At 54.7% G+C, this 57,671-nt stretch carries 32 protein-coding genes and 1 tRNA gene (1 of these 33 running past the window's edge); 12 read left to right on the top strand and 21 right to left on the bottom strand.

What is annotated here, in order from left to right; translation table 11 throughout:
* Positions 1–3,741 carry the 3' portion of a hypothetical protein gene (locus tag RC85_RS08115; RefSeq protein ID WP_149752753.1) on the top strand. It extends 453 nt beyond the left edge of the window, so only the last 3,741 of its 4,194 coding nucleotides appear in the window; its start codon lies off the left edge, out of view; the stop codon is at positions 3,739–3,741.
* Between the two features lie 206 nt (positions 3,742–3,947).
* Positions 3,948–4,763, top strand: coding sequence for a sugar phosphate isomerase/epimerase family protein (locus RC85_RS08110; protein WP_068260966.1), 816 nt, complete (start codon positions 3,948–3,950; stop codon positions 4,761–4,763).
* 379 nt (positions 4,764–5,142) lie between these two features.
* Here RC85_RS08110 and RC85_RS08105 read toward each other — a convergent pair whose 3' ends face one another.
* Positions 5,143–5,619, bottom strand: a complete 477-nt coding sequence (locus tag RC85_RS08105; protein WP_238383107.1) for a hypothetical protein — start codon at positions 5,617–5,619, stop codon at positions 5,143–5,145.
* Between the two features lie 245 nt (positions 5,620–5,864).
* On the opposite strand from RC85_RS08105, the gene RC85_RS08100 reads away from it, so the two are divergent.
* From RC85_RS08100 to RC85_RS28205, 3 genes are all read left to right on the top strand, one after another.
* Positions 5,865–6,497 (top strand): hypothetical protein, encoded by a 633-nt coding sequence (locus RC85_RS08100; RefSeq protein WP_149752754.1) that lies wholly within the window; start codon positions 5,865–5,867, stop codon positions 6,495–6,497.
* 268 nt (positions 6,498–6,765) lie between these two features.
* Entirely contained in the window at positions 6,766–8,238 is a 1,473-nt protein-coding gene (locus RC85_RS08095) for a BNR repeat-containing protein (RefSeq protein ID WP_084422472.1), read from the top strand.
* Positions 8,235–9,725 (top strand): hypothetical protein, encoded by a 1,491-nt coding sequence (locus RC85_RS28205; protein WP_200836760.1) that lies wholly within the window; start codon positions 8,235–8,237, stop codon positions 9,723–9,725. The genes RC85_RS08095 and RC85_RS28205 overlap by 4 nt, the downstream gene beginning before the upstream one ends.
* Positions 9,726–9,727: 2 nt before the next feature.
* On the opposite strand, the gene RC85_RS08085 is transcribed toward RC85_RS28205, so the two are convergent.
* Positions 9,728–10,951, bottom strand: a complete 1,224-nt coding sequence (locus tag RC85_RS08085; protein WP_068260928.1) for a zinc-dependent alcohol dehydrogenase — start codon at positions 10,949–10,951, stop codon at positions 9,728–9,730.
* Positions 10,952–11,119: 168 nt separating this feature from the next.
* Positions 11,120–12,655, bottom strand: a complete 1,536-nt coding sequence (locus RC85_RS08080) for a mercuric reductase (protein WP_068260925.1) — start codon at positions 12,653–12,655, stop codon at positions 11,120–11,122.
* Positions 12,656–13,749: 1,094 nt separating this feature from the next.
* Here RC85_RS08080 and RC85_RS08075 point away from each other — a divergent pair.
* Positions 13,750–14,475: a hypothetical protein gene (locus RC85_RS08075; RefSeq protein ID WP_068260924.1), complete on the top strand. Its 726-nt coding sequence runs from the start codon at positions 13,750–13,752 to the stop codon at positions 14,473–14,475.
* A 729-nt stretch (positions 14,476–15,204) separates the two neighbouring features.
* Here the strand turns inward: RC85_RS08075 and RC85_RS08070 are convergent.
* The 9 genes from RC85_RS08070 to RC85_RS08030 all read right to left on the bottom strand — a co-directional run bounded on the left by RC85_RS08070 (position 15,205) and on the right by RC85_RS08030 (position 31,449).
* Positions 15,205–18,297, bottom strand: coding sequence for a hypothetical protein (locus RC85_RS08070; protein ID WP_162273187.1), 3,093 nt, complete (start codon positions 18,295–18,297; stop codon positions 15,205–15,207).
* Between the two features lie 50 nt (positions 18,298–18,347).
* Positions 18,348–21,368 carry a glycoside hydrolase family 78 protein gene (locus RC85_RS08065; RefSeq protein WP_149752756.1) on the bottom strand — a complete coding sequence of 1,007 codons (3,021 nt, stop codon included), beginning with the start codon at positions 21,366–21,368 and terminating at the stop codon, positions 18,348–18,350.
* A gap of 122 nt (positions 21,369–21,490) precedes the next feature.
* Positions 21,491–24,286, bottom strand: coding sequence for a family 78 glycoside hydrolase catalytic domain (locus RC85_RS08060; protein WP_068260921.1), 2,796 nt, complete (start codon positions 24,284–24,286; stop codon positions 21,491–21,493).
* A 53-nt stretch (positions 24,287–24,339) separates the two neighbouring features.
* Positions 24,340–26,448 (bottom strand): DUF5722 domain-containing protein, encoded by a 2,109-nt coding sequence (locus RC85_RS08055; RefSeq protein ID WP_068260919.1) that lies wholly within the window; start codon positions 26,446–26,448, stop codon positions 24,340–24,342.
* A gap of 73 nt (positions 26,449–26,521) precedes the next feature.
* Positions 26,522–28,453 (bottom strand): LamG-like jellyroll fold domain-containing protein, encoded by a 1,932-nt coding sequence (locus tag RC85_RS08050; RefSeq protein ID WP_068260917.1) that lies wholly within the window; start codon positions 28,451–28,453, stop codon positions 26,522–26,524.
* A gap of 12 nt (positions 28,454–28,465) precedes the next feature.
* Positions 28,466–28,990, bottom strand: coding sequence for a sigma-70 family RNA polymerase sigma factor (locus RC85_RS08045; protein ID WP_068260916.1), 525 nt, complete (start codon positions 28,988–28,990; stop codon positions 28,466–28,468).
* A gap of 109 nt (positions 28,991–29,099) precedes the next feature.
* Positions 29,100–30,323, bottom strand: coding sequence for a DUF1559 domain-containing protein (locus RC85_RS08040; RefSeq protein WP_068260913.1), 1,224 nt, complete (start codon positions 30,321–30,323; stop codon positions 29,100–29,102).
* A gap of 140 nt (positions 30,324–30,463) precedes the next feature.
* On the bottom strand, positions 30,464–30,697 hold the full coding sequence (locus tag RC85_RS08035; protein WP_068260910.1) for a hypothetical protein: 234 nt from the start codon (positions 30,695–30,697) through the stop codon (positions 30,464–30,466).
* 2 nt (positions 30,698–30,699) lie between these two features.
* Entirely contained in the window at positions 30,700–31,449 is a 750-nt protein-coding gene (locus tag RC85_RS08030; protein WP_084422471.1) for a PEP-CTERM sorting domain-containing protein, read from the bottom strand.
* Positions 31,450–32,313: 864 nt separating this feature from the next.
* Between RC85_RS08030 and RC85_RS08025 the strand changes: the two genes are divergently transcribed.
* The 3 genes from RC85_RS08025 to RC85_RS08015 all read left to right on the top strand — a co-directional run bounded on the left by RC85_RS08025 (position 32,314) and on the right by RC85_RS08015 (position 40,612).
* Positions 32,314–35,730, top strand: coding sequence for a glycosyl hydrolase (locus tag RC85_RS08025; protein ID WP_160148123.1), 3,417 nt, complete (start codon positions 32,314–32,316; stop codon positions 35,728–35,730).
* Between the two features lie 83 nt (positions 35,731–35,813).
* Positions 35,814–37,841, top strand: a complete 2,028-nt coding sequence (locus RC85_RS08020) for a sulfatase-like hydrolase/transferase (protein ID WP_160148124.1) — start codon at positions 35,814–35,816, stop codon at positions 37,839–37,841.
* Positions 37,842–38,002: 161 nt separating this feature from the next.
* Complete coding sequence (locus tag RC85_RS08015) at positions 38,003–40,612, top strand: glycosyl hydrolase (RefSeq protein WP_068260900.1); 2,610 nt, start codon at positions 38,003–38,005, stop codon at positions 40,610–40,612.
* A gap of 818 nt (positions 40,613–41,430) precedes the next feature.
* On the opposite strand, the gene RC85_RS08005 is transcribed toward RC85_RS08015, so the two are convergent.
* From RC85_RS08005 to RC85_RS07965, 9 genes are all read right to left on the bottom strand, one after another.
* Complete coding sequence (locus RC85_RS08005; RefSeq protein ID WP_068260894.1) at positions 41,431–42,114, bottom strand: hypothetical protein; 684 nt, start codon at positions 42,112–42,114, stop codon at positions 41,431–41,433.
* Positions 42,115–42,588: 474 nt separating this feature from the next.
* A complete protein-coding gene (locus tag RC85_RS08000) occupies positions 42,589–46,209 on the bottom strand; it encodes a family 78 glycoside hydrolase catalytic domain (RefSeq protein ID WP_068260891.1) in 3,621 nt (1,206 codons plus the stop codon).
* 153 nt (positions 46,210–46,362) lie between these two features.
* The gene (locus RC85_RS07995; protein ID WP_238383106.1) at positions 46,363–47,886 is read right to left on the bottom strand and encodes an L-fucose/L-arabinose isomerase family protein; all 1,524 of its coding nucleotides are present in this window, start codon (positions 47,884–47,886) and stop codon (positions 46,363–46,365) included.
* A 160-nt stretch (positions 47,887–48,046) separates the two neighbouring features.
* A complete protein-coding gene (locus RC85_RS07990; protein WP_068260885.1) occupies positions 48,047–49,096 on the bottom strand; it encodes an L-rhamnose/proton symporter RhaT in 1,050 nt (349 codons plus the stop codon).
* The gene (locus RC85_RS07985; protein ID WP_084422470.1) at positions 49,093–50,151 is read right to left on the bottom strand and encodes a helix-turn-helix domain-containing protein; all 1,059 of its coding nucleotides are present in this window, start codon (positions 50,149–50,151) and stop codon (positions 49,093–49,095) included. Before RC85_RS07985 ends, RC85_RS07990 begins: the two co-directional genes overlap by 4 nt.
* Before the next feature lie 1,269 nt (positions 50,152–51,420).
* A tRNA-Ser gene (locus tag RC85_RS07980) sits at positions 51,421–51,503 on the bottom strand.
* Between the two features lie 3 nt (positions 51,504–51,506).
* Positions 51,507–52,022 (bottom strand): hypothetical protein, encoded by a 516-nt coding sequence (locus RC85_RS07975; protein WP_068260879.1) that lies wholly within the window; start codon positions 52,020–52,022, stop codon positions 51,507–51,509.
* A gap of 32 nt (positions 52,023–52,054) precedes the next feature.
* Complete coding sequence (locus RC85_RS07970; RefSeq protein WP_149752757.1) at positions 52,055–52,381, bottom strand: hypothetical protein; 327 nt, start codon at positions 52,379–52,381, stop codon at positions 52,055–52,057.
* Positions 52,382–52,635: 254 nt separating this feature from the next.
* Complete coding sequence (locus tag RC85_RS07965; protein WP_068260876.1) at positions 52,636–53,133, bottom strand: response regulator; 498 nt, start codon at positions 53,131–53,133, stop codon at positions 52,636–52,638.
* Between the two features lie 141 nt (positions 53,134–53,274).
* On the opposite strand from RC85_RS07965, the gene lysS reads away from it, so the two are divergent.
* The 3 genes from lysS (at position 53,275) to RC85_RS07950 (ending at position 57,486) form a co-directional block, all read left to right on the top strand.
* Entirely contained in the window at positions 53,275–54,849 is a 1,575-nt protein-coding gene (gene lysS, locus RC85_RS07960; RefSeq protein ID WP_068260952.1) for a lysine--tRNA ligase, read from the top strand.
* 245 nt (positions 54,850–55,094) lie between these two features.
* Positions 55,095–56,636, top strand: a complete 1,542-nt coding sequence (locus RC85_RS07955; protein ID WP_068260874.1) for an ABC transporter permease — start codon at positions 55,095–55,097, stop codon at positions 56,634–56,636.
* 127 nt (positions 56,637–56,763) lie between these two features.
* Positions 56,764–57,486 (top strand): ABC transporter ATP-binding protein, encoded by a 723-nt coding sequence (locus RC85_RS07950; RefSeq protein ID WP_068260872.1) that lies wholly within the window; start codon positions 56,764–56,766, stop codon positions 57,484–57,486.
* Positions 57,487–57,671 lie beyond the last annotated feature (185 nt).

The raw sequence follows: 57,671 nt of genomic DNA, 5'->3' as shown, positions 1-57,671 counted from the left end.
GGCACTGCAAACGGACTCGACGAAAAGAAGATCATCCAACTAGCCATCGACCGCATCGACGACTTCGTGGGTTATCGGCCAGTAGCGATGCTGGAAAACCGTCGCTGCGAACCTTACCGACACGAATATGTGTGTCCGGTGTCGTTGTACATCGACGGTGCGGGAGTTTCGGCGGGGCCGTACCACGAAATCATTTCACTGACCATCGAAGTGCTTCGCGACACCGCACCCGATGTCTTGCGATCGGCTGCATTTGATCCGAACCAAATGAAGGAATTGGCGCTCGATCCGCGGGCGTATGATTTTGATCATCCCGTCAATCGGCGTCCCAATTACCACTTTGGCGGCTGGGACGAAGGCAGCATTAGCAGCGACGGGTACTTCAATCGGTTCATCGTTCGCACGGTCACGCTGGATGCTCTTTTAAAGCGAGTCAACGAAGACGACGAACATGACCGCGACGAATTGATGATTGAATCAGCCAACGTTTTGGCTGGCACGATTTTGATGGCGTCGGGAATCAGCGGTTGGGGGCCAGGTGCCTACACCAGCACCGTGACGCTGGGTTCATTGATGAAACCGATCGCCCAGTATCGCGACGCGTTTTACGACGATCGGATGCAGGCGATCGGCGGCGAGCATGGCAAACGCTTGCTGGCCGAAAGCCGACTTCGTCATCAGCCCTTTGGTGCGATTCGACAATTCCTCAACGCCGCACTTGCCAATCGTCGTGCCGACCAATTGCAACACGTGCAACTGGCGCGGCTTTACGCTCGAATGGGCTACGCCGAAGCCGCCGCAAAGCAATTGGACACCGTACCAGCAGCATCGGCGCGGATGGTGTGCCGCATCGATTGCATCATGACGACCGGACTGCGTCGTCTTCGCGAAGGCAACCTGCAAGAGGCCAGCAAGGTTCCCGCCGACGCCTTTGACATGCTAAAGCGAGCGATCCAGTGCGGAGCCGTCGTTGATCCCTGGGACATTCTTGGCAGCGGCGGGAATTTTAGCCTGTACCCGGGACCCGAAAGTGGTGTCCATGACAGCCGTGTTGATGACCTGGTTTACCTGATCGAGCAAATGTTCGGCTACATCGCGCGGGTGTGGAGCGAAGCGGCGGCGCAGAACCAGCACCAGATCTATCAACAGATGGAAGCATGCTACGACGAAGTTGCAAATTGGTGGCGGCAATTCGCAGCCCATACCGTTGAAGCGATCGAAGCCGCCGACCCCGAAGAGTCGTTTGAATCGGCCAAGCTGGTCGCACGGGCACTTCAGCTCTGGCATCAAGGCGGTGCCGAAGCTGGCAATGTCAAGTTTTGGGCTCCCCACGCTGACCTGTTTGATTCGCCAAGAGCGTACGCGTTAGTAATTTCAGCACTGCTGGAACGGGAAGACTTCGTTCCATCAATGGCAATCCTGGTCCACTGGCTAAGCAACGCCGATCGAGTCGGGCTGCGGTCAGGGGAAAGCTCATTGCCGCGTCTTTCCGAACGCTGGTTACTAAAACTACGCAGTTCAACGGAGGACAAACCCGCCTACGGTGAACCCTCGATCGATCAGGTCAACCAGAGTGACACTCGCGATGTTTGGCCACTGGCTAGAAAGTTCTTTGATTACCTGGAAGCCAACGCCGAAGAATTCTGGTCAGCCCCCCAGTTCTTGCTCGCCCAAGGCCCGGGAAACAAACGCGATTGGGATCGCGAGCTATCGGCCGCCAACGGCGAACTGGACGACGATTCGTCCGACGAAGACGATTTGTATGGTGCCGCCTACGAAGGCATGACGTACCGCGACACCACCGATGATGGCAACGAAGGTGCAATCTACGATCCCGATGCCGAAGCGGGTGGCGATGAATTGGAAGCCGAATCCAAACGTTTGATTGACCATCTGAATTTCCTACAATCGCTGGCACGCATGTGGGCGGTGGCAGCCGACATTGCGGTGACGGACACCAATTGCGACGACCTGGATGATCGCTGGCAATCGCTGCAAAGCTGGTCCCAACGGGCTCGCGAAAATCGCATCGGCTTGCTGGAACTTCTTGATGCCGTTCGCAGTTACAAGATCGCGCCAGCCGGCAGCGACAAGGATTCGATGCGAAGCTACGACCGGCTTCGCGTCATCCGTGATTCGTTGATGGAACGAATCATCAATACGGCGGTGGAGATGTCGGACGCGCGGCGTTTGATCAGCGGCGTCATGCTTTCGCTGTCCGATCGAGAGAACGCGTGTTCGAGCGACGGCATTGATGATGACGTGACCATGGAATTGGCCGAAGACGACGCCGGTGCGATCTGCATGTTTGCTGCATTGATCGCGAACGACGTGGAAACCGCCAAGAAACAGTTCCCGCAATTCCTGGACGCAATCCAAAACAAGAGCCTGCTTTACATCCCGCTGTCACGCGGTGGCGATCCAGTCAAAATTTACGTTGCCCGTTTGCGACAACGAGTCCTGCGCCACCTTCTGCATTGGTTGCCACGTCGTGGCTTGATCGCCGAAGCATGTCGATTGATTGAAACGGCTCGGCAAATGGAACAGACCAATCCCATCGGGATCGGCGCGGTCACCGAATTTGATGGCATGTTCCAGGCGGGTTTCCGATCACTGGTCGCGTCCATCGTCGAATCGTCACGCCACTCGCATCGAATTGTCGGCCAAGATGACGATCAAGTGAAAATCGACGCACAGGAAGAGTCCGAAAACAACATCGATCTTGCTGACAAGAAGAACGCCGCAACGATGATCGGCTTGCTGGAACGCTTAACCGAAACCATGCTGGCTAGCTGGCTCGCCCATAGCCAAACCCTGCGTCTGTCGCCACTCGAAATGGTCACCGATCCGGCCAAGTGGAAACAGATGGTCGAATTTATCAAGACCTACGGCGACCCGATCTTCACGCAAACTTTTTTGCAACTGGGCAACGTTCGCGCGATCCTACATCAAGGGGTGGGGCCGTGGATAGAGCGAGCCGTTGCAGCGGAGGACGAGCACTTTACCCAGACTCGATTGTTTGCGGATATCGAATCTGGAAAACTCTCGATTGCAAAGGCGGAACGTTGGATCACGTTGGTTTACGAAGCGATGATTGATCATCATGCGGAATACCTTGATTACAACAGCACGACCACGCAAAGCGATCGCGGTGACCTGGTTTACATGTTTTTAGATTTCCTGCGACTGCGAGTTCGTTACGAACGAATCGCCTGGAATTTAAGACCCGTGATGTGGGCTCACGAGGTCTTGGTGCGATGCGGACTCGATGGACCCGCAATGATGTGGCGTCGCAGCTTGCACCAACGCATTGGTGCGGAAGCAGAAATCTATGCCCAGAAATTAAAACAATTGCAACAGACCTATGCGATGCGGATGCCAACGGTCGCTGATCGCATCAACGAAAGCTTTATTCAACCCATGACCGTCGATCGCATGCGAGCACTCATTGGGCCAGCGATGCGTGACGCCGAAGCGAACCAACCGAGTCGTGCTTTTGAATTACTCGAACAAGAATCCGCGTTGCTAACTCGCAACCCAACCGGCGTTGGACTTGACGTGCCAGCTTGGTTGGATTCGCTGGAAGAAGAAGTCGAACAGTTGACCAAACGACGGGCGAGCAGCGAAATTGACCCGCAGTTTTTGATCACGATTCCGATCGTGCCGCTATCAGCCAGCGACTTAGAAGCACATCTCAAGACGGCAAGAAATCAAGGCAGAAGATTGCCTCACATGCAATAGCATCGCGTGATAAAAACGGCAGATTTTGTTTGACAGCAAGGCCTTGATTTTTGTTTGCAAAGCGATCTTTACAACAAGCCGTTTCACACCGATACTTCCGCCGACACAAAACGCATTGCAGCAACAGGATGTCGTTGCATTGCAGTTTGATACGCAACTTTTTTTCGCAAAATGTTACGAGCGGTATGAATCGATCAGGCCCACGGATGAACACGCTGTCGATCAGCCAATTATCAACCTTGCGATGGGACATGGCGACCGACGCAGCCGCCTATGCCGCACATGGTTTTGATGGCATCGGAATTTATCGTCCCAAACTTGCCGACTACGGTCTCGATCAAACCATCGAACTTCTCGCGGAAACTTCGCTGGCGGTAACGTCGCTATCATGGGCCGGCGGTTTCACTGGCAGCGACGGGCGTCCTGTATTAGACGCGGTCAACGATGCGATCGGAGCAGTTCGCGAAGCGGCCAACTTGCGTGCGGAAACCCTGATCGTGCTTGCTGGCGGGCGCAACAATCATATCCGATCGCACGCACGTCGAACGTTGTGTGATGCACTGCTAGAAATTTCGCTTGCGGCCGAAAGTTTCGGTGTCCAACTTTCGCTCGAACCGATTCATCCCGGTTGCGGCGACGAGTGGTCGTTCATCAATGATTTGCAAGCGGCGCTGGATATCATTGAAACCGTCGGGCACCCAAACTTGGGCATGACGTTAGACACTTATCATGTCGGCATGGATGAAGACACATTGGCGTGGTTGCCCGATGTGGTGCCATACCTGCGTCTGGTTCAATTTGGCGATGGTCGCCACAGCCCAGTCGGCGAAATGAACCGCTGCTTGCTTGGCGACGGTTGCATCGCCAACCAAAAAATCTTTGACTGCTTGATCGATTCCGGGTACAGCGGACCAATGGAAATCGAATTGATTGGCGAAGATGTCGAGAACGTCGGTTACGACGACGTGCTTGAACACGCACGCATCTTCTTTGACCGCATGACCGGCACCGTCAGAAGCTAAAAACCATTGTGGAATGCCAGAGCATTTGCAGAACTGATGTAGGCCGGAACAAGCGAAGCGCAGTTCCGGCAATCCAACACCTTTCAATGCAATTGCCGGAACTTCGCTGCGCTTGTTCCGGCCTACGTTAAGAAATTGTCAAGAAACAGTTTCAGCCGACTGGATCCCACAAAATCCCAACCCGAACGCGTAAGCGAGGGATTTCCAGGTCAAGCAAGATCCCTCGCTTAAGCGTTCGGGTTGGGAATAAGGACCGTCGGAACAATTAGTGGCTGGAAAATTGGTAGCGAAAGTCGCCAAGACTTTCGGTTTGTCGAGCTGCCGAAACTCTTGGCGAGTTTAGCTACGCCATTTATTGTTCCGACGGTCCTAAACTGCTTTAGTCTTTTGCGAAAAGCGGTACCCGTTGATCTTCGGGTAAGAACTTTCGGTTCACCCTTTCCGGGTCTTGCTGAGTCCAGGTTTCTCGCAATTGTTTTGCTGAGACGGTCCTGCGTTGGCCGTCATCGTGCCAGTGACATTCGTACCGTTTGGGTGTCCAAAAACGACGAGGAAGTTGCCGGTCGTTTTTGATCAGTCGCCACGCTCGAACTTGGAATCGCTTGTCGAGGTCCGACCAATCGTAGAACACCAACTGTCGAAAAACCTGGCGTCCCTGATCGTCAATAAAGTGATTCAGTTCAATGAGATCGACGTATTCAATCTTTTCACCAAGCTGAATCGCGGTCGTTGATGCGTTCTCGGAATCTTGATCTTGAACAACGGTTCGGCCGCCGCCAGCGATGCAGAAATTGGAAGACGTTGCCAATAGTTGAAAACTGGCAACCATCACGAGTGCCACAACGGCCTTCGTCAACGTAAGATTGGTAGGCAGAGGAAATCCCATCGCCGCTTCCTTTATTCGTAAGGTGCAGAAAAATTTTCGCTTCTCTTCTGTCTACCCACCCACGACTATCTCTCTTTAAAACGAAAGACGTTACTCCTCCGTTACTGTTTTTTTGGGCTAGGTGTAAAGGCCAAACATTTCAATCGTCTGAGTTTCTTGGGCTCAAGCGCCACTACTGGTTGGCGATCCTATTTTGCTGGCAATTTGGTTGTTGCTTGACGTGTCTTTCCGAAGAAACACCGGCAGATGGACCGCAAATGATTCACTTGGACGAACTACCGGAACCGCCGGAATCGATTAAGCATTGGATCGACGCAGGTGGTTTGAAAATTTCATTTGGTGGCCGACAGCCTTCCAATGCAGGGATGATGGCGGAAACGACGTATCGAATGGTGCATCGCTATCGCAGCAACCCAAGATGGACCGTTCGTCAGACCACATCGAATCGGATCTGCCAAATTCGACTTCGCTTTCGATCGGTTCAGCTAAAAACGACTCACGAAATCTGGTTTTTAGAACGTCCTGATTCAGATGGTTTTTGGAAAAATCCATTGGTGCTGCACGAACTTGATCATCTGCGTTTGTCGGCCGATCCTCGATTGGCCGTTCGCTTTCAGGAACTCGTTCGGCAAGAAACGCTTATCGAAAGATCGGTGGATGATGACGAATCCGTCACCGCCCGCTGGGTTCAAAATCAAGTGGACCAGTATGTGCAAAACCAATTTGCCAAGGTGTCTGATCTAGCATCGATCCGCTATCGCGAACTCGATCGCCTGACCGCCCATGGCCGCCGAAAAATCCCCGAAGACAGTGAAATCGCAAAAGCATTGAAAGAGATCGCACCTTGAATACGATGGGTCGCTTAGCATCCTCGTGAAAGACAATCCCCGCCGGGATTCTTAGAGGTCGTTTAAACGTAGCTGATCCCGCCAGGGTTCAGTCCACGATCCGATCAAGCTCGACTGAACCTTGGCGGGATCAGCTACGGGCAAGTCGCCGGCAACCGCCGAGGTTGTATAACACATTTCTTAATCTGCGACCGGTCATACCTAGAACTGATGTTCTGTTTGCGAATAAAATAGATCAAAGACAATCTCCCTAACATTAAGAGTCGCCATGCCGTTTCTATCTACCTTGCGATGGACTTTACTTGCACTGGCCGTCATGGCCCCATTCCAAGGATTAGCCGTCGAAGGTTCTGACCAGCGTCCGGTGCAAACAGATCAGATTGAACTGATCGATAAGACAACCGTTGATCAACAAGCTCTGACTTTTGCGTTCGGTCCCGCAGCACGTTTTTCGACTGCGGTCAACGGGCGAACTCATCAACAGACGCCACTAACCACCTACCGCGGCTATCAATACGTCACCTACTACGATGCACAGCGGCGTGTTTGCATTGGTCGCAGAAAGCTGCCAAGTAGCGATTGGGAAATTATTCGATTCCAGGACCACAAGTTCAAGACGAATGATTCACACAATGCGACAGTGCTAGGCATTTGCGACAAAGACGGCACGATTCACATGGCGTTCGACCATCACGCAACACCATTGAATTACCGTGTTTCAAAATTGGGAGTCGCCCACGATCCAGATTCCGTCGCTTGGACCGCCGAACTTTTTGGCGGCGTTTCTCATACACTCGGCTCAGTCACTCCTGATGATTCAGTGACCTACCCAAGGTTTGTCCCAGCGCCAAACGGCAATCTGATGCTCTACTATCGAGCGGTCACCTCGGGCAACGGTGACGGCATCATTGAAGAATACGATGGCGACACGCATGACTGGACGCCAGGACTTGGGAAGTTTATTTCTCGTGACATCGGCACCTACTCGGTCGATGGCGAAACCAGCCTGTACCGTTGCCCCTACGTTGATTCAGTTTCTTACGCGGGAAACCGATTGCATGCTTCCTGGATTTGGCGGGACCGATTCGAGAAAACGAATCCGAAAAACCAGCACGATCTTTGTTACGCTTACAGCGACGACGACGGACGCACGTGGCACAATTCAAACGGAAAACAGATCGCAGAAACTGGTAAGAAATTCATTCACCTAAACAGTCCCGGTTTGGTTGTCGCACCGATCCCGATCAATTTCGGACTGACGAACCAGAACACGCATTACGCTTACCAGGACGGCAGCATTCACGTTTTGCTGCGACATCATCTGCCAGGAAAACCCCAGGGGACCTGGGAAAAACGTTACCATCATTACTGGCGAAGCAGCGATGGAACCTGGCAAAAAGAAGTGCTGCCGTTCGCCGGAGATCGACCAAAGTTGGTGGGAACGAAAGATCGATCATTTGTCCTCGTTTACACTGACAATGATCAGCTATTGATCGCGAAGGGATCACCACGCGTTGACAGCACAGGTTGGGATTGGAGCAACGTTAAGCTCAGCAAACGCGAGTCAACCATCGGCGACGCGTTGGTTGATTTACAACGATGGGAGGCGGAAAAAGTGCTTTCGATTTACAGCCAAACTGCACCCGCTAGGCTCTTGGAAACCAACCTCAATGAACCGCTCAACGGATTCCCATCGTCCTTACACGTTATTGATTATCGACTAACGGAAACTGCGCAATGAACCCTTCAACCCGATTACTGATGATCGCTGCTGTCATGATTGGCTGCGTCGGTAACTCTTTGGCAAACCCGGTTTATCAAGAACAAAACGGGTTGGTGGTGTTCGAAGCCGAAAACACTCCTTCACGACTTGGTAGCTGGCGAAGAGAAAACTCGATTCAGGGTCATGCCGGCAAAGGGTATCTGAATTTCACCGGCAACGAATACCTGACTGGTCGGCCCAATTCGCCGCTTCAATACACATTCAAAATCAACAAACCCGGTTTGTATTCCTTGCACCTGCATTGCGCTCGCGAAACGCAAGTCATCGATGGCGAAACACGAAAAGACGTCGCCAATGATTGTTTTGTCCGAGTTCAAGGCAACTTTGACTCGGGGCCAAATTCCGGCGACAAGCATGGCGATCACGCACCGCTACCGCTGCTGAAAAAAGACACCAAGTTTTTTGGTGGCAAGGACAAAGAATTTGTTTGGGCCTCAGGCAACCAACTTGATCCCGGTGGACACAGCAACAAAAGAGTCGCCATCTATCGTTTCAATACTGGCAATCTTTATACGCTAGTGGTTTCTGGTCGCTCAAAGGGTTTCAAGCTGGACCGAATCGTCTTTCGCCACCAATCCGTGACCGCAAAAGACGCGCAAGATCTTGCAGTTTCGGAAACCTTATCCAGCGGCGCTGCGACTGCGGATGAATCCAGTTCGACCAAAATTTCTGAATTGATCGATCCGCCAGTCGGTCGATTAGCTGTCGTCGCTGACGGGAATTCACCCGACCCTGACGACATCGGCGCTACCGCTGTGATGTTTGGCCTGTTGAAGGCATCCGGTTTGAATGATCGCTTGGTTCACCTTTCGCATTCATGCGATCTAAAACCGGTCAATCGCATTTCCAAATCAGATGAACGACGACGCCAAAAAGTGCTGCAACGACTCTGCGAAGACGGAGTCACAAAGTTCGGACCTTTCAACAATCTGAAAAGCATTTTTAATTGCAGAACCCAGCAAGAGGCGGCCGTGAACGACCTGCGTGATGCGATCGACGCATCGTCCAAGGACAATCCGCTTTGGATCATCGAAGCGGGCGAACCCGACATCATTGGTTTCGCGTTGCAGGCTGCAGCGCCGGCAAAACATCGGCACGTACACGTGGTTTCGCATCACCCGGCCAATGATGACAGCGGTGATTTTTTCACTTGGAAACAGATCTTGGATTTCGGGGTCACGGAACACCAAATCGGTGACCAGAACGCTGGCTTGCAAACGGCAATCAACTATTGGGATTGGGCCAAACGCCAACGTGATTCCAACATCAAATGGATCTGGAAACAGCTTCAATACGCCGAACGAGATGGCGTTGTCAAATTCCAGAACAACAAATTTGATTGTTCCGACGCAGGAATGCTTTACTGGTGGATCACCGGTGCCAACAAGGGCGGAAATGCATTCTCAACGCCCGCGGAGATCAAAGCAATGTTGCTTTGGAAATGAGATCAGGTTATTTCAACCACAACTTTCACGCCTTCTTGACGAAGGTTCACTTCAAACGCTTCTTGAATCCGATCGAGCGGAAACTTGTGGGTGATTAGCGAGGCAACTGGTAAACCAATGCGTTCAGCTCTCTGCAAGAAGTGATAGGCGTTGGGGTACTCGAAACTGTTGTAAACCCAACTGCCGGTTACCGTAATCTCTTTGCGGCAAATGTCTTTGTGAGGATTGATCGCGCACTCTCCGCCATCGACAAAATGCCCGACTTCGCAAATTCCACCTCCGCGCCGAATGCACTTAAACAGGTTCGAAAACGCGATCGGGACACCGGTGACTTGGAATCCGAAGTGGGCACCAAGTCCCTTGGTCAGACTTTCAACCTTGGCCGCCATTTCATCGATACCGGCATAGTCACGGTAGTTGATTAGCTCATCCGCACCAAGCGACTGTGCCATCGCCAATCGACCTTCATTGCCATCGATCGCAATGATGTTGTTGATGCCATAAGTCCTTAGCACCGCAATCATCAACAACCCAATCGGGCCGCAGCCTTGGACCACAACACGGGTACGAAAATTCAACGTTGCACCGGAGTTCTTGGCGCGTTCAAGTGCGTGACAGACGACTGCTGCGGGTTCGATCAGGCATCGCAAGTCAACGCTCATTTCATTGACTACAAACACCGACGATTCGGGACGGATAATCAAGTACTCGCCAAAATACCCGTTGAAGTGATTCTGTGGTTCGTCAGGCAACAATCCGTAAACCCGCAAGTCGTCGCACAGATTTGACTTCAGCGGATTGTACTTTGCGATCATACAGCTATCCGAAGTCTCCAGAATACTGGTCACAATCTTGTCGCCAACGCGAACGGGCTTTCCGACGCTATCCATTTGCACGTTCCGGCCAACTTCAATCACTTCCCCCGTGCCTTCGTGCCCCAACACCACGGGCGCTAAGCCAAACGGATCTGATTTGTAGCAGTGAATATCGGTACCACACACTCCGCAGGCTTCAACCTTAACCAAAATTTCATCCGGACCAATTTGGCGCAACGGAAACTCGACAATCTCAAGTTGACGGGGTGCCTTCAACACGGCGGCACGTCCTGATTTCTGTCCGCCTGGTATTGTCTCATCTGGCGATTCATTCGTGTCGCTTGGCCCTCGATTCACTTTCCTGAGGACGTTGCTTACGATCTGATTGACTTGTTCGTTGTCGAAATCCATGAAACCAATTTTCTCGCATCAGTGCTGGTTGAAAATTCATTCGCTTACAGTTTGATTATCTACAACCCGAGAATAATTTGTCGTGGACATCGGACCGAGCAAAATCACCAAACTTTACCAGAGTTGATTGACATCCCGGTTCATGCCGCCCGCCAAGGCAAGACAAACTCACCTTGTCCAAGCGAGCCATTTCTTGAACAGCTTGCTGACCATCGGTGTCAGACGAGTCTTGTTAAATTGATCGCCCAGCTTACGAATCACTTCCGCTTGGGTGGGATACGGGTGGATCGTCGAACCAATCTTCTTCAACCCGATCCCATTGGTCATCGCTAAGGTGAATTCGCTGATCATGTCGCCTGCATTTTCAGCGACGATGGTCGCGCCAACAATTTGGTCGGTGCCTTTCTTGACGTGGACCCGAGCAAAGCCTTCGGTTTGGCCTTCCAAAATTGCACGATCCACCCCCGACAGTTGCTGAGTGAACGTGTCGATCTCGATGCCCGCTTCGGCGGCGTCCGATGTTGACATGCCGACGTGTGCGAGTTCAGGCGACGTGTACGTTGCCCAGGGAATCACCAAGTTGCTCGCCTTGGATCGTCCCTTGAACAATGTGTTTCCGATCACGATACGCGCCAGAAAATCGGCCGCATGCGTGAACTTAAATTTGGATGCCACATCGCCTGCTGCATAGATCATCGGGTTGGCAGTTTGCATCTTATCGTTGACTTCGATACCGGTTCGCTTGTCGAACTTGACACCCACCTTTTCTAGTCCCATCCCATCGACGTTGGGCGTTCGCCCGATGCCGATCAAGATCTCGTCGCTGGCAACTTCCTTTTCGACGCCGTCGATTTCATAGATCGTGACCTTGTCGCTGCCACGCATCTCGAAGCGTTTGACATTGGCTGAGGTTAAAAAGTTGACGCCATCACGCTCCATCGACGCCTGCACGACTTTGGCAGCATCGGCGTCCTCACGAGCCAGGATGTGTTCTGTTTTTTCAATTTGCGTGACTTGGCTTCCGAAACGTGCGAACGACTGAGCCATCTCGCTGCCGATGGGACCACCACCGATCACGGTCAATCTTGCCGGCAATTCGGTGAGTGAAAAGATTGTCTCGTTGGTCAGCGCGTTGACGTCTTCCAAGCCGGGGATTGGCAAGTTTGCTGCACGAGCGCCGGTTGCGATCACCGCTCGTTTGAATTCCAGCGTCTGGCCGCCGACTTCGACGGTTCCTGAAGACGTAAAGTTGCCGCTGCCGATGAACACATCGACGCCCAATTCCTGAAACCGCTTCGCCGAATCGTGGTGACTGATACCGGCGCGAAGCGAACGCATTCGCTCCATTACTTTGCCGAAGTCAACTTGAAAGCCATCGACATTGACGCCAAACGTGTCGCCATTTTTGACCGACGCCGCAACGCGAGCCGCACTGATGATCGCTTTGGAAGGAACACACCCAACGTTTAGACAATCACCACCCATCAAATTGCGTTCGATCAGCGCGACCTTCGCACCCAAGCCCGCAGCTCCCGCGGCAGTCACCAGGCCCGCCGTTCCAGCCCCAATGACGACCAAGTTGTAGCGGCCTGATGGTGTAGGGTTGACCCAAGTCTGTGGATGAACATTGTCGGCCAGCGTTTGGTTGTGCTCATCGAATGGCTGCAGTTCAGGCGATTCATTGATGTGGTCAGTTGCGATCATGATGGCTTCGGACAGGAGATTGATTGGAGGCGTTGCTGGTAACTTGCTGAAATCATGTGAGTTTATGCTTTGCAGTTTCGCAGATGCGATTCAGCCACCAAGTCTTACCAAAAAAGCGAGCATCTTCATTCCATGAAACGCAAGCAATGGTTCAATGGGCAAGCAAAGACATTGCCCGACAGAATGAGTACTTTCACTTCGAAAAGCGACGGTATCCTGGTTGCTGAAGAAAACAAATGGGTCAAACCTCGTTTTTGATCGGCACGAAACAGAGAGGTTTGCCCCATTTGCCTTCTACCGAGAACGACGGAGGCACGAAGTAGCTTGGCCCCCTGGGCCGAGTTTTGTGTTGCCACGGCCCAGGGGGCCATGCTACGAGGCCGATGAGAAAACAAATGGGTCATACCTAGTTTTTGATCGGCACGAAACAGAGAGGTTTGCCCCATTTGCCTTCTACCGAGAACGACGGAGGCACAAAGTAGCTTGGCCCCCTGGGCCGAGTTTTGTGTCGCCACGGCCCAGGGGGCCATGCTACGGGGCCGATGAGAAAACAAATAGATCAAACCTCTTTCTTAATCAGCACGAAACAGAGAGGTTTGCCCCATTTGCCTTCTTCCAAGAACGACGGAGGCACAAAGTAGCTTGGCCCCCTGGGCCGAGTTTTGTGTCGCCACGGCCCAGGGGGCCATGCTACGAGGCCGATGAGAAAACAAATGGGTCATACCTAGTTTTTGATCGGCACGAAACAGAGAGGTTTGCCCCATTTGCCTTCTTCCAAGAACGACGGAGGCACGAAGTAGCTTGGCCCCCTGGGCCGAGTTTTGTGTTGCCACGGCCCAGGGGGCCATGCTACGAGGCCGATGAGAAAACAAATGGGTCATACCTCTTTGATGGGGAACCCACCGCAAAACAAAGAGGTTTGACCCGTCTAGTTCACGTCCGTGAATTCCGCAACCTATCCCCATCCGAGTAGTTACTCCAAGGCCAGTTTCCAGACAAGGAAGGCCACGGGGACTAAACTGTTGCGGCGCGATCAACATTGTTCACGCTCGAAATATCGCGTCGTAGAAATTTGAAACACGCAACAATCAATAATGAACATGAAGTTTTCGATTCTGAATCTTTTGCTAGTCATCACCGCTGCGGCGGCGTTGTTAGCCCTACGGTTTTCCCATTTGGAGAGGGTCGAATTGACGCAAAGACACGAACGTGTCATTTCTGCAATGAAGGGCGAACTTCGGGCGTTGGAGAATGAAGTTGCTGCGATGAGGCAAGAGATCGGAATGTTAACGATCACCGATCCAGCACAAATCCACGCGGTCAAAGTTCCCTCATCGGCAGCGTTGCAATGGAGTTATCGTGTGTATCTGCCCAAAGGTTCGGACTACTATTTTGCTTGCCAAATCAATTCGCTTCCGGACGACCGTGATTCGCTCCATCGATCCAACCCACCGAGTATTAACACCATTGCTAGAACGCATCGAAATGGTATCGGCATGGGGCAACCGCCTGGCGAGTACATCGTGACACTTTCGATTGAGCAAAAGAACAGCGAATGGACGTATCGTTTGAACGTCCGCGAAAGTGGCAAAGCTGAGGACGGATCGACTGGAAGTGGCAGGATCAATGATGCCAACAACAAGTGGCCTAGTACCAGTGACTGGGTTGCAGTCGGCGGCGTGACCGATCAAGTAAGATTGTCCAAAGACCGATCGTTTTTGGCTCTTTTAGATTTCCGAGCCATGAGTGAGACCGACACAAGTTCCGCCGGGGCTACCCAAGGCGCGATGCTTTGGGTGGGTACCTCTCCGCGGCGTTGAATATCAAACGATTGAACACTTCCTCTCGAATCGATTTTGAGCGGGCGTAGAAAAGATCAATTGGGTCAAAGTTCTTTGTTTCGTGCCGATCAAAAATGAGGTTTGACCAAATTGATTCACGATGGGTAACCCACCGCAAAACAAAGAGGTTTGACCCATTTGTTTCACGAAGTAGCTTGGCCCCCTGGGCCGAGTTTTGTGTCACCACGGCCCAGGGGGCCATGCTACGGGCCCGGGGAGAAAACAAATGGGTCATACCTAGTTTTTGATCGGCACGAAACAGAGAGGTTTGCCCCATTTGCCTTCTTCCAAGAACGACGGAGGCACAAAGTAGCTTGGCCCCCTGGGCCGAGTTTTGTGTTGCCACGGCCCAGGGGGCCATGCTACGAGGCCGATGAGAAAACAAATGGTCATACCTAGTTTTTGATCGACACGAAACAGTGAGGTTTGCCCCATTTGCCTTCTTCCAAGAACGACGGAGGCACGAAGTAGCTTGGCCCCCTGGGCCGAGTTTTGTGTTGCCACGGCCCAGGGGGCCATGCTACGAGGCCGGGGAGAAAACCAATGGGTCAAACCTCTTTGATGGGGAACCCACCGCAAAACAAAAAGGTTTGACCCATTTGTTTGACACGTGGCTAAAACGTGCAACTTCAAAACTCACGCGTCGGGTTACTTTTGTTGGTTCCGTCTTAGTTCGACCACTACCCAAAACATCGCTGTCACAAACCGCTACCGCGTCACGGAAATGACACCCTTGCTTGAGACTAGGAACTGCTGCTGCTTTGGCGTGAAGTCGTTGTAGGTATAAACACCCGCTGGGATCTTAGCACCGTCAATCACTAGCGATTTTAGCGCGACGTTGTTTTCGTTCTTGTATTTGCCGGTCCCGGAAAGTCTGACGCCAAAGGAGGCTTGAACGATCGGTGGCAATGACAGTTGTCCATGATCGGTCACCTCGAAGACTCCGGTGAATCGGTTGGTTTTGATGGTCTCTTGAAACTGAACTTCTGAGCTGAGCGGGCCGAGGGCGCGCACCCCAATCGTGCCCGAACCACCGAGCACACCGTTTTGAAAACTCAAATGGCGACCCGGTTTCGTTGCGCCGGCAATCAACCGACCGGCGTTGAGTTCCATTTCGTTTCCACTCAGGTCGATCGTGAAGGTCGCTACTCTCGAGTTCGTAATCGATCCTCCGTCCATGACCAGATTGTTCATTTGCAAAACCTGTCCTCCCGCCGAGGGACTCATCTCACCGCCCCGATCCACCTGCAGCGTTTGTCCATGAAACGCGCGTTTGGCATGGCCGCCGCCTCCCGTGGTGAGCCGGAAACTCAGGGATCGCCATCGCTGCCGATCACGCGTAGGACGTGGCGTTTTTCCACCCCACGTTTCGGTACTGTCCAGATCCCCATCGCCAAACGCATGGGTGGATTTTCCCCCAGCGACCACCAAGCATCCGTTGTCACCAATCAGCGACGCACGTTGATCAGCCGTGAAGTCGTCGTAGTAGTACACTCCGGGTGCAAGCGATTGACCGCCGATGACCAACTTTTGAACCATGACGGTTGAGTCGAATTGCAATTTGCCGCTTCCGATCAATTCCAAAGCGAAGCTGGCGTTGGTCACGGTCGGCAAGGACAGGACCGCGTGATCGGTGACCGAAAACGTTCCCGAGAATCCAGCCGTGTCGATCGAACTTTCAAACACGACCTTTGCCGAAGGGTTGGGATGGGAACCGGCAATCTCCACGTTACCGCTGCCGGTGAGTCGACCTTGCGTGAAGATCAAGTCACTCGGATGGCCTCCCGAATCGGCGAACAATTGGCCTCCATTCAACTTGAACTCATGCCCGCGCAGGTCGACTCGGAACCAGGCGACCTTTCGGTTGGAGATCGTTCCACCGTCAAGCGTCAAGTTCCTAGTATTAAGAATCGCATTGGCAACATCGGACGAAATTTCTCCGTCGGACTGAACCACCAACTCGCGTCCTTCAAACGGATCAGCCGCAAGCGGACGCGATGACACGCCCAATCGATTGTGATCGACGCCCCAAACGTGGTCGTCTTGATCCTGATACGACGGAAGCGACCACGCCCAGTTGGAATTGGCAACCAGTTTGCCCGGTTGGATCGCGCGGCGGTCGGAACGAACATGAATCCGCCCGCCATCATCGATCAGGTGCGTTTGATGCTGCCGTGCAAAGTCTCGGTACGCATACGTGCCAGCCGGAGACTCGGCACCATTGATGACCAGGGAGGCGACAGAGATTTCATCGTCAAGGCGATACCGACCGCTGCCGGACAGGTTCAGCCCAAACGAAGCGAGCGAAACAGGCGGCAGGTCGAGGATGCCGTTTGACCGCACCGCGAACGTGCCTCGAAAGCCATTGGTATTGACCGTCGAATCGAACTCGACTTTCGACTGGCCCGCTGCTCGGGCGGCGATCTGGATCGTGCCGTCTCCGACCAAGTTCGCATTGCGAATGCGGAGATCTTGATTGGACTTTTGTCCGCCCGAAATCACGCTCCCTGAATTCAGATGGAACGTTTTGTTCTGCAAGTCAATGGTCGTCGATCCGCTGAGATGGTGTGAGATTCGACCGCCATCGAGCACAAGGTTGTTCATCAAAAACGTCGCCGAATCCGAACCTTGTGCCAAGACGCCGCCCGACTGAACGACCAACGTGTCTCCGTGGAATTTCAGCGTGGACGACTTCGCCAGACCCGCGGTGCTGAGCCAATGTTTGCCGGTTCGCCAGATATTTTTGTCTCCGAGCACCGCTGGGCATTTGCCCAGAGAACCGTTTGCCTTGGCGTCCCGCAGGCCGGTCGTCCGCTGGTAGCTCGAGCAGTCGCCGGCGCTGATCAAGCCGCCCCGCGCCGTGCCGGTAAAACGATCTTCTTGCTCGATCAACGACAGCAACAATCCCGTCATGCTTCTGCCGTACTCGTCGCCGGCGGGCGTGTGCTCGGGGAGGAACGCCCAGTATTTGGTAAAGGCGGGGTACGTCATCGGCAAAAGGATACAGCGATCACTGCGCACGAACTCCGTGGACCCGAGGATCTCGGCGGAGATGGACCGCACGAATCGACGTATCCCCGAGTACTCATCAATGTCTCGTTTCCCAAGCCCATGCAATTGAAACACGATGTCTTTGCTGGACACGGACGGATCCGAGGTCAGCCACTGCAACAGCGCCCGGCGGTCGCCGACGTTGGTTTCCCAGTGGCTAAAGTGGGCTTCAAGCAACACCGAAGCGATGCCCGGGTTGGCCGAAAACTCTCGGTCCCGCTTGCTGAATTGACGTGCATTCCACATCAACCCGACATGTTCGTAACCGTTGTTGTCGAGCCACTTGCGAACCTCCGTGACATCATCCTGTTCCCAGTAATAGATCGGTTGGCCTCGGCCGCCGATCCGCACGTCGTACAGCATGATGTAGCGATAGTTGAAACCCCAATCCTTGGATCGTTGCAAATACTGAGGCATCGCATCATCGAGCGTCAGTCCACGCCCTTCCGGCCCCCATCGGTTGTCCCATAGGTTTCGCGTGAAGGGCTGGAAGCAGTTTTGTTTGGCGACCGGAAATTGACCGACGATCTTTGGCCACAATTCGCCGCCGGGTTGGTGGCCCGGATAATATCCCTCGGTTGCAAAGTTCGTGTTCAGCCCTTGCAGCAGGGCGGCCGTGCGATCCCAAGCCCCGAGTTCGTTCAGAACGGTGGCCGGGGTTTTGCAGGTGCTCGTCCAGACCTGGTAAGCCTGCAGCTCGTTTGCGGCGAAACAAAGGACGCCGACAACAATCAATCGAAGGAAGTTCATGTTGGTCAAGATTTCGAGATGTCGTTGATCATTTCCTTTCATTTCGCTTGTCACTTTGACCAAGGTCCGACCACCGAGAATTGATAGGTCCCCGAACCGACTTGGATCATGACACGGTCGTTCTCAACCGTATGGGATTGAATGCCGGGAACACCTTTGACGGGCCGCCCGGATTCGGTGACGTTTTCGATCTTTGCGGTGGGCAAGGAGATCATTGCGGTTGTGTTGGGTGGCACGGTGACTTTCCATCGGAACGTGCCAGAATCGTTTTTCCAATCGCTGGCGATCCGGCCGTGGATCGAATCGTAATGCCCTTTGGCCCAGGTCACGCCGTGGCCGATTTCGGGTTTCATTTGGATGGTCTGGTAACCCGGACTGGCCATGTCGATCCCCAACATGCTGGCGAACATCCACTCGCTGCACGCACCGTAGGCATAGTGGTTGAATGAATTCATCGCGCCGGCGTTGAATCCTTCGCCCTTGGTCCAACTGTTCCAACGTTCCCAAATCGTTGTCGCACCTTGCTCGACCGAGTAGCCCCATGACGGATAGGTTTTGTTTTGAATCAGTTGATATGCCAAGTCACTGCGGCCAATCTCGGTCAACGTCGGCAGCAAAATCGACACACCCAAAAAGCCGACTGACAAATGATGGTTCTTCGATTCGATACGTTCGACCAAATGGTCAGCGGCCTGCCTGCGTTGTTTGTCGGTGAGCAAATCGTAGGTCAGCGCCATGCAGTAACCGGTTTGCGTGTGACCTTTGATCTTGCCATCGTTGTCGACAAAGGTCTTTTGGAAGTGTTCTCGCAATTGTTCAAAGAGCGACTCGAACTGCTTCGCGTCATCGGGCTTGCCGAGCGTGGTTGCAATCTTCGCCATCAATTGTGTGCTGTAGGCGTAGTAGGCGACCGAGATCAAGTTTTTGGGTGTGGCCGCGCCGATCGATAACCAATCCCCAAAGCCATTGCCCAGTCCACCCATCCCGTTGCGACCGCACGCTTCGATGTAACATTTCATCTCGTCGTAGTGCGTTTCTAAAATTCGCTTGTCGCCGTAGGCTTGATAGATTGTCCATGGACAAATCACGCCCGCGTCGGACCAACCGGGACTGCCCCAGCCGTGGAAGACCGGTGCTTGGTTGCCGTAGATGCCGGCCGGGTTTCGCGAATCGGCCAAATCGACCATCCACTTGGTAAAGAACGCGGCGACGTCTTGGTGATAGGTTCCCGATCGAATGAACACTTGCGTGTCACCGGTCCAACCCAAACGCTCGTCACGCTGCGGGCAATCCGTTGGCACTTCCAAATAGTTGGAACGTTGGCCCCACAGAATGTTCTGGTGCAAACGATTCAACATCGGATCAGAACACTCAAACGAACTCGTCATCGGCGCGTCGGTATGAATGACGACTCCCGTGATCGTGTCGGCCGGCGGTTTGCCTGGCAGTCCCTCGACTTCGACGTACCGAAAACCGTGGAACGTGAAATGAGGTTCCCAGACCTCTTCGCCGCCACCTTTCAAGATGTAGGTGTCGGTCGCGCGAGCCGAACGGAGGTTGTCCATGAAAACGGAACCGTCGGGATTGAGCATTTCGCCAAACCGCATCGTGATCTTGTCACCCGATCGGCCGCTGATTTTCAAACGCACCCAACCGGAAAAGTTTTGACCCAGATCAAACACATGCAACCCGGTGTGCGGCTGCGTGATCTTGGTGACGGCCAATTCACCGGTGCGGCGAATCGGATCGCCGGGATAGGATTGAAGCAGCGAATCGATTTCCGATCCGGTGTCGACCGATTCCCACTGGCGATCATTGAAACCGGGTTGGTCCCAGCCTGGCATTTCCAAACGCGCGTCAAAGGTTTCGCCCGCGTGCATGTCCGATTGCAAAATGGGGCCAAAGGAAGCCTTCCACGATGGATCCGAAGCGATCGTTTCGGACCGGCCGTCGGCATAATCGATGTGAAGCTGTGTGCGGAGGCGAAGTTTGTCGCCGTACTGGTTTTGTCCTTTGATGCTGATGTTGCCACGGAACCAACCGTCGCCCAAAATGCCACCGATCGTGTTTTTGCCGGATTGCAGAAGATCCGAAACGTCATAGGCACGGTAGTAGATTCGTTTGCGATAATCGGTCCATCCCGGTGCCAGGAATTCGTCACCGATGCGTTGTCCGTTCAACCGCATTTCGACCACGCCTTGGGCCGTGACGTAGACCACGGCGCGTTTGACGGCGGCGTCGATTGAGAAATCTTTTCGCAAGTGCGGCGATGCCAAGTATCGACGCTTGAGCAATTTCGGCTGGGCCGTGCTCAGGAACGCGAACTCGGTGTTCTCATTGAGCGTTCGTTTGATCAAGTTTCCGTCGAGCGTGTATTCCAACGACAATCGTTTTTTTCGTCCGAACGCCGGGTCTTTGTCGGCAAGATCGTTGGAGACCTTGAAACTGTACTTTCCATCGGCGATGAGCTGGTTGATTTTGTCGGTGACGTCGGCACATAGATCTTTGTTGCGTAGGACGCCAAAGATTGCCTTGGTCACCACGACTTTGGAGTTTTGCTGAATCGTTGGATCCGGGATTTTGTCGTAACCGATCCACTGTGATTTCCAATCCGACGGTTCCAGTAGTCCCATCGACCACCGCGCTGGATTACTCCACGCCGACGCTTGATCGTCGTGATCCCAGAACATGACCTTCCAGAAACATTGTTGCCGCGATTGAAGTTCGGATCCTTGGTAGCCTTGTTGGATCGTGCGATCGGTATCCACCCGGCCGCTGTCCCACAGGTCGCCGCGGCCGCGTGAGAGGTCTTCGAGCGAACTGGCAACCAGAACGCGATACGCAGACTGTTTCAACCCACGTTGTTCTGGTTCCGGTTGACCGTCGGTCGTCAGTCGCCAACTCAGCCGCGGTTGCGAGGCATCGATGCCAACCGGATCGGTGTGGTATTCACATCGCAGATCGATGGGACTCAGTGGCGTCGAGGCGATCGACGATTGCGAGAAAACGAGTCCGATCGCAAAGCTGATCAGCAGCTTGGCGAGCGCGGGAAAGGTTGGTTGAAGAGTCATATTTTGATTCAAAAGAAGTCGTTGATGTTGTTCGTGATGCTTGTCACCCAAGGCGAGCGGCATTTGTAGTGGATCTTGTTAAAGATCCTCGAGTGCTGGGATCTTTAGCAAGATCCACTACGTCAATTTTGGGGCGAATCAGTGCTGGGATCTTTAACAAGATCCACTACGTCATTTTTCAGTTCAACGGTCCACTGGCCCGAATTCAGTTCAAAGGTGTTCGGGGCGACCGGTTTTCCGTTAACGGTTACTTGTGAGAAATTTCCGCCGGATAGATCGACGTTGCCGTCGCAGCCGTCCGGGATGGTCACTTCCCAAGTGAGTGTTTCGTTGTCGCGTTTCCAATCGCTGACGATCAAGCCTTGCGGTGATCGGAGGGAGGCTTTGGCCCATTGTAAATCGGGCAAAAACGTTGGCCGTAGTAAAATGGTTTTGAAGCCGGGGTTTTCTGGATCGGGCCGGATACCACCGATGCTTTCGTGGAACGCGGCGGCAAAGCCGCTGTGCATCGGATGGTTGAATGAATTTCGCAAGTAACGTCGGCCAGCTTGCCAATCGAACGGCACTTCCGGCCAAGTGGTCAGATCGTGCTTTTCGGTCATGAAGCCGAGGCTTGGCCAATCGGTGATCCGCCACAAATGACGTGTCACATCGCCGTGGCCATAATCGTTCAGCAACGTGTAGAGCGGACGATGCCCGAAGATGCCGGTGGTGTAATGGCCGCCCGATTTCTTCATGATCATGTCGGCCAAACCATCGACGACGGCTTGTTGTTCGCCGTCGGGGACGAGTCCTGAAAACAACGCGACGGCGCTTCCGGTTTGTGATCCATAACCGGCAACGGATTTGCGTAAGAAGTAGACGTCGGATCTTTCGGGAACGGTTTGCTTTTGCGGCTTACCGTTGACTTCGTATTCTAGTGTCAACGTTTTCTTTAATCCTGGTGCGGGATCTTTTCCGACCAGCGGGTTGTTGATGTTGAAACGACGTTTTCCCGAGTCCACGATATCTTGGATCAATCGTGATATATCCATCTGCTTTGACGGAGCACCGTATAACGCTTTGGTGATCTTGATCGATGCGTCATTCAGTTCCGAACTGACGGGAACATCGGTGACTTTGTAAAACGTTTTGTTGAACGCTTCTTTGATGACGGCGGCTTGCTGAGCGTATTGTTTCGATTCGGCGGTCTTGCCAATCGCCGTCGCCATTTGTTGCATGGCCACCAACGATTGGTAATAAAGTGCCGTCGAAGTCAACGCGGATGGAGTGTCCTTTTTTGTGTTGGACCCGGGAGGACACCAATCGCCGAAGCCGTCATTGATGATGCCGTCCTTGACGGCGAAATCATCCAGGTAAGCCAGCCAGCCCTGCATCATTGGCCACGCTTCTTTGACCATCTCGACATCGCCGTAGTGCAGATAGCCATACCACGGCACCAAGACCGTTGCCGCGCCCCAGTCGGGACGGGCTTGGCCGCAATCGCGTTTGCCGACCGCGATGTTGCACGGCGCACGTGGATCGTTGGGCAATCCGGCACGCTCGTTGCCGCCCCCTTTGCCCAACATCGTTTCGATATCAGCGGAGACCTTGGGCCAAAATTTTCGCAGGTCAAAGTTATACGATGCTGCTTCGCCAACGGCATGAATGTCTCCCATCCACGCACAACGTTCGCGGTGCGGGCAATCGCTCAACAAGCCTTGCAGGTTGCCTTCAATCGTGCGGATCGACACTTCGTAAAACGTGTTGATCAATTCGTCCGAGCACTCGAACGATCCGATTCGATCCACGTCAGTTCGCACCCACCAACCGGCCCACTGATCGACATCCGGTTTGGAGGTCACACCGGTGACTTGGACGTAACGGAACCCGTGATAGGTGAAACGCGGCTCCCAGGTTTCTTTGCCATCGCCTCGGCAGATATACACGTCCATTTGTTCGCCGCCGGTGGCGTGGATGCCGGTCGATGCGGTGTCGATATTTTTCCCGTCGGGCATCAAGTGTTCGGCGAATCGCATCGTGACGATCGTGCCCGCGGTTTCTTGCACTGCGATTTGCAACCATCCGGTCATGTTCTCGCCCATGTCGATGATCCAACCTTCTTCGGCCGGCATCACCGCGACCGGCGTCACACGACGAACTTTCCGCATCGGTTCGATGCCTTGCCTTTCGAGCCGGTCGGTGGGTGCGTCCATGATCTGTGCGGATGACCAGTCGGCGGCGTCAAAATTCGCGGTCGACCACCCTGGCGTCACTTCACGGGCATCAAACGTTTCACCAAGGTAAACGTTGTCGAACAGGATCGGTCCGGTGCTGGCTCGCCAAGTTTCATCAGAATGGACCGTCGATTGGCTGCCGTCGTTGTAGGTGCTTCGGATCGTCACCAGGGCTCGCGGCGCACCGTAGCTGAGGTTGGGTGCAAAGGCGATGTTCTGGCCATAGAAGCCGTTGCCCAGCATGACGCCGACGGCGTTTTTTCCGGACTTGATTTGCGCGGTCACGTCGAACGTGTTGTAGAAGACTCGTTCGTCGTAGGACGTTTGTGCCGGAGCGAGAACTTCGTCGCCGACCTTTTCGCCGTTGAGGTACAACTCATACAGTCCGACGCCGCTGATCATCGCCTCGGCGGATTGGACTTGTTTGGTGATGTCAAACGTTTTTCGCAGCCGTGGCGATGGGAATGATTTCCGCGGTGTCGAACGCAGTTCTTTAGCGGTGGGTTTCCACGACGAAATATCAGCGGGTGGACGATTGAACGTGACGCCACGGCGGGACCATTGTTCGGGTCGGTCGTCCTGGGTGTAGCCGATCCACTGCGATGCTTGGAATTGGGGGGGCTGCGATTGGGCGGGCTGCGACAGACTCGCTGTGATGATGCACAGCAGAAGAACGTGGAAGGCTTGGTGTGGTTGGATCATGTTGTCATTGCGTCAGTTGTTTTTGCTGACTGATTGTTGGTTTCGATGCCACGTTAGCGATCGGGTTGGGGGAGGTGCCGGGTGCGTTCTGGTTCCGAGGGTGTGCCGATGGCTTGATAGACGAACCACGATTGTTTCTTTTCGCCGTGCGGTTTTCCGGGCGATGGCAACGTTCGCAGTCCCAGTTTCAAACCGCCTTCGTTGGGGTTGTCGATCCAGCGGTGGTAGTGAAACGATTCGATCGATGGGATTTTGGCGATTTGCTTCATCGCGTAAGCGAGCGAGGCGGCTTGGTTTGCTTGATCGTCTTCATCATACGATTCGGTGTGAAAGCCTTGTTCACTGAGCAAGATTGGTCGCGGTTGTCGGTTGGAATCTAGCATCAACCGTTGGGCCATGAACCGCTGCAGCACGTCAATGTTCTGGATCGTGATCAGTGGCGTATCAAATTGGTCGGTGATCTTGGTATCGTTCCACGCCGTGGGTGCAAACAGACTTTGCGGATAAGGATGGTAGGCCAATCCCCATGCAAAATCGCCTTCCAGCAACGAATATCGCTGCAGCGCGGTGACGACTTCTTGTGGTGCTAGCTTGGTTCCATTGCCGTCGTCTTTGACTGACCATTGATGCGTCAACGATGCAAAGACTCGTGCGTGTGGATTGTATTGACGCACGGCGTTATGAACCATTCGCATCGATCGATAGTAGGTTTCGGTCACGATGGGTCTTGGTTGTTTGCCCATGTTGGTCCACGCTTGGTGCGCGTCGACTTCGTTGTGAACGACCCAGTTGCTGATCCCGCCTTGTTTGCTGGTCGGGTTGCTGTAACGACGCCCCAGTTGATCGAGAAGGTAAGCGTAGATTTCGGTTGCGTATGGATCTGTCAAATTCGGCATCGAATAGGTGCCGCCGTCGTTGTCGGGATGGATCAAGGGCGATCCGGTGCAACGCCTGGTTTTCGAGCTGATTAGCAGAATCCCCGAGACAACCATGTTGTGCCGGGATGCAAACGAAAGTGTTTTATCAATTCGGCGGAGTGCGACGGAGTTGAAGTAGATCGGCGGTCGTTCGGGATCATTGGAATCGATCGGAATCAATTCACGACCTGGGCCAGGTTTATCGGAGAGCATCGAGCCCAGGATAATGTTGACGGTAATCGCAGAGATGCCAAGTTCGGTTAATTCATCGATCGGCCCGGTTGCATCGACTCCGCCGAGTCCTTTTTGACTGGTTGGGATCACGCGAGTTTTGGGGTGATTATTTCCGATCGTTTGGATCTCGGTTGCGAACCGACGTCCACTGACGATGTCATCACCAAACGCGATTCGCCAACTGCTATGCAACCGATCGCGTTGGCCATCCCTACGTGGCACCACCGCTCGCCACCAATCGCCCTTGGTTTGAATCGGAACGTTGACAGCGATCCCAGGGGAAGCGTAGGTGATATCGACGTGCGGCGGACATTCGATGATTTGCATGGCCGACGTGCTGGCGGTGTTACCGGTGCTGGACAACAATTTTCCTGTCAGCGTGATTCGGTCTTTGGAAACGACAACGGACTCGATACGAGTCGGTGGTTCCTGTTGAAGATAGGCCGTGATTTGATCCGCGCGACGTTCTCGGTCACGCTGGATCTGTCGGCCTTCGATGATCGACCGGCGAAAGGTCGCCGTCATTGGCAAAAAACGAACCGATCGAATTTGCAGTCGGACACCGGGATGTCTTCCCAGGTCCAAGCGCAGTCGGACATTGCGTTTGGGCAGTTGCCGTATCAGTGATTCGGGTACCTTGGCCTGATACTTCGTCCACGTTTCCGAAGCAGGAATGGAGGGCAATTCAAACAGCGTTTGCTGTGAAAACGACGCGCCGATAAATGCGGCGACGCCTTTGACACCCTCGGTTGCAAAGTATTCCAGTTCCAGCATGACATCGTTCGGGCCGATGCCCGAAAGATCACCGATCAAGAACGGATCGCGACCGGTTGTCTTGATGTCCCATGCATCGCCAACGCGTGAAATATCAACATCGTTGCAACGGTTGGGATCGGGTTGGAACGCGCTTGCCCGAGCGGTCATCGCAGCGTGACTGCCAAACGCAAGCCAACACCACAGTGTGACTCGAAACATGGAAATCGAAAGGAACGGCAACGGCGATGGAGTCATGAAGTCGGTTCACAGGAAAGCGTCATCGACGTTTCACAAGCACGTGATGCAAGTTGAAACGTTTGCGGGACGATCAAGGTTTCCCCACCGTGAAACAGGCTTGAATTTCGTCTGCCGAATAGGCCCGCGATGAGATCACGACCTCGTCGATCGCACCGAAAAATTCGCGAGTCACTCCCATGTTAATCTCGGTCTGATCGACGCTAAGGTTGCCAATCGCCAGGTGCCCCAGTCGCAGCGAATCGCCATACTCTGTATCCCAACTTGCGACTTCTTCGCCGTTGACGAATTGGCTAATTTCTTGGCTCGGGCCATCGTAGGTCACCGCGATGTGGTTCCATCTTCGCGACGGAACCAGCGTTTGGTTTGGTTCTGTGTCGTAGTGTTCCCAGTCGCGGATCGGATCATCGGCGGGGCGGCGGAATTGGCCCAGATGCAAGGCTCCGCTTTGCCAAAGTCCCCAACGAGTCAATTTAATTTGGGCCGAACGGTAGGCCTCCAACTCTGCTTGACGCAGTCCGCCCATCCATTTCGCATTGGCATTGAGACGTCGATCGGGTTCCTCGCCCATCAACAAGCCCATCAGTTCCTGATTGTGGTCATTGACCTGCAACCACATCATGATCGTCATCGATTCCTGCGGCTGATCGACGGCTAGCAGCAGACGATCGCCACCGCCTTGAAAGCGAATCGCTTTTTTGCCGGGCCATCGCCCATCAGTCAGATCGCAGCCGATGATCAGGGCGTCGGTGGCGGAAGTTGCCTGGGCGGCTTCGTTGGTCACTTGCAAGTCATCACGATCCTGGTCTTGCAAGGTGTAATGAATCACAGTGGTCGGATCCTGGCTGATCTCATCAGCGTGACGTTTCCACTCCAGAAAATTTCGTTCGCGAACACGATTGGATCGCTGGGTGACTTCGCCGACGCTGGTGAATCCAGATTCCGAATAGGGCGTCGAATGAAGTTGACCATCGGACATCTGCATCGCTTGACGTTCGACAATTTCAAGTTTTGGATTGCCGGCTTCGTCGATCAACGCGACCTTGCCCGAAATGACGTGGACTTCCGGGTCGCCGCTTGGCCCGACTCGCATTCCGAATTCGGTGCCCAAATCGACGACGTCCATCCCGCGAGCCTGGACGCGGAAGCCCTTGCCCATTTCACTCACCTCGCAGCGCACGCTGCCGGAATCCAAAAACACTTCCCACTCGCTTCGCAATTCGAGACGTGCGGGGCCTTGGACCGTCATCCGAACGCCGCTGAAAAAATCCAGTCGCACGAGTCCGGAATCCAACTGCAACCAACCGCTACCGAGGACGTTGCCGCTGTCAGGAGTCGCCGATCGGTTCCAGGCTGCGTCGATCGAGCTTCCAATTCTTGCCACACCCGGTTGATGAAAAGCCGCCGGGGTCACGACTGACTTGGCGAGCGAGCCAGCGCGGAATCTGTCCGCAGTTTTTGTTCCCGCGTCAGGATTGGCTGGGGACTCTGACCCCGACATCGCTGAATCATCTGACATCGCCAAACCATCAACGCTTCCACTGGGTTTTGGCGAAGAGACTGAGACCACCGCGAACGCAATGCAGGCGGCGACAGCGATCGTGGCAATCGCGGCGACACGACGCCGGTTGCCCAGCAACCATTCTGACGACGACCATCCTGATGACGATGCGGATCGCAACGTTGACGCTGGTTCGATTTGCTGGTTCGCGAATGCATCTTCGGCGGCGCGTTGGTTCAAGCCGCTCGTTGCCAAAATGGACTCGACCGGAATCGGCCAATGACGCTGCCAAGCCAAGCCAGCATGAACGTCGATCAATTCCAGGTAGATTTCGCGATACTGCTCGCTGCTTTTCAGAGCCGCACACAACCGTTCCGCTTCGTGCGGTTGTAGCTGATCGTCCAAAAGGCCGTTGATCAACCGATACACTTCGGCTGGCGAGATGGCATCATCGTCGCCGGGTTGACGGTTCGGATCGCTGTTAGAGTTGTGAGATTCATTCATCGGTTGGGTTCATTATTCGACTGGAATGACGTTCTGAAGCTGACTCACACAGTCGGAGAGTTTACGACGAATTTTTGTTAACGAGCTGGACACGGAAGTTACGGGACGATTGAGCAACTTTGACATGCTTTCAACGGTGGCACCGGATTCGTATCGCAGGTCCAGCATCATTCGTTGATGCTCGGTCAGCTTTTCGTGGCACTTTCGCAGCCACGTGCTGCGCAAGTCTCCGTCGGCTTCTCGCTTGGCCATTTGCTGTGCCAGTGTTTCGACCAACTCGCTGTCAAAGCAAAGTCGTTCACGTCCCCGATCGCGGACACGAGCGAGAACGCGGTAACGCAAAACGCCACAGGCCCAAGACAGAAAATCACGCTCCGGATCGTACTGCGATTCGCTTTCCAACATCACGCGATTGGCTTCCTGCAACACCTCGCCGGCAGCATCCAGGTCCGGTGTCAGCGCGGCCGCATAACTGTAAAGCCGTGGCTGCGCCGCAATGATTCGCTCGGTGAAGGAAAGCGTTTGACTATTTTTCATAATCGAAACTAAAAACTGCCATCAAGTCAGAAGTAAGCGGTGTCGCTAAAATGATGTTTGTGAAAATTAAACTCGCTGCCAAGTTCAGTCGAAAAAAAACTCGAAACAACTAAAACTCGGAACTAATAATTTCTTTACTGTCCCGAGTGCCAAGTGCTCCCCAAAGACCGTAGGGCGACGGTGCCCCCGGCGTCCGAGCACCGGTACCGTTGCTTCGAACGGGCCCCAACGACGCATCGCCCGCTTCAATCGAGTCAGTGACAAACCGAACCGAGCCGTCACCCATCAGCACATGCACACCGCCAGAGTGCCGACTGCTGGCGGTATGAGTTCCATCGCGCCATGGTCCCGGATTGATCCCGAACCTTCGCGTGCAACTGGGACCATTGGGTGGCAAGATCGTAAAAAAACCTGTGTAGTTCGCAAATCCGTTTGCCCATGCAAGACCACGCTGATGCTCCGCCGCTCCGATCAGCGACACGCCTTCGGCCCAGAATCGCGGCCTCTGCCGATCCACCGACTCGATGCAAAGCGACGGATTGTCGCTGAGCGCTGGATCGACCAGAGCGAACCGCGTCGTTGCATCACTGTCGCCTAGATCCGTATTGATCTCGCCCGCCATGATGGTATTGGAAAGACCATCAAGCACATCACGGAATTTGGTCACCCGTCGCTGCATGAACAAGCCACGGTAGTTGACCGCGTTGGCGGCAAACCCCGCGCTTTCAACACCATTGGCAGCGACAGCCCCCTGGAACACGGCGGCGAATGAATCACCAAAACACATCGCGTAGTTGGTCCTTCCCAACGCCGGCAACCCCTGTCCCGGATCGCTTGGGCAGCGAAAGGTGGGAATCGTGGTTAGCCAGGGGTCGTATCTATTTGTCGCATGGTTGGCGATCGTCATCGATGGGTCCGGCCCCATTGCGGCGAAGAACTGACCGGCCGCTGTCGCCGGCTGCGTGATTTGAAAAGGATTGCTGATTTGTTCCCACAAAGCTTGCTGCTCGACAAACGGAAGCACACCCACCAGCGCACTGAGGTTCGAGACATTGCTACCGCCGCCGGGCGCTGAATTCGTTGGCATCCGAGAACCAGGCGCACCTGGCATCCGATAACTGCCTCCGCGATGTTTGGGAAGCTGGTTGTACGCCGAGTGGTAGTTGTGGTAGCCGAGACCAATTTGCTTGAAATTATTGCTGCAACTCATCCGTCTAGCTGCTTCGCGAGCCGCCTGAACCGCCGGCAACAAAAGCCCCACCAGTACCCCAATGATCGCGATCACTACCAACAATTCGACCAATGTGAAACCAGGTCGTTTTCGTCGAGACATTTCAAGATCCTTTGAAAGACAAAGAGTGCTGGCGTTCCAAAAAGCTAGATCCGATGCTTGGCAAAGAGGCAAACACCGACCGATCCCTAAGCAGAAATCAAACGAAGCGGATCGAACAGGCGGCCCTGCCCCGAGACCGCCTAAAAACCATTGATGTCCTCGGCAGACACTTCCCTCGCCTCTGGATGCTCTTCTAAGTACCGTTCCAAATCGTCCTGTTCGACGGCGGCGGGCGAAGGAGCTTCACCACATCCTGCCATCGACATCAGGCCGCACAACAGCAAGAGACGTAGGCTCAAACAACTCGCAAAGCACCTCTGGCGACTCTGCGAATTGCTTTTGACCGCGATCAATTCTTGGGGCGAACGAGCCATGTCTAGCCGGCGACCTTTGCTCGGCGTCGCTTCGCAGCAAACCCGACCACCCCAAGGCCAAGCAGGGCAAGGCTCGATGGTTCCGGAATGGCGGTTGCCGTGAGGCTGATATTGTCAACAACCAGGGTGGACTGGTTCGAAGCTCCCGAGAATCCTCCAGCACTGAATGCTACGAAAAGATTCTGGCCGATACTGTCGCCCGTGATCGTAAAGTCCGTTGGCGACAAAGCCACATTGAGAAAGTTCGGCGTGTCTGGACCGCTTCCAAATGTATCGCTCGCGACCGACGTCAAAATTCCGTTGACCGTGTTGTCACTCGAGGTGAAGACATTGAGGTCAAACGAGCCCTGGCCGAGGCGGTTATCGAGCTTCTGCCAATCGAAGGTCAAGTTGAGCTCATCGCCCGCCACCAATGCATAACCGGTGTCCAAGATGCCGCCGGTCTCGCCATTGGGATCGGGACGGATTTGAAGCGAAAAACCGCCATCCGTGGAAGCTCGATCGGTCGTAATCACCGTGTTGGTTGCCTCGATCGTCTCAGTACCGATCGTTAACGCGTCCGCACCAAACCAAACGCCGGGGGCGCCGTTCGCGGTCAGAGCATTCCCGGCACTGTCAAATTCAAAACTACCGTTCCCATTGGCAAAGCTGCTGTCAATGATCACGACTGGGGAGGCGGAGGCTTGCGGCAGGGCAAGAAGGGCGGCAGCCGCGATTAGCAAAGAGGCCGAATAGAAATGTCTCGTTTTCATTGGTTACAGTCCGCAATAAAGGAGGTGCATCTAGTGATGTTCAAGTAGGCCATTAAAACTGATCGGAGTAGAAAATCCCCTACAGTCTAGGTGTCCGGGAGATAATGCAGCCTAACCCGTCTTAACAGAACTTTTTTAAAGAAAAGCGTTAAGTTCCACCGATCGCACGCCGAAACGCTCGGTTTAAGTCGCCTGCAAGGCCGCAAACGTCCCCAGCGGCTGCACGGCCACGCCCCCCTGCAGTGCTGGTTACTTAATTGCCCGATGACGTCACCTCCCAGAAGCAAGATCTTCTTCAGAAGCGGGGAGGCCGGACGCCCGCGCGTTCCGAGAACGCCTGGTGCTTTGTCCAGATTAAAACGATGGGTGACGCCGAACGGTTTGCACCGTTCCGCTAAGTTTTTTGCGGCAGCGTGCGAGACCAACGGGCTAATGCCCTAAGCCGTGAAGAGTTTCTAATTTGTTTAACCGCGTGGGCATCGCCCCGCGCGCCGTGCTGGCCCGAACGCGCGGGGCGATGCCCACGCGGCTAAACGAACTGACTCTTGTTTTCCGAGACCAAAACTCTTCACGGCGTTGGCTACTGCCCTAGGCGAACAGCGCAACTTTAAAACGCGTAAGCGAGAAATTTACGCGTCAAACGAGAGTCCTCCGATGAGCGTGCCTCGTTCTGGTTTGCTCGTGCCGGTGACACGCTATCCTCTCGCGTCGTCAAAGAATGCAACAACTAATTCAAACACATCACCGGAAAAGCATTCATACTCGAGGTCCAACAAGATTGCGTATCCGACCGCGAGGCATCACAACCTTGACGCGCTTTTGAAACTCGAATTCATGAACCGATTCGGCGAGAGAAAAAACAGAATGAAACGATTGATCTCCGCGTTCGTCCTTGCCCTTGCAATGGCGCTGCCGACCGCCGCGCAGTCGCTGGACCAGTCGCTGGACCAACAGTTCGCCGATCCGCCCGAACAAAGCCGTCCCTGGTGCTACTGGTACTGGCTGAACAATCACATTTCGATGGAGGGCGTCACCAAGGATTTGGAGGCGATGGCGGAGGTCGGCATCGGCACGGCGCTGATCGGCAACCAGTATTTCGGAGCCGGCGGAAGCGGACCGATCGAGATGCTCAGCGAGGAGTGGTGGGACGTCACCGCGCACGCGGTTCGTGAGGGAAAGCGGCTGGGCGTTGACATCGGGCTGTTCAACTGCCCGGGCTGGAGCCAGTCCGGCGGGCCCTGGATCGGGCCCGAACAAGCGATGCGGTACATCACCTCCACCGAGGTGTCTGTCAGTGGACCGACCTTGTTCGACCAAATTCTGCCTGTCCCCGGAGACGATTCCGGGGACGATTTTCAGGACGTTGCCGTGCTGGCCGTTCCAGTCTCGAAAACCGACGAGAAGACGCTGAGGGAACGGAGCCCGAAAGTCAGTTCATTGCCAAAGATTGAAAACGCAAGCCGATGGGTGGACGGCGACCTGAGCACCGGGGCATCGCTTGCGCTCAGCAAGGGACAGACCTCCCAACAGATCGACATTGCCGTGGCGGAACCGTTCACCGCACGCGCCCTGGTCCTTCGGCCCAGCAACGGATTCTTTCGCGCGAACCTGACCGTTTCGGCATGGCTAAACGGCGCATACGAGGTGATTCGCGAGGGCGTGTACGACCGGCGAAAGGACACCGAAAATGTCGGCCCCATGCGCAACGGTGCGGTCTACGTCTCGCTGCCGGCGATCCAATCGGATCGCTTTCGGATCGCGTTTTCGGAGTTCCAGACCGGACCCGGCGACCGAGGCACACGGCTCTCGGAGATCGAGATCCTGTCGGCACCGCGCGTGGAGTACGCGGTCGAAAAGCAACTGGGCAAAACGCATCCCACGCCGAAGCCTGCATGGGGCGACTACAGTTGGCCACCGGCCATCAAGGAGCCCGGCTTTTCGTACGTCGCGGATCCCCAAGCCGTGCTCGACCTCTCAGACAGCATCGACGAAGACGGCCGCGTGACCTGCCGGATTCCCGAAGGCGATTGGGTGATCCAGCGCATCGGCATGCGGCCCACGGGGACCAAGAACAGCCCCGCGGCCCCCAACGCGACCGGACTGGAACTGGACAAGATGAGCCGCGAGCATCTTGACACTCATTTCGACGCGTTTGTTGGCAAGCTGGTGTCCCGGCTGACCGCCGAGGAAAAGACCGCCCTGAAGTACGTGGTGGCCGACAGCTACGAAAAAGGCTCTCAGGTCTGGTCGGATGATTTGGAAGAGGTGTTCGAGTCGAGATACGGCTACGACCCGACGCCGTACCTGCCGGTGATGAGTGGACGCGTTGTCGACAGTCCGGAGGCTTCGGATCGCTTTCTGTGGGATCTGCGGCGCCTGGTGGCGGACCAGTTGGCCGACGTGTACGCGGCGGGCTTGAAAGAACGCAGCAACGAACACTGCATGAAAACCTGGCTGGAGAACTACGGCCACTGGGGCTTCCCCGGCGAGTTCATGCGCTACGGCGGCGCCTGCGACCTGGTTGCGGGTGAGTTCTGGGCCGGTGGCTCACTGGGGGAAACCGAATGCCGAGCCGCAGTGTCGACCGCCCACGCCTACGGGAAGAAGGTGGTGTACGCGGAGGCGTTGACCTCGGCGCAGAACTGGGAGCTCACGCCTTTCAAGCTGAAGGCCAGAGGCGACTGGGCCTTCACCGAGGGCATCAATCACTTCGTGCTGCACGTGTACATCCATCAGCCCAACGAGCAGATGCCGGGGATGAATGCGAACTTTGGAACCGAGTTCAATCGGCACAACACTTGGTTTTACGAGGGCAAAGATTGGATCGACTATCTGCGTCGATGCCATATACTGCTTCAGCAAGGATTGCACGTCGCCGACTTCGCCTACTTCATCGGCGAAGACACGCCGATCATGGGCGGCACGCGTCAGCCCGAGCAGCCCGCGGGGTACGACTTCGATTTCATCAACGCCCAGGTTCTACTGGAGCGGATGTCGATTGAAAACGGCCGCTGGACGCTTCCCGATGGCAAGAGCTACGCCGTCATGGTGCTGCCGCCGCTGAAGACCATGCGGCCCTCGGTGCTGAGCAAGTTCCGAGAGTTGGTGGCCGCAGGGGGTGTTCTCTACGGCGAAGCTCCAGAGCATTCCCCGAGCCTGCAGGACGCAGATCGCGCGGATGCGACGATCCGCTCGCTGTCAGAACAGATGTGGCAGGGCATGAAAGCTGGCGACTCTGGAACCCGAAACTTTGGCAAGGGAAAGGTTGCGCAGGGCATCGAGCTGCAGTCGGTCATGGACACGCTGGAGCTGCCAGCCGACGTCTCGGATGTCGATCCCAAGCGGGTGCTGTGGACCCATCGCCAGACCGACGAACTGGACATCTACTTTGTGTCAAACCAACTGCGGCGAGCCGTCGAGATCCAACCCGTGTTCCGGGTCTCGCCCGAGCGACTGCCCGAGCTGTGGCACGCGGACACGGGTCTCACGCAGAGAACCGCCCACTTTGAAAAGCTCGAAGACGGAACCCGCGTTCCGCTGCGGCTCGGACCGGCCGGCTCGGTGTTTGTGGTGTTCCGCAAGTCCGCCGACGCCCTGTCCAATCCGATCGTCGAGGTGAAAGGGCGACGGCCGGTCACCGTTCTGGCCGAGGGAGATGGCGTCTTTGCCTACGCGGGAGCCGCCGGGCAGTACGAGCTTGTGCGTTCGGATCGATCCGTCGATCGCTTCCGGGTCAACACGCTTCCGCGACCGCTGAGGTTGAGCGCGCAGGGCTGGTCGCTGGGGTTCATGCCCGGGCGCGACATGCCGGACTCCATCGAGCTCGACAAGCTGCAATTCTGGACCGACTCCGAAGCACCCTCGGTGCTTCACTACTCCGGAACGGCGGGGTACCTCACCACCTTTGATTTTCCCGCCTCCCGGTTGGGGAACAAAGACCTCCGATTCGAGCTGAGCCTGGGCTCAGTGAATCCGATGGCCCGCGTTTGGCTCAACGACACCGACCTGGGCCTGCTTTGGAAACCGCCCTTCATCGTGGACGCAACCGATGCCCTGCGGGCCGGAAGAAACGAGCTGCGAGTCGACGTGACCAACCTCTGGAGCAACCGGCTGGTGGGCGAACTGAACCACCCCGACGGGTTCCCGGATGCCGCAACCCGCGAGTTCACGCCGACTTGGTTTGCCAAACGCCGGCTCAACAAGGGTCGCAGGATTCAGCCCTCGGGCCTCGCGGGCCCGGTGGAGATCAAAGCAATCCAAAAGATTCGGCTGCGAAACTAACCGCCGTCTAAACTCCACATCAAACTTACCAAGCCACTCACGACCAAAACCAATACCGCCATCAGGCTATGAAAGACTTCGTCATGATTCGTTGGACAACCACGCTGCTGGCGCTACTGATGGGAGCGACCACTACTTCGGTCAATGCCAGTGAACCGCCAAATATCCTCATCGTTCTTGTCGATGACATGGGGTTCTCGGACCTGGGTTGCTACGGCTCTGAAATCGAGACGCCCCATCTCGATGCGATAGCGAACGACGGTTTGCGGTTCAGCAATTTTTACAACACCGCGCGGTGCTGGACGAGTCGTACCAGTTTATTGACCGGGTTTCACCTGGACCAGATCACCGGCGGACCGCCCAAGACCGCAAAAGACAAAATGCGTTTGATCCAACAACGTCTGACTCCACTACCCAAGCTGCTGCGTCAAAAAGGTTATCGTTCTTATCACACCGGGAAATGGCATGTTCAGACGCTGCCCAATGCTTGTGCCGACGCGGGTTTCGATCACTCCCTTGCATTCCACACCGGCGAAAACCATTTTCGGCCTCGGCGTGTCACCCAAGACGATCGACCTTATCCACACCAGCCGGCTTACGACACCGATGCGATGGCTGACCGCATGGTCGACTATTTGCAGGACCATCAGCAGAACCATTCCGACGCACCGTTTTTCGGGTATCTCGCATTTTATGCTCCGCATTGGCCGCTGCACGCGAAGCCGGAGACCATCGAAAAGTACCGCGGAGTGTATCAGGCGGGATGGGACCAACTTCGTGACCAGAGGTTGCATCGGATGAAAGAAAAAGGCTTCCCGAAAAACTGGTCGAATGCTCCCTTGGAACCTCAGATCGAAGCGACAGGAATCACCAAGGGCCCCGACGGCGAAATGATTTTTGGCCCGAACGAAATTTACAATGCCGCGGCTTGGGATGAACTATCAAAGGATGTGCAGGAATTCCAAAGCGTCAAAATGCAGATTCACGCGGCGATGGTTGACGACATGGATCAGGCGTTTGGTCGAGTGATGGACCAGATCAAGGCGATGGACGACTTTGACAATACTCTGGTTTTGTTTTTGTCCGACAATGGGGCGAGCGCAGAAATGTATGGCTCGTACGGTCGCGGCAAAGTGGTCCATGACCCGACCGCCGAGATGGGCGGAGCCGATACGCACCTGTGCCTGGGGCCTGGTTTCGCGTCGCTCGCCAACACGCCGTTTCGTCGGTACAAGATATGGACCCACGAAGGTGGTGTGGCGACGCCGCTGATTGCCCATTGGCCCGACGGCATTCATGCTGAACTTCGCGGACGCATCACCGATCGGGTTGGCCACGTCGTGGACTTTGTCCCCGCGTTGCTGGAGGTCGCGGGCGTTGATGATGCAAACCTGAATCCAAAATCTCCTGAATGGACCGGTGAGAGTTTTGCATCGGTTTTTGACCGCAAGACCTTTTCCACTGCCCGTGACCGACCTGTCTTTTTCTCGCACGCGGGAAATCGTGGACTGCGCCAGGGAGATTGGAAATTGGTTTCAGCCAAAATCGACCGCAATCGTTGGGAGCTTTACAATCTGGAACAGGATCGGTCGGAAACGAATGACCTTTCCGCTCAACACCCCGACAAACTTGAAGAGCTGACCGCGTTGTGGGAGCAGATGAATGATCGGTATCGGGAAGAGGCCAGGAATCTTCAGTCCGCCGGCGATGCGGAAGCGTCACGTGTTGGTGCGATGGGCAAAATCGAGATCAACGCATCGACAGAGTGGGACGGTAAGAATTCGGCAGAGATGGCGGTCGATGGAAATCCAGACACCCGCTGGAATTCAGCAAAAGGATCGGGCGGGAACCAATGGCTCGAAGTCGTCTTTGACTCGCCCAGAGAAGTCAACCGAGTCGATGTGATCGAGTCATTTAACCGAGTTCGAGCGTTCCGTATCCAAAGTTGGAAAGACGGGCAGTGGGTGGATTGGGCGGATGGAAAGCGGTTGGGCAAAAAGACACTGAAATTGGAAACAGTGACCACGTCGAAGGTTCGTCTTTGCCTGGACCAACTCCGCGGCGGTAGCGTGTCGATCGCGGAATTTTCAGTGACGCTTGAACAGGACTGAAGCTGGCGATTGGCACGTGGGATCCTACCTGCGGTAGTGGATCTTGTTAAAGATCCTTCAGCACAGGGACCTTTAACAAGATCCACTACGGTAGATTCTCATTTGCCGATCGCCTAACGGCCTGCCGGAACAACAAGAAAACCAACAATAGAGAATTCACCATGAGAACGCATCTAAAATCATTGCTCGCGCTGCTGATACTTTCAGCCACCGCGACGGCAGACGATTCCGCCGTCAAGAGTGACTTCGTCAATCCGCCGCTGAAATACGCCACTCGCCCGCTATGGTTTTGGGCGGACGCGCCGGTGACGGTGGAGGGCGTGAGGGAACAAATGCAGCAAGCTCGCGATCAATCGGGCTATGGCGGCTTTGGGATTCTGCCCTTCAATCGTTCAAAAGACGGTGAATTCCAACCCGAATATCTAAGCGAAGAGTACTTCCAGGTGTATGAAGCAGCTCTGGAAAAAGCCAAAGAACTTGGCATGACGATGTGTCTGTATGACGAGTTCGGATTCCCCAGTGGAAGTGCGGGTGGTCGTCACGGGGATGGAGTCGCTCGTTTCAAAAACAAGTATCCAAACCACACGATCAAGCGGCTAGATAAAACGGAAGAAACCGTCACCGGTCCGGCCAACCATACGTCGGCGGTACCAGATCAAGGCCGGTTGATGGCGATCGTCGCGATGGAAGTGTCATCGAAGAAACGCATCAATCTGACCAGCCGGGTGAACGATGGATCGCTGTCAGTGAACGTCCCCGAGGGAACGTGGAAAATCATGACGTTTCGTTGCGTCAAGACCAACAACGCGCTTTGTGATTACTTGGATCCGCAGGCATGTCAATTGTTCGTCGACATGACTCACCAGCAGTACTACGATCGCTTTAAGCAGTATTTCGGCACGACCATTGACGGCGCGTTCTTTGACGAACCAACGATTTACCATGAAGGTGGTCGTGTATGGACAAACGCGTTCAACGAAAAGTTCATCGCCAAACATGACTTCGATCCGGCACCCTATTACCCGGCGTTGTGGTACGACATCGGTGAAGAAACCGAGGCGGCGAGGGCCTATCTGTTTGGTTTCCGAGCGGAACTCTACGCGACCGGTTTTCCGAAAGTCGTCCAAGATTGGTGTACGGACCATGGCATTACCGCGACAGGGCATCAAGACCAAGAAGAAGTCGTCAACCAAACCGCGATCTCTGGCGATCTGATGCTGTCTTTCAAACACCAGGACATTCCCGGTGTGGACAAAATCGGCGGACGGGCGGCGGAACGTGTTTACAAAGTCATCAGCTCCGCCGCTTACAACTGGGACAAGGCGCTTGTCATGTCGGAAACCTACGGTGCGATGGGCGATATCAGTTTTACCAGGCTCTATCAGGTCGCCATGGATCAATACACCAAGGGCATCAATCAATTGATTCCCCACGCCGTCTGGTATGACGACGATAAGGTGGCGTTTAAACCGGAGCTTTCATGGCGTCACCCGAAGTATGTTGACGGACTGAAGCAATACAATCAGTACATGGGTCGTTTGAACGTCTTGCTACAAAACCACGGACGGCACGTTGCGGATATCGCCGTCTTGTATCCGATTGCGACCATGCAGGGCGAGCACCAAATGGACGGCCCATTGAGAGACTACCATGGCGGCGTCGAGATTCCCGAACTTGACTACGTGGACATTGGCGAATTGCTGGCCACCAAGATCGGCAGAGACTACACGTTCCTTCATCCCGAAGCTTTGAGCGAACGTTGTACCGTGCAAGGCGACACGTTGAAGATGGCCAACCGTGTCAACTTTGAAAACTACAAAGTCATGATCATTCCCGGGCACACAACGATCGGTTGGGCCAACCTGAAAAAGATCAAAGACTTTTATGACCAGGGCGGAAAGGTGATCGCCACCGGCACGTTGCCGTCCAAATCAGCGGAATTTGGACACGATAATGACGTCGTGGCGACGATCCAGACCATGTTTCCGGAAGCCCCGCTTGGCAAGGCAAAATCTCCCTTCGCGTCCTCCAGTGCATGGCCTGGTTACGGATCTGAATTGGCGTTTGACGGCTCGATGGAAACGCGGTGGAATGCCAAAAATGGCACGTTCGGCGACCAGTGGCTGGAAGTTTCATTCAAAGACGAAGTCGCCGTCAATCAGATCCAGATTGCGGAGTTGTTCAACCGCACTCAGTCTTATCGAATTCAATATCACGACAGCGGCCAGTGGGTTGATTGGGCTGGTGGAACGAGGCTCGGGAACAAAACGCACAAACTAGAAAAAGTGATCACATCCAAGGTCCGCGGATGCTTCGATACTGTCAAAGGTGGCAGCGTCTCGATTGCCGAGTTCTCCGTCACGCTCGATGGCGAGGCTCCAGCGGGTTCGGTCGCGAAGCCCACGATCGCGTCCACCAACGACAATGGCGGCACCGCCGTGTACCTGGAAAGGCCGACCGCCGAAAGTCTGCGAGAGAATCTCGACAAAATGGTGGACGCCTATGACGTCGAATTCGAGGTCGGCAAAGAACTCCGGTACATCCACAAGGTATACGACGGAAAAGAGATCTACTTCTTCGCTAACTTGAACAAACGCCCGGTCCATTCCTGGGTGCAACTTCGTGGGACGCTAGAGCCGCAGCGGTGGAATCCACACACTGGCGAGATTGATTCGGCTGAATTCTCACACGGAAAGAATGGAACCGAGCCCATCACCAAGGTAAAGATCATTCTGAAACCAAATGAATCGATCTTCCTGATTGGAAGGTAGTGCAATTTTTTAGTCCATTGATGTCAACCATTTGCTGTTCGATCTTTCATCCTGCTGCGCAGCGGCAGGATCCGACGTTCGGGCGGCCGGGGAGGGCCGTTCCCTGGCCTGATGAAAATCATTGCAACGCAGCAAATTGGGCAAGCTGCACCATGGCAGACAATACGAATTGGAACGCCGGGAAACATTGTGGCAACCGCACATTTGCCTGGTCGCCAGCATGTAGGCCGTAGCGAGCCATAGCGAGTTACGGCATCGTGCGCACCGCCGTAACTCGCTGGAGCTCGCTACGGCCTACTTTTAAGGGTTGCTACAAGTTCACCAAGCCCGATTTTCTTCAGCCCAGCCGTTCCCTCTCCTCGCTTTGGAACTGTCCCGAAATAACTTCCCGGTTTTCCCCGTAGCTGGGACCGCCAGGGTTCAGTCCATCATTAGCTGCACCCGACTGAACCCTGGCGGGCCCAGCTACGAAAGATTTCGCCAAATACGGAACTTGTTTCAGGACAGTTCCTTTGGCTCGACTCTCCAAAAGGGCATTGGTGTCTACACAAGTTTGACCTCCCAATCGGGGAGGTCAAATGGTACGCGATTGACTTGTGTAGTGATTGGTATCGCTCCCCCAGCAAGCAACTTGATGCTGGCTGGCAGTAAGGACCGTCGAGCAACAAGTGGCGGGACAATAGGTACCGAAAGTCGCCAAGACTTTCGGTTTGAGTTGCCGAAACTCTTGGCGAGTTTCGCTACGCCACTTATTGTTCCGACAGTCCCAAAGGCTGCGAACCTTCGGCCTTGCGTCGCCAATCTGGCCTCTTGATAGCTCAGGGACTGGATTCAGCGGTGAAGCGAATGTTGTCGATATTGAATCGCGAACTGTTCGATGCACGGGTGTAACCACCCGCGCTGAACGAAAGGTAAATTTTCTTGCCCACGTTCGCATCGGTGATCGTGAAGTCGCCTGGCGCGAACGACGCAGATTCGAACTCCTTTTGAGGTGGTCCCATCGCAAACGTCTTGCTGGCGATCGAAGTTAAGGTTCCATCGAGCGAGTCGTCACTGGAAGTAAAGACAAACACATCAAACTTAGCCCCACCGACAAAATTGTCTGTCTTTTGCCAATCAAACGTTAGGTTCAATTGATCCCCTTGTTTCAGTGCATAGCCGGTGTCCAAAATCCCGCCAGCGGGCGATCGCTCCGCGGGATTTGGACGAACCTGAAGCGAAAAACTACCGTCGGAGGCAACCGTCTTTGTCGCGGTCACACGGGTCGTTGCTGCAATGGTGTCGGTTCCATCGATCGTTAACTCACCGGCACCCACCCAAGCACCCGGCTGGCCTTTGTCAGTCAAAGCCTCGCCAGAATCGTCAAATTCAAAGCTGCCGTTGCCATGTTCATAAGTGCTGTCGACCAGCACCGTTTCTTCAGCAGTCGCTTGCTGGGTGGAAAGGATAGAGGCGAACGCAACGGTCAGCAGCACGACAGCGCAAAAGGGGCTAGTTTTCATAGGTTTCAGTCCGCAAAAACAGATCATCAATAGGGATTTGGATCAGTCTTACAAGACCGATCGGAGGAACACTCTCCCTCCGCTGATACTGTCCGTGAGTAATCCTAATCTAACCCTGCTGAGGCCTGGGAATTTATGGAAAAAGACTAAACCTGCTGACTTGCCCGCCATACTGTCGTCGGCTTTCCGTCACTCTTCCACAGCCACGCCACAAATGGGTGAATACAGAAAACTTTGGTGCCTGAGGGTGTAGCAACCCGACGCCGTGAAGGGTTTCTAAATTGTTTAACCGCGTGGGCATCGCCCCGCGCGTCCACCCGGAACGAAACGCGCGGGGCGATGCCCACGCGGCTAAACAAAACAATGCGTTTTTCCTGGATAAAAACTCTTCTCGGCGTTGTGTAGCAACCCGACGCCGTGAACGATGCCACGCCCGAGTCATCGATCACGCAGCGTTTCTTGCATGGCGGTCGTTTAGAACTCCCATCTCTTGACTGCCTTGCCACCGGATTGCAGTTCGATGTCGGTGAGGCTCAGTGGTGCTTTGGCGGTGGTGAGGCCGATCCACAGACTGAAGGGCTTGCCTTCAAATTTGGGGATCTCGATGGAGTAGTCTTTCCATTGGTCGGGTTCGCCCAGTTCAAATTCCACCTTCGTCGTCAATCGTTTTCCACGTGTTCCCGATTTCAACAACACCTGCGCCTTGCCCGTGGCTGGCGTTTTCATTCGGAACGAAACACGATTGTCGCCGCTTTTGAAATCGGGCAACCTGGCGGTCAGTGTTTGCGTGGCGGTCGGGCCGGCTGTGACGGTCATCGCGCCCTCGGACACGCCTTTTTCACAGCCTTTGCTGACGATCCATTCGTTGACGCCACCGGATGGGATCGGTGGACCGCCGGCGTCCGGTTGACGTTCCATCAGCTTGCTTTGGATCGAATAGGTTCCCGCGACAGCTTCGTAGACGCTGGTGTTATCTTCGTCGCGAAGTTTTTTCATTTCGTCGACTCCCCGAATCGAGGCGACGTCATCGGCGGGAATGTGAACCTCCGCGACCGCGTTGGCTGGAACGGTAAAGCTCCAATCGAACACGCCGTCATCGTAGGTCCAATGGCTTTTGGCGATGCCCGCGGGAGTCTGCAAGCTGGCCGCGACATGGTCAAGCTTTCCGGATCGCGGAACCTTCGGTGACAAAATCATGCCGCGTCCCATCGGTTGGTCTGGATCGTACCCGAGACCGGCGAGCGATTTGATCATCCAGCCCGTCGGATGCCCGAACGCCCAGAAGTTTTGCCCAACCTTCATTTGAATTTCGCGATCAACACTGTACAGCTCGTAGTAAGTCGTCGCATCGTATTGCTCCACCGACCAAGCTGGCCCGGGATAGTCCGTGTTGACCAGCATCTTGTAGGCATCCTCGACGTATCCGTATTTCGCGAGCATCGGATAGACCTCATAGCTCATGAATCCGCCGTCGTACTTGTGCCCGTTTTTTCGGTAAGCGTCCGCAATCGACGAAGCAACCGCTTGGCATTCTTTTGGGTCGGTGATGATCTTGTACGACAATGCCAAACTGTCGTAGGTCGCGTTGCCAAAGGTATGATTCTTGGCGTCGTAGTCTCGCATGATGGCCGCATGAATCTTGTCGGCATAGTCGCGGGCATGCGCGGCGTCGTCGGGCTTTTCCATTGCATCAGCCATCGCTGCGAAACGCCGCTGCGAATCGAAGAACGTCATGCGAGCGATGATGCCTGCGTTGCGCGGGCTGCGTGGGACGCCGAACGGTGCCGCATGATCGGCGAGTTGTTGGTGGACGGGATAGTAGTTTTCGTCGCAGTTGTTCTCATAGAAGCTCAGGAAATCTTTTGCTTGTTGATAGTACAACCGCGTTGGTTCGGCGTCTTCAAAGAACTCCAAGATCCGCGAAGTCAACAACAGCGGCGTGGCGCTCCAGTTGAACGAGTTGGTGTAGGTCGATATTCGCAGCCCCACACCGATGTGCCCCGGCAGGTTCTCCTTGGTCTTGCGTCCGGTCCACCACAACGTGTTCATCAGGCGGTGGTTGTTCTGCCAATCGAAGGTGCAAACCGCGGTGTCGAACGAGTAGATGGATTCCAGTCCCCACAAACAGCGTTCGCGAGGCATGTCGCCTGACATGTGATTGACATAGTTTTGAAACGTGCGGACTCCGTTTTCAAACAGCCGGTTCAACATCGAATCCGACGATTCAAACGCGGCCAGAGTGTCGGCTTGGGTGTGAACGGTGTAGGCCACCAGTTCGCCCGCCGGCGGCGGTTGCGACAGACCACTGACTTCAACGAATCGGAACGATTTTGGATTGAAGATCGACTCATACACTCGCGGCTTTCCGTCGCAGATCAGTTCGTCGTATTGCATCACGCCGTGACAAATCCAATGGCTCAGCGGAACGTTTTCCAGCACACCATCCTCGGCGTACTCGGTATAGCGCAGCCGCACGACGGAGTCCGCTGGCTCGTTGAACTTCAACCGAACGGTTCCGTGGATGGTTTGGCCAAAATCAAACAACCACGTCTTCTCGCCGGTTTGCCATTGCTGAACCACCGGCAGTTGCTCGTTGCGTTTGACCGGATTGACATCCATCGCGACCAGCTTGGGCGAACGCGGCGGCAGCGTCTGGACATCCTTCCAACCCTCTTGCTCATCAACGCTCTTCCACGAGTCATGTTGCAAACGATAGTCGAGGCGTTCTCCCCGATAGATATTGGAAAGAACGATCTCGCTTTCCCTCCACTGCCAACTGTCGTCGCTAAGGACCGTTTGGGTTGATCCGTCGCCGTATTCCAACGACACCTTGGCGATCAGGCCGGGGTGACCGTACGAAAAAGCGGTACTGAATCCGCCGACCTGATGGTACCAACCACTGTCCAGCAGAACCGACAAGGCGTTGTCACCGGGCGTCAGCATCGACGTGATGTCGTGGGCGGTGTAGTACGCGAACTCTTCGTAGTCGGATTGCGGTGACGAGAAAAATACGTCATCGACCAATTCGCCATTGATGTAAGTCAGTCCTTGGCCCAGAGCACATAGATACAGCCGCGCACGAACAAGGTCGTCCTTGACTGTTAGTCCCTTTCGCATCCACACCGGACCGTGACTGGATTGATGATGCGAAATGGTGGTGCCGAATTTTGAACCGTCGTAGGCGTCCAAGACGGTTGCCATGACCGCGTCTTTTCCGCCGGAGGAAACTTTCCATTGGTCACCGGATTGAACAAGCTGCTCGGTGCCGTCGGCGAAGACGATCTGCATGCCAATGGTCATCGCATTGGCAGGCCGACGAATTTCGATTTCGATACGATTGTTTTGTCCAGGAACGAGGTCAGTGGCAATGTCCATCGGACCGATACTGCGCGAACCAAACCGTTTGCGAAAACCCTCATACGATCGGCCTCGCGGAAGGCCCGCTGCGTTGTCTTTGTTTACCCACACGGTTCGCGGCAAATTCTTGCCTTGCGGAAAGTACTGATGCAGTTGAGCCGTCACGATCGGCTTGCTCGGCAGATCGAAATTGACTTCCAGGGAGTCAAACGTTTTGCCGTCGGCCGTTCCGATCCAAGGCCCCATCAACTCCGCCGGTGCAGGCTCCGGCGCACGGTGATCGCGGGTGTCGCCGATCCATTGGGCGTCGTCCCAGTTCTGATCCTCCAACAATCCGGCCTCGAACCAAGCCGGTTTGGACCATTCGCTTTGCCTGTCGTTCTCGTCCCAGATTTTGACACGCCAGTAGATTCGCTGACCGGGTTGCAGCGCGGGTCCGCCGTAGGCAATCTGATGACTTCGACTCTCAGCTACTTTCCCTGAGTCCCACAGAACCGCTCCAGTTTGCTGCCCGGTTTTTTGGGTCACCGCCACCACTTGGTAGGCCTTTTGCGCGGCACCCTGGCGACCCCCCGCTTCCATCCGCCAAGACAGCATGACGGGCTGCCGATCGATGCCAATTGGATTGACGCGATTGTCGGTCCGAAGATCGGTTGCAATCGACGAAGTGTCGGCCATGCAAAGTGTCGGCATCGACAACAGCAATACGACGAGTGATGCAGTTTGTTTTAGGTTCATGTTTTGTAAGTCTGTTTGAAGAGTCGGAAGCGATTGCTGATCGAGTAGCCCGGTAGTCTGACGACGAAAGATGTAGCGAAAGTCGCCAAGACTTTCGGCAAGTCACCATGCCAGCCGAAACTCTTGGCGAGTTTCGCTACCGGGAAAGCCCCGTCACTTCGAGACGACTTGAAATTCGATGTTCATCAGCTTGGCGACTTTTTCAAATTGCAACCGGTTGTGGCCAACGCTCATCGCGGCGTGATGAGTCGGTGCCAACGCAAACCACTGGTTCATCATTTCGCTGGGGCCGCGGTCGAATTTGACGTGCGTCATCGTGTTGCCAATCTTCAAGACCGGTGCCTCGATGGCATCACCCTGGTTGGCGATCATCCGCAACTTGCCATCACCGGTTTGCGTCAGGTTCAGCATCGTGACCGGACCCTTTTGCACCGTCGCTTCGACGCTGACACCGGTGCCCCACTTGCCGTGATACAAGCCCATGCCGCGGAGGATCGGTTTGCCGTCGGCGATCCCGATATGAAACGGACCGTCGTGACCCAAAATGATTGTGTCGTGGTTGTAATCGCACGCCACCAATTCGCTGTAGCTGCCGCCGACGCCAAGGATGTCGCAGATCTTCATCGCAACCGCCGTCTTCATATCGCCCTCGCCACTGCACGGGATGCCTTGAGCGGTCAACAACGAGTGTCCCAGGATGAACGCTTCTTGCAATTGCTGTAGCGAGTTGCCTTCACTGCCGCGGTAGTAATACGTCAACGCATCGAGATCAAATTCATGAACCAGTTTTTCTTGAGCCACCGCGACCCGGCAGGCAACATCCAATTGCTCGGGTTTGGGTTTGCGGGCCAACGGATCGGCCGGCGAATCTTCGCTGAGTTCAAACATGGCATGCGTTTGATCCAGTTTCGATTGCGTTTCGGACGGCGTCACCGATTGCAAGATCTTTTCCAAGTCGCACATTTCTAACACTTCGACGTGCATGCCGGTTTGCGCCGACATCATCGTAAAGTCGCTGTACATATCCAGCATGCCTGGGTAGGTGTGCCCCAGGAATCCCATTCGTCCGTCGTCCAACGTTCGCTTGACCGCCGCGGCTTTGACCCAAGCGTCGATTTCATCCCAAGCTTTGATCGCTTCGGGATGGTCGGCGGTGTTTTCGTCGGCCAAAGAAATCGCCGGCGTTTGCGAAAGCCCCAACAGCCCTGAAACCAAGTGAAAGTCGATGCCGCTGCGGTTGTAGGCGTTAGCGATTTCCGGGACACAACATCCGACGCAGTGCGCCAGCCATTCGCCGGTCGTCGTGGCGTCGTAGTTCATCGCCGCGGTCGGTTGCAAATTCAACACAACCACCGGCCGCTTGCACGTCCGCGCGATCGCAAGATGCGAAGCACTCATTGCATAGGTGGCCGCGTGACAAAAGATCAAATCAACACCAGCAGCGTTGAATTGCTCGGCCGCCTGGCGGGCACCTTCGTCGCCGTCGATCATGCCGGCGTTACAAACCTCCGCCGACTCGCCAATCCGTTCGGCGATAAATCGGTTGTAACCAAGCAACCGATCAAGTAGGCCGTCGAATTGGTTCCAGTAGTGCGCGTGCCCGAGTGAGTAGAGTCCGATGCGAGGACGCTTGGCGGGTTTGATCGGTTTGAATGTTTCCATGTTTGCGTTCGTCAATGAAGAGTGAAGGATGTTGGTTGGAAGTGTTTGGGGATCGGAACTCGACGCGTGAGCAAGGGACGCCTCCAAATCACAACCCGCTGCGTGAGCAAGGGATAGGCGGCGATCCCTCGCTTACGCTTCGGGTTGTGATGAAGCTCGAGTCGTGTTTGCAACATTACCCCGCCAAGTAATTGCCCCATCCGATCACCATCGTCGATGCGATCAGCGTGGCGATGCCCGCCCAAACTCGCCGGCGTGTACCGCGGCTGGTGCCTCGCCATTCGTGGAAAATGATTCCCCACAAGTTGCTCAGGATGATGATGAAAGCCATGTGGATCGACCAACTTGAAAACTCAAACTGCTCGCCGAGCTTGGTCGATCCCATGCCATAGAAAAAGAATTGTCCGTACCAAATCGTGCCACCCAACATCGACAAGCCGTAGTTGATCGCTTGGGAACCGAGCGGTCCCGAACGGTAATCGCCAAACGATCCGTTGCGAGCGTTCAGAATCAAACACCAAACCGCGTTGCTGGCGAAGCCGCCCAACAGAATCACAACAAGCGTCGCGTTGTTGGAAAAGATCGGCGACGTTCCTTTGGCGACCGACAAATCCGCGATGGGTTTTCCGGCGGCCAAACCGAACGCAAAACAAGCACTCAAAATGCCCGCCGCTGACGCGACCGCGAACCCTTTGCCGATCGCAAATTCTTTATTCGCGTCAGTCTTCTCTTCCTCGGAAAGCTCGGACTCCTTGCCCATGCCTGCCCAACCGCAAAGGGCGATTCCGACCAAGCAGGTTAGCACGCCGCCGACGATCACTTGGCCGGATGTCGTCGCCAAAATTTCGCCAGCGCTACCGTCAACGATCGGCGGCAACAGGGTGCCGAAGACCATGCAAAACCCGAGCGCGACGCTGTAACCGAGTGCCATGCCGAGGTATCGCACCGACAATCCGAACGTCAAATTGCCCAGCCCCCAAAGCAGCCCGAAGACGATGCACAACAGCCAAGCACGCGAGGGACTTTGCATCAGCACGTTGATCAAATCGGGCGTCGTGATGAAGGCGACCACCCATGGCGCGATCAACCAAGCGGCCAGTCCCATCACCAACCAAAAACTCTCCCATTGCCAACGCCGAACCTTCTTTAGCGGCGCATAAAAACTGGCCGCGGCCAGGCCGCCGATCGCGTGCAGTAAAATGCCCAGTGCGGGGTTGGGGGTCATGTTGATTCTTGGGTGTGAGAACGTTCGCGATATTCGCTGGGGCTACAATGTTCGTCTTGATGCAACAAAACTCGCAATCGTTCTTGATCGCCAAAACCAGACATGTAGGCGATCGACTTGATTGGCAGCGTGGTTTGTTTCAGCATCATCTTCGCACGCGTCAGCCGACAACGATTGATTTCATCCAGGATCGTGTGACCGAGTTCTGTGCTGAATCGGCGTTCGAGAGTTCGACGGGTACACGGCAACTGCGAAACCAAATGGTCCACGGTCATCCGGCGATGGCTTTGCGTCCAAATCAAACTCACCGCGTCTTTGACAAGTTCATCGCTGACTTGATTGAGGACAGAGTCTTTGACGCGGCTGAGAGGTTCGTCCGGCGGCAGGTTGCTTTTGGCGGGAACGTGGTCCAGCGTAACGGCCATCACCTGCATCGCTCCGATCCGAAGCGCAGCCGACTGGCCGGTGGGTTCACTTGCGATTCGCTGCAGCACGGTGTCAAAAGTCTGCTCGCACCATTCGACGTTGCTAAGCGGAATGACCGCGTGCTCAGGACTTAAACCACCTTCATCAAAAATCGTGGGCACGTCCTGGCCGTGAATCGAGATCCAACGTTCGGTCCAGCCTTGTTTGGGTTTCGGCTTGTAACGATGCCAGACGCCTGGGAACAGAATCACCAGTGCCGCGTCATTCCATTTCATCGTCCCGGTCGGTTTGGATTCAAACTCACCACCTCCGTCGGACAGCAAGATAATCTGATACTCCGGCAATTCACGACCTTGGCTCCACTGAAATTGATAGACCCCCGGATGTTCGACGGGAGGATAAGTCGCCCCCGAAACGATCCGGCGTCGTCCTCCACCGATCAGGTAAAGCCCCGATAGCAAGTCCGCATCGTTGATGGGCAGGTAGTGATGAAAATCGAACGGAGCTTGCAAACTAGAAAACCAGGATCCAGAGGGTGCATCACCTTTGCTTGTGACTTGATGACAAACGACAAGCCAACGCCAGAGTCTAAGTTCGGCGAACGAAGATGCAAATCGAGGCGGCGACAAAGCGTCGCAAAACGAGGCACGGAAACAGCGACAAGTCTATCGCCAAAGAGTAGACAATAGCTTTTCATCGCAAAATCCTATTGGAACACCTCGTTCGCAACTCCCTCAAAAACGTCGCAAAATGAGGCCTCGCAACAGAAGGTTCGACCTAGCACAGCAAGCTTAGGAACTGTCCCGAAATAACTTTCCGGTATTTCCCTAAGAACGAGCGGGGAATAAGTGTCGCCTTTCGCAGGGGACGTCGTGTTAATTATTGCCGGATTGGTGTCGTCACTCATCCCGAGGGAAGTCGAACAAATCAATGCAAATTGTCGTTGATCGATCTGCGATCATAACGCTGGTGAATAGTCCCGGAGGGCCGGAAGCTCTCTGCGATCCGCGATCATAACGTTCGTGAATAGTCCCGGGAGGGACGGAAGCTCTCTGCCGGGGATGTAAATCCCCGGATGGCAGCGTTATATCTCACCAATTCTCTGTCTCGGTTTCGCGGCTACGCCGCGAAACCGAGACAGAGAATTGATGTGGGCCAGCCATCCGGGTGCTCGCGCACCCGGCAGGGAGCTGCCGGCCCTCCGGGCCTAAGACGCAGTAACTGATGCGACGTCCCGAGCGAAAGGCGACTCTAAAAAGTCGTACGTTCCTTAGCCGTTTTTTACTGGACCAAAACTCCTCACGGCGTTACTCATCGCGAGGGAAGTCGAACAAATCAATGCAAATTGTCGTTGATCGATCCGCGATCATAACGTTCGTGAATAGTCCCGGTAGGGACGGAAGCTCTCTGCCGCGGAATGTTAATCCCCGGATGGCAGCGTTATCTCTCACCAATTCTCTGTCTCGGTTTCGCGGCTACGCCACGAAACCGAGCCAGAGAATTGATGTGGGGCAGCCATCCGGGTGCTCGCGCACCCGGCAGGGAGCTGCCGGCCCTCCGGGCCTAACGCGCAGTAACTGATGCGACGTCCCGAGCGAAAGGCGACCATAAAAAGTCGTACCTTCCTTAGCTGGGGCACTCAGGGTTCAGCCCATCAGGAGCTGTACCCAACGCGTAAAGAGTATTGGTCCCGTAAAACACGTGTCAGTTCGTTTAGCCGCGTGGGCATCGGCAGCTTCTCGAAGCGTCAACAATTCAAAGAACGCCGCGGTGACGAACCTAACCACCCCTTCAAATCGCCGTGACGCAATTCGTTTTGGAACACTGGTGGCACACAGCGATGTGTCAATAAAAAACACCGCCTAAAACCATGGTTTCAGGCGGTGTGTTTAGAAGAGCGGAGGACACGGGACTCGAACCCGCAACCGGTAAACCGGCAACTGATTTCGAATCAGTCTGCTTGCCAATTCGCTTATCCTCCGGGTCAACGGCCTATAGTGGCTTGCGGCAGCGGAATCGTCAAGTTGTCTGTCGCGGGCAAATCAATCGTGCCATGGGCGTTTCCCGAGGCCGAGAGTATCTGAGTTGCCATTTGTGACAGGCTGCCATCCGCGGAAAGAATCGCCTCAATCTGGGCCGCCTTGTCTCGAACCGCTTGGGAATTATCGCCTGAGACCTCAATACGACCTGATGCGTCAATGCTTAACGAGACGGCTTGGTCTGGACCAATCCCCAGAGTTGGCATCACCGATGCCATCACCTTGCGAGCGGATTCAACGAACTGAGTCTTCAGTTCATCTAGTCGAGCTTTTGAGTCGGGCGCGCTTTGATGTGCCTCGACAGACGGTTCGTTGCCCTGAAAGACTTCACTGAAGCTAATCGAATCAGTCGCCTTATCAGCCACGGCACTCGTCTGCTCAGCCACGACGTTGGCCACTTGCTGCACCGCGGTGGCGGCGACGCGAGCGGCTGCGATCGCGGCCGTGACAGTTCCAGACATCGGGGGAAGGGGAAAACTCAAAGAATGGTTAATCAGTGCTGGTGTTGCGTTTCGAAGCCGTACTCTTTGAGCCACTTTTCCCACTTGTGGGCTTCATCGTGAGTCTTCAATTCCATTTGTTTCCACTTGGGGCATCGGTATTGGACGTCGATGTGTCCGTTGTGGGCGTTCTGCTTGACGTCGCACCCTAGATTGGTCAACGTCGTGGAAATGGTCTTCGCTTTCTTGTCATCGTGAATGTGCTTGGTTTGCCATTTTTCAGCTCGGTACTTCACGATTTCGGCCGCGCCGACGTCACTTGCCGAAACAACAAAACAGGTCGTCAAAAAAGCGGTTAACAGAATCAGTCGTGGCAGCATCGGTGGGTTCCTGGTGGGAAATTGAATCGGAGGTGAAAGTTGAAGGTTGAAAGGAGAGTCGATCGTTTCGACTTCCGTATGCGAGTGGATACACCACGCGGGTCTCGGCGGTCAAGGCAATCAAAAAGCTATGCTCAACGACAAAGAATGAATGCTAAGGATCGAGCGGAAAATAAATGTCGTTTTTCGCTCCGCGAAAGTGCGTCAAATCACACTTTCGCGGAGCGAAAGGCGACTATAAGTAGCCGCTCGTTCTAAAGCGAAACCCAGCCCGGTCGGCTGGGACGTGAACCCCGACGACGATGGCTGGACACCAACGAAGGCATCCACAGGACCTGGTCCACGACGGCAATCAAAGAATTGGGATCGATCGGCTTGAACAGACATCGCGTGGGCTGGTAAGAGGCTTCCGCTTTTTTTTCCAAGCCAGCCCAGCGAGCGTCAGCCAACATGACGGCTGGCAATTGTTCGTAGCTTGGCACCGAACGCATTTTCTCGATCGTTTCCAATGCGGCCGCTGCATCATCGCCGACGTCGCAAACCAGCAGATCTTGGCGGCCCATTTCGAGCGTTTTCATTGCTGAATCTGAGTCACGAGCACAGACGCACCGGTAACCTTGGGTATCCAAGACCCCGGCCAGCGTCAGCAAGGACAATGGGCTGGCGTCCCAGACAATGACGGAGGCTTGCCTGCCAGATGAGCTGCCAGATGATCCGGCTTCATCAAATCGCTTGGGTTGTGATTCTTTCATAACCACCTGTTTAACGAGTCGCACGATTCTGCTGCAAGATCCCTCCATTAAATTGTGGGTGCGCCCAGCATGCTGCGGCTTGCAGACTTCGCTGGCTACCTGGACAATCCCGGAACGAGTCTAAAACTTCCCTTTTCACCCATGAATCACCTTCCGATGACGAACCAAGGCGAACCCGACACACTTGATCCTCGCGTTGCACGTCGCGAAAAGCTGAACAAAATCGTGGCGATGGGAATCGACCCGTTTGGCAAACGGTTTGATGATCGCGATCTGATCAAGAGCTGTCACGATCGGTCAGGTGAAGTGAAATGGACGAAGGCCGATGGCACCGAAGTCGCCCTGCCTGATTTCCAAGACGAATCGTTGGATTACCGTGGCTGGAAGTCCGAAAACGGTCCGGGTGAAGAATCGGGGCCAACGATTCGCGTGACCGGGCGAATCATGCTGCAACGTGGACAGGGAAAATTGTTCTTCCTGACCATTAAAGATTGGACCGGCGAAATTCAAATCTTCATCGGCAAGAAGCAAGTCGGCGAGAGCGATTTTGAACTCGCGGGCCTGTTCGACCTGGGCGACCTGATCGGTGCCGAAGGACGCTTGGGACGCACCAACACCGGCGAGCTAACGGTGTTTGCTGAAAAGCTGTACTTCCACACCAAGATGCTGGAACCGGCTCCCGACAAGCATGCTGGAATCACAAATCCGGACCTAAAACAACGGATGCGGTATGCCGACCTTGCGTTCAACGACGGAGTGATGGAAACGTTTCTGCAGCGAACTCAAATCGTCAAATCGATGCGCAAGACGCTGGACGATGGCGGGTTCTGCGAGGTCGAAGGGCCAACGCTGCACACGATCGCTGGTGGGGCCGCCGCTCGTCCGTTCAAGACGCATCACAACGCGCTGGACATGCCGCTAACCATGCGAATTGCATTGGAATTGCATCTGAAACGCTTGATGGTTGGCGGGATGGAACGTGTCTACGAAATCGGACGCGTCTATCGAAATGAAGGCATCGACACTTCGCACAATCCTGAATTTTCGCTGATGGAGTGCTATCAGGCCTACGGTGATTATCGATCGATGATGGATCTGACTGAAAAGATCATCATCGACGCCATTGATGCGATCGGCGGCGGTTACAAACGAGAATGGGACGGCAAGACGATCGACTTTACGCCTCCCTTCAAACGATCGACCTACGCCGAGCTTTTCCAAGCTGCCACCGGCGTTGATTGCAGTGACGAATCGGCGGTCATCGAGCTGGCCAAGAAGATCGGTCTGGATACCGATGGCAAACACGCCGACGTGGTGCGGAATGAAATCTTCGAGGCCAAGGTCGAAGACACGTTGGAAGGCCCCATTTTTGTGATGGATTATCCGGCCAGCATTTGTCCGCTGACCAAACGCAAGTCCGACAATCCGGAAATTGCCGAGCGGTTTGAGCTGTTCATCCTGGGCATGGAATTAGCCAATGCCTACACCGAACTAAACGATCCTGATATGCAGGAAGCGTTGTTTAAGACTCAATTGCAGGGCCAGGACGAAGAGGATTCGATGGCGAAAATGGACCACGACTTCGTCCGAGCCCTGCGGTACGCGATGCCGCCGGCGGGCGGGCTGGGGATCGGTGTCGATCGGTTGGTGATGCTGCTGACCGGTAAACGATCGATCCGCGACATCATTCTGTTTCCCGCGATGCGACCGGAGTGATGGGTGGCTGGTGCGGTAAAGGTTTAACCACGGATGGCTTTCGCGGGACCACGGATGTTTGCGCGTAGGCTGAGTGCGATCATCCGTGGTCCCGCGAAAGCCATCCGTGGTTATCTAAAATCCCACAAATCATTCGCACCGATTCGAGGCAAACATCGCTTTACGGCGGTGGTTGAACTTCCCTAGACTGCGATTGCTCCGTCAGCGGATGGCGGGCGGATGAAATTTGCCGAAGGAACGGCCGTATGTATCGTTTTTTACTGTGTTTTCGCTATCTGCGAACTCGTTACATCGCACTCGCATCGATTATCAGTGTCACGCTTGGTGTGGCGACTTTGATTGTGGTGAACAGTGTGATGGCGGGATTTTCTGCCGAAATGCATGACCGGCTACACGGTTTGGCGTCGGACATCCTGATCGAATGTCACACCAGTGGCGGGATGCCGGATCCTGACGAACAGCTTCGCAAAATCAACGAGGTTTGTGGCGATCAGATCGCCGGATCCTCTGTGTCCGTCCACGTTCCAGCGATGCTGGGCATTGATTTCAACGGTCAATTGGTCACTCGGCACGTCAACTTGGTCGGCATCGATCCAAAGACCTATGACACTGTTAGCCATTTCGGTCGTTATCTGCTGCACCCTGAAAACCAGGATCACGCAACGTTTGAGCTGCGAAAAACTGGCTACGCTCCCGATCGTGACAATTTTCCCCGCAGCGGTTGGGACTATCGACACGCAAAGACTCTTTATGAACGTGAACTAAAGATTGAACGAGAGCGGATGGCGGCACTGACCCAACCCGCTGTTTCCGAGAACTTGCCATCAGGACCTTCGATGAGCTTCGGGGCTCCCGGAGTGCTAAGCGAACGTGCCGACGGTCAAGTTGCCGAAGAGTTTGACCCCATGGTCGATCAGTTCCCTGGTTTGGTTTTGGGAATTTCAACCTGTAGTATTCGTTACCGTGACGAGGAAAACAATGTCATGGATCGATTCTATTGCCGGCCCGGTGACGACGTCCGCATGATGTTCCCCGGTGCGGCCGATGACATCAAAGTCGTCAACCAAAAGTTCACCGTCGTCGACATGTACGAATCCGGCATGAGCGAGTACGACAGCACGTTCGCTTTTTGCCGATTGGATCAGCTACAAAAATTTCGCGGCATGATTTCGCCAGAAACCGGAACACGCAGCGTCACGACCATTCAATTGAAACTTGCCGCCGGCGCGGACCTGAACGCGGTCCGGGATGCACTGCGACGTCGTTTCCCGCCCGATGTTTTTGCTTGGGACATTCAGACTTGGCGTGACATGCAAGGCCCGCTGCTTGCCGCCGTGCGATTGGAAACCATGATCCTGAATATCTTGCTGTTCTTGATCATCGCAGTAGCTGGCTTCGGAATCCTGGCGACGTTCTTCATGATCGTTGTTGAAAAGACCCGTGACATCGGCACGCTGAAAGCACTCGGGGCATCCGGCGGAGGCGTGATGAGCATCTTCTTGAGCTACGGATTACTGCTGGGGATTGTCGGCAGTGGTGCCGGCTTGGTCGGTGGCCTGATCTTTGTCGACAACATCAACAAGGTCGCCGGAGTGATTGAAAAGATTACCGGACAAGAGGTCTTTGACCCTACGGTTTACTACTTCAACGAAATTCCAACGATCATCCATCCGTTCACATTGGTGTGGGTCATGATTGGTGCCGTGACGATTGCTGCGATGGCCAGCGTGCTGCCAGCGATGCGTGCTGCCAGAATGCATCCGGTGCGGGCACTGCGATTTGAGTGAGACTTGAATAGGTAACAGAGCTCCATCCCAACCCGCTGCGTTAGCGAGGGATAAACGATGATCCTTTATCCCTCGCTCACGCTTCGGGTTGGGATACCTGACTCTAAAACACAATTGCGAAGACCCTATGAATTCTGAAATCGTTTTATCCGCTCGTGGCATCTACAAGAGTTACCACAAGGACAAGATCGAAGTTCCCGTGCTGCGAGGCGTCGATGTTGACGTTAGCACGGGTCTGGTCACCGCCTTGGTCGGTCGCAGCGGTAGCGGAAAAAGCACATTGATGCACCTGATGGCAACCTTGGACCAACCCGATCGAGGCGAAATCTACTTTCGTGGCGAACGCATGGACAATGCTAGTCGCCGTCGGCGAGACCAATTTCGCAACCGTGACATCGGGATCATTTTTCAGTTCTATCACTTGCTGCCAGAATTGTCGGCAATCGAAAACGTGATGGCACCGCAAATGATCGGACGCAGTCTGTGGAATTACTTCTGCAACCGCAAGGAAATCCGTAAACGCGCCGAAGCGATGCTGGATCGTGTTGGCTTGAATCATCGAGCGACCCACAAGCCGTCCGAAATGAGCGGCGGAGAAATGCAACGAGCGGCAATCGCAAGAGCACTGATGGCCGACCCATCGTTGTTGCTGGCCGATGAACCGACCGGCAACCTGGACACCGAAACGGGCCAAGAAATCCTGAAGCTGCTAGCCGAACTGAACCAAAACGATGGCCTGACGATCCTGATGATCACTCACGATGAATCGATCGCAGAGAACGCCGACGTGTGCCACCGAATGAAAGATGGTCAGTTGGAAACACGTGGGCAGACGTTGCAGGCTGCTTAATGTAGCCGAGTTTGTCCCAAACTCGATAATCGACACAGCTTAGTGTAGCCGAGTTTGTGCGTGAGCCGCAGGGTTCACGAACTTAGTCGTGAATCGGTGAAAGCCGGTTCACTTTAAACGGTGAGGTCGCCCAGAGGTGGCCGAAGCCTACCTCGGCTGGTCCGTTCTGGTCGAGAACTTGTTCC

Origin of the sequence: Rubripirellula obstinata (assembly GCF_001642955.1) — a bacterium.
GTDB lineage: Bacteria > Planctomycetota > Planctomycetia > Pirellulales > Pirellulaceae > Rubripirellula > Rubripirellula obstinata.
This window is presented reverse-complemented; position numbering and strand designations above follow the sequence as displayed.

Coding starts and splice junctions, on each gene's coding strand:
- RC85_RS08110 (WP_068260966.1), top strand. CDS start 3,948: ATGAACACGCTGTCGATCAGCCAATTATCAACCTTGCGATGGGACATG.
- RC85_RS08095 (WP_084422472.1), top strand. CDS start 6,766: ATGCCGTTTCTATCTACCTTGCGATGGACTTTACTTGCACTGGCCGTC.
- RC85_RS28205 (WP_200836760.1), top strand. CDS start 8,235: ATGAACCCTTCAACCCGATTACTGATGATCGCTGCTGTCATGATTGGC.
- RC85_RS08085 (WP_068260928.1), bottom strand. CDS start 10,951: ATGGATTTCGACAACGAACAAGTCAATCAGATCGTAAGCAACGTCCTC.
- RC85_RS08080 (WP_068260925.1), bottom strand. CDS start 12,655: ATGATCGCAACTGACCACATCAATGAATCGCCTGAACTGCAGCCATTC.
- RC85_RS08075 (WP_068260924.1), top strand. CDS start 13,750: ATGAACATGAAGTTTTCGATTCTGAATCTTTTGCTAGTCATCACCGCT.
- RC85_RS08070 (WP_162273187.1), bottom strand. CDS start 18,297: ATGAACTTCCTTCGATTGATTGTTGTCGGCGTCCTTTGTTTCGCCGCA.
- RC85_RS08065 (WP_149752756.1), bottom strand. CDS start 21,368: ATGACTCTTCAACCAACCTTTCCCGCGCTCGCCAAGCTGCTGATCAGC.
- RC85_RS08060 (WP_068260921.1), bottom strand. CDS start 24,286: ATGATCCAACCACACCAAGCCTTCCACGTTCTTCTGCTGTGCATCATC.
- RC85_RS08055 (WP_068260919.1), bottom strand. CDS start 26,448: ATGACTCCATCGCCGTTGCCGTTCCTTTCGATTTCCATGTTTCGAGTC.
- RC85_RS08050 (WP_068260917.1), bottom strand. CDS start 28,453: ATGAATGAATCTCACAACTCTAACAGCGATCCGAACCGTCAACCCGGC.
- RC85_RS08045 (WP_068260916.1), bottom strand. CDS start 28,990: ATGAAAAATAGTCAAACGCTTTCCTTCACCGAGCGAATCATTGCGGCG.
- RC85_RS08040 (WP_068260913.1), bottom strand. CDS start 30,323: ATGTCTCGACGAAAACGACCTGGTTTCACATTGGTCGAATTGTTGGTA.
- RC85_RS08035 (WP_068260910.1), bottom strand. CDS start 30,697: ATGGCTCGTTCGCCCCAAGAATTGATCGCGGTCAAAAGCAATTCGCAG.
- RC85_RS08030 (WP_084422471.1), bottom strand. CDS start 31,449: ATGAAAACGAGACATTTCTATTCGGCCTCTTTGCTAATCGCGGCTGCC.
- RC85_RS08025 (WP_160148123.1), top strand. CDS start 32,314: ATGAAACGATTGATCTCCGCGTTCGTCCTTGCCCTTGCAATGGCGCTG.
- RC85_RS08020 (WP_160148124.1), top strand. CDS start 35,814: ATGATTCGTTGGACAACCACGCTGCTGGCGCTACTGATGGGAGCGACC.
- RC85_RS08015 (WP_068260900.1), top strand. CDS start 38,003: ATGAGAACGCATCTAAAATCATTGCTCGCGCTGCTGATACTTTCAGCC.
- RC85_RS08005 (WP_068260894.1), bottom strand. CDS start 42,114: ATGAAAACTAGCCCCTTTTGCGCTGTCGTGCTGCTGACCGTTGCGTTC.
- RC85_RS08000 (WP_068260891.1), bottom strand. CDS start 46,209: ATGAACCTAAAACAAACTGCATCACTCGTCGTATTGCTGTTGTCGATG.
- RC85_RS07990 (WP_068260885.1), bottom strand. CDS start 49,096: ATGACCCCCAACCCCGCACTGGGCATTTTACTGCACGCGATCGGCGGC.
- RC85_RS07975 (WP_068260879.1), bottom strand. CDS start 52,022: ATGTCTGGAACTGTCACGGCCGCGATCGCAGCCGCTCGCGTCGCCGCC.
- RC85_RS07970 (WP_149752757.1), bottom strand. CDS start 52,381: ATGCTGCCACGACTGATTCTGTTAACCGCTTTTTTGACGACCTGTTTT.
- RC85_RS07965 (WP_068260876.1), bottom strand. CDS start 53,133: ATGAAAGAATCACAACCCAAGCGATTTGATGAAGCCGGATCATCTGGC.
- lysS (WP_068260952.1), top strand. CDS start 53,275: ATGAATCACCTTCCGATGACGAACCAAGGCGAACCCGACACACTTGAT.
- RC85_RS07955 (WP_068260874.1), top strand. CDS start 55,095: ATGTATCGTTTTTTACTGTGTTTTCGCTATCTGCGAACTCGTTACATC.
- RC85_RS07950 (WP_068260872.1), top strand. CDS start 56,764: ATGAATTCTGAAATCGTTTTATCCGCTCGTGGCATCTACAAGAGTTAC.